Here is a 56525-nt window from a genome sequence, read left to right as displayed (position 1 = left end):
GCCTGCTCCCGTGCAAAACGAAGCGCTTCGCCGAACATCTCCGCCGGGCTAGACGTAGGTCCGCTCTCAAGACGCCGATGTGCCACGCGTTTCCCCCTCAGGTGCCACCGCTCTCTCCACACGGATTTGGTCGCCACCGTAACTCCGGCACCCCGATGATTGATACCTGAGAGCGATCTTTTGCGTGCATAGCGTTACGTCGCACTCCCTTCGCACGCCCCCATCCGCCCCCTGAGGTGCCCCGCCATGCTCAAAATCCGTACCGCGCCCCGCCCCCGAACGTTCGCCGCGCGCCTGGACTCGCGGACCGAATCCACCCCCGTCGCCCGGCAGTTGCTCCGCGCCTACCTCGCCGCCCTCCCCACCGGCGACCGCTACCGCGACACCGCCGAACTCCTCCTCGGCGAACTCTTCGCCAACGCCGTCCAGCACACCGACGCCCCCACCGACCGCCTCATCGAGATCCGCTTCGCCCTCGTCCGCGACCGCCTGCGCCTCGAAGTCCACGACGCCGGCACCGGCCGCCCCTCCCTCCACACCCCCACCCCCGAGGACGAACACGGACGCGGCGTCCTCCTCGTCAACGAACTCGCCGAGAAGTGGGGCTGCTGCCCCCGCGCCGGCGGGGTCGGCAAGTTCGTCTGGGCCCTGATCGCCCCCGCACCCTCCCCCACTTCCACCCTCCTCACCGTCTGAACAGGTGCCCACCATGCGACTCCCCCTCACCGCCCGCCACCTGTTCGACACCGGCTCCACCCCCGCCGACGCCTACGCCACCCTCGCGCGCCGCACCCGCGAGCCCCTGCGCTCAGCCCGCGCCGTCTGCACCGCCCTCGGCATCCCCGCCGCCGAAACCCAACGCCGCCTCGACGACTGCTTCGACGCCCTCCTCGCCAACCCCCGCCCCGGCACCGAGAACGACACCGGCGAACTCCTCGAAGCCCTCGGCGTCTTCGACATCCCCAAGACCCCCGACGACCGCGACCTCGCCGTCATCGAACTCTTCCTCACCGCCATCGACGCCCACGGCAGCATCCGCGCCGGCCACCAACACGGCCTCACCCGCTGGTTCACCACCGGCAACCTCACCACCGCCTACCTCTCCCTCACCGCCACCCAACCCCACCCCACCACCGGCGACCCCACCCACTACTGGACCACCCTCACCACCGCCGGCGAACTCCTCACCGCCACCCCCAACCCCGACCCCCGCCTCAAACCCGCCCTCACCCACTGCCGCACCCGCGCCAAGGCCGCCACGCCATGCTGACGCGCCGCCCCAACACCCTCGACCCGCCAGCGCGTTACAGGAGCATCGGGCGCCGAACGGGCCGATCTCCGCCGTCCGTCCCGGCGCGGCCCCGCAACCCACCGGACACACCGGACGGACACCGACACACCGAAACGGAGACGCCAGATGGCACACACCCTCGCCCCGCCGTGGGGCACGACCAGGATGCGCCCCTTCCCGGAGACCACCACGGTCCCCTCGGGCACCCCCGTCATCGACCCCGACACGCAGATCGCCGTGATCGTGGACGGCAGCGGCCGCACGGTCGAGTTCGGCGCTCACGGCACCAGCACCAGCGGCCTCACGCCCACCACGACCAGGCCCGGTGACGGGGCCGGACCGGGCGGGTCCACCGACTCGGACACCACCGAGTCCTACGACCAGGACCAGAGCGCCGGCTGATGACCCACCAACGCGGGTCGGTGCTGGTGCTGACCAACCCTCACGACGTGACCACCGACGTGGTCCTGCGCATCCTCGCGCAGCGCCGCGTTCGCGTGCTTCGCCTCGACCCCGGCACCGACCTGCACACGGGTGCCTCGCTGACCGCCGCGTACCGCACGGGCGGCCGGCGGGGCACCCTGCGCACCCCGAGCCGGGAACTCGACCTGACCCACGTGCGCTCGGTCTGGGTCCGACGTCCCTCCCCTTACGAGGGACCGCCCGAACTGCACGGCCAGGACCGGCGCTTCGCCGCCACGCAGTCCCTGTGGGGTGCCGGGGGCATCCTCGCCTCCCTTCCGGGGGCGCACTACGTCAACCACCCCTGGCACAATCGGGCCGCGGAGTACAAACCGGCGCAACTGGCCAGCGCGCAGCGGCTCGGGTTCACGCTCCCGGACACCCTGATCACGAACGACCCGGCGGAGGCGCGCGCCTTTGCTGCCCAGCACACCGGCGGGGTCGTCTACAAACCGCTGTGGAACACGTCGTACACCGTGAACGGAACGCCCCGGACGGTGTGGGTGCGGGAGGTGGAACCCCGCGAGATCACCGACGCGGTCGCCGTCTGCCCCCACCTGTTCCAGGCCACGGTGGTGAAGGCGTTCGACGCCCGGGTGACGGCCGTCGGCGACCGGCTGTTCGGGCTCCGGATCGCCAGCCCGGACCTCGACTGGCGGCGCCGGCAGAACCTGATGTCCTGCACGCCGGTCACGGTCCCCCCGCCCGTCGCGCGGTCCATCGCCGGCTACCTCGCCGACTTCCGCCTCGTGTACGGCGCATTCGACTTCGCCGTGACACCCGACGGCTCCTGGCAGTTCCTGGAGTGCAACCCGAACGGCCAATGGGCCTGGCAACCCGAGCAGGTGACGGACGCCATCGCCCAGGCCATCGCCAACCAGCTAGAGAAGGGACCCAACCCGTGAACCAGTCCACCGAGTTGCGCGCAGCCCTCGTCGACCGGCTCGCCTCGGACGGTGCGCTCACCGACCCGGCGTGGCGCGAGGCCGCCGAGGCCGTCCCACGCGAGGCCTTCGCGGGCGCCTACTTCGAGGCCGTACCGGGCAGTTCACCGACCGGCTACCGGGCGGTGCTCGACACCTCGCCCGGGTGGCTCGCCGGGATCTACACCGACCGGACGTTGATCACCCAGCTGGACGGCCGGACCCGCCCCCGCGACGTCGACGGCGCCCCGGTCCCCGGCTCGCCCACCTCCTCGTCCACCCTCCCCTCCCTCGTCCTGCGCATGTGGCACCAGCTCGACACCAGGGCCGGGCACCGTGTCCTGGAGGTCGGCACCGGCACCGGCTATTCGACCGCCCTCGGCGCGCACCGCCTCGGGGACACCCACCTCACCAGCATCGAATACGACCCGGTGGTGGCCGAGGCCGCCGCATCCGCGCTCAAGGCCACCGGCTACGCCCCCCGGCTGATCGTCGGCGACGGCCTTCGGGGAGACCCCGACGGCGGCGACTACGACCGGCTCATCGCCACCTGCGCGGTCCGCCACCTCCCCCTGCCCTGGCTGCACCAGGTGAAGCCCGGCGGCAAGATCCTCGTCACGCTCTCCGGCTGGAGCTACGCCTCCGGCCTCGCCCTGCTCACCGTCACCGGCCCCGGCAGCGCCACCGGCCGGTTCCTGCCCGGCCACACCAGCTTCATGATCGCCCGCCCGCACGACCGGCCGCCCCGCCCGAGCCTGGCCCTGCTGCCCGGCGCCGAGCGGCCGACCCGCATCGACCCCGCGGTCATCGGCACCTGGACCGGCAGCTGGATCGCCCAACTCGCCGCCCCCTCCGCCGAACGCATGGGCGCGGACGGCCACCAGATCCTCTCCGACGTAGCCACCGGCTCCCAGGCCCGGACCACGCCGGACCCCGACGGCGGCGGATGGACCGTGGTCCAACGCGGCCCACTGCCCCTCTGGGACCGGGTCGAACAGGCCGTCGAGACCTGGCGGGCAGCCGGCGAACCCCACCAGGAGGAGTTCGGCATCACCGTCTCCCCCTCCGGGCAGCGCGTCTGGATCGGCAGCGAGACCGGGCCGGGCTGGGACCTGCCGATCTGAACCCGGCCCCAGCAGCACGCTGACCAGCCCGCCACGCCGATCAGCCGGCGCCTGGCGGCCGACGGCGCCTCTACGATCCGAGGCACGTACCACCTGCGGCACGGATGCAGCAGTCCACTGCCGAAGTTGGCCGCTCCCGGAGACCAGCTGACTGTCCACCAGGAGCGGCCATGACCCTCACCGTGCCGTGGAACCCGACCGCGCTCGCCGAGTTGCGCGATTGCCTGGACCTGATGACCGCCGACACCACCGTCCCCGGCGGCGTCATCGCCCACGGCACCCACGACACCGAGCCCGGCTACCTGGCCTCCGGCGTCGTCGCCCCCGAGTGCGGCGACGCCCGACCGGGCCCGGACACGGTGTACGACGTGGCGTCGCTGACGAAGGTGCTGGCCACCTTGCCGCTGGGTTTCAGTGGCGGTCGCTGAGGCTGGTGACCAAGGCGGCCAGTCGGTCCATCGCGTGGGCCACACCGAGCCCGTCCATGTAGTCGCGGACGTGCACGATCCGGCCGTTGCGGACCCGGATCACCAGGAGGCCGGGAATGCTGAAGGTCCGGCCGGTTGTGGTCACGGTCCCGGTGACGACCTGCTCGACGGTGATCACCTCGGGGTCGGTGCTCTCGTGTACGGCGACTTCGCGGATCTCCTGCGGTTGCGCCGGGCTGGCACCCCAGGCCGCTCGGTAGCCCGCGCGGACCTCTTCGCGTCCCTCATAGCGCGCCGGCATACCGGGGGAGAGGAACGGGAACTCGTGGACGGCGTCGACCGTGTAGAGATCGGCCAGGTCGTCCGCGGACTTGTCGAGCATCGCCCGCTGGTAGCGGGCCAGGACCTCACGAGGGCCGGGGCTGGCGGAGGTTATATCCGACATGGCGCTTGGGCTCCGTTCGGTCACCACACGGCCGAGCTCTTTCGGGCGATGGGCCGGGACTTCGGGTGTGCGGATGTGGCCATGGCCTCCAAGATCCGCTTGTGACACCCGACTTGGAGGCCCGCTTGACCGCACCTTACGTGAAGGTCGACGACGGGATCGGAGGAACATGATGGATGGGACGACCACCCCGGGCGGGCGCCGGGCGGGAACTCACTCGCGCGCGGGCATGTCGGGGTCTACTGGTGACCCAAGAACCTTTTTTCACCGATCAGTTGGGGGATCCCTGTGTTCCGCAGCAGCGAGCCGCGCAAGTTCCACATCCCCACCGACCGCGAGACCGCCGAGGAGTGGGGCGGGCGGATCGCCGTCCTGCGCGACGCGCCGCCCGAGTGGTTCGTCCTCCTCGGGCGGATGGGCAGCGACGGCTACCTCTGCCACGTCGATCTGAACTACCACCTGAAACGCGAGCTCATCGCGATCGTCCAGACCTCCCGGCCCGTCCCCGACGGCTTCCGGGTGAAGTCCCTGACCACCCCCGGATCACAGCTCTTCAACTTCCTCGGCAACTCCGGCCGCATCGACCCGCGCCACCACCTGGGCCCGCTCGACCCCGAATCCATCAGCGCCGGCGAGATCCGCCTGGACGGCGAGCCCGTCCCCGTCGAGATCCACCACAGCCACGGCTGCCGCAGCGCCCTGATCCCCCGCCTCCCCGGTCAGGAGGGCTACGTGATCGTCACCGCACCCGACGAGCACTGGACGTCCGTCCTCGATCTGCTCCTTCAGCCTCCGTCGGCGTTCTGACGCTGCCTCAACACATCACCCCAAGGTGGGGTTTGGCTCAATGAACCCCACCTTCCGTGCCGAGAAGCGAACGGGGTGGCGGCGCTGAGGGCTGCCACCCCGCCGACCTTTCGACACCCAGAGGGATTACGCGGGCGGGATCGGACCGAGGAAGGTGCCGCCGGAGGCGTCGATGGTCTGGCCGGTCACCCAGCGGCCCTGCGGGCCCGCCAGGAAGCCCACCACGTCCGCGACGTCCTCCGGCTGGCCGATCCGGCCGAGTGCGGTGATCGATTCGAGCCCGGCCATCGCCTCGGGGACGCCCGTCCACTGGGACGTCATGTCGGTGAGGATCACGCCGGGGTTGACGGTGTTCACGGTGATCCCGCGCCGGCCGAGCTCGTTGGCGAGCGGTGCGGCGAGGGCCACCAGCGCCGTCTTGCTGACGGTGTAGCCGATCTGCACCGGGGAGCCGATCCGGGTGGCCGCCGAGGCCACGTTGACGATCCGCCCGCCGTCCCGCAGCAGCGGAATCGCCCGCTGGATCACGAAGATCGGCGTGCGCACGTTGATCGCCATCAACCGGTCGAACTCCTCCTCCGTGAGCTGCCCGATCGACCCGGCCAGGTGGATGCCCGCGTTGTTGACCAGGATGTCCAGGCCTGCCCCGCCGTCCCCACCGGGCTCGCCGTGCTCCGCCAGCCCGGCGGCGAGGCCCTCGAACAGCTGGTCCAGCGCGCCGTTCTCGCCGAACCGGGCCCGCACCGCGAACGCCCGGCCGCCTGCCTTGGCGATCAGCTCCACGGTCTCCGCGGCGGCCGCCTCGTTGCCGCCGTAGTGGACCGCGACCAGCGCCCCGTCGGCGGCGAGCCGCTGTGCCACCGCCCGCCCGATCCCGCGCGAGCCGCCCGTCACCAGTGCCGTCCTGCCGTCCAGTTCGCCCACGATCGCCTCTTTCCTCGTGCCGCCCCCGGTCGGATCCGGGGCCGGTCTCCCGCCGTCACGACCCGATGCCGGACAACCCTTCATGTATGCCCGGGGCCGGATAGCTGATGCCACCCGCCCGCACGACCACCCGCACGACCACCCGCTCAGGCCCGGAACAACGGCTCGTACGCGCCGCCCTCCTCGGCGTTGAGCAGGACGTACGCGGGCCCGAGTCCGACCGCGACCTCCCGCAGCCGGGCCAACGCCGCTGCCACGCCCGGGACTTCGAGGCCGAGCGCGGCGGCGGCCGCGTCCCGCTCCGCGTACAGGCCGGGCTCGTCCTCCAGGTACTCCTCCGCGGCCTCCGCGCTCTCCTCCACCGTCAGCCGCGGGCAGTCCCGCCACCACGGCACGGCCAGCAGCAGCCGGACCAGCTCCGGCAGCCCGACGGCCAGCACCGCCGCGCCGCCCTCCGAGTCGGCGTACAGGACGGGACGCTCCTCGCCGCCCTCCCCGCACAGGAAGAAGGTGCCGCCCGCACCGTCCTTGGCCACCGGCTCCAGGGCCTCGCCGGAGGCGAGCACCACCTCCTCGACGTGCGGGTAGTGGTCGAGGCTGAGGTCGCCCGGCCAGGCCAGGTAGTCGAGGGCGGCGGGGTTGGCGCGGATCACGTCGAGCAGCGGGGTCGTCGGCATGGCGGCCAGCCTAGAACTCGGCGGTGACACTCACGACGGCGGCCGATCGGGGGTGTTCGCCAGCCCTCGTCTCCGACTCGCCCCGGGTGGGGAGTTGATCTCCACGGCGCAGCCGTTGTTGGGTGGCTCCTGTTGCTCTGACCCCCAGCGGCGAAGGAATGTGACACGGTGGACGAGAAATTACCTCCGGACGAGCGGGCCGCACTGTTCGAGGCGCAGCGGCCCCGGCTGCGGGCCGTGGCGTACCGGATGCTCGGCTCGGTGAGCGAGGCCGAGGAGGCCGTCCACGAGGCCTGGCTGCGCTACGACCGCACCGACGCCTCCGACGTGCAGAACCTCCCCGGCTGGCTGACCACGGTGGTCTCGCGGGTCTGCCTCAACCTGCTGCGCGGCCGGGAGCTGCGCCGCGAGGAGCCGCCGGAGGCCGAGGCGGGTGAGCCGGGCCCGACGCGCATCCCGGACCCGCTGCTGCGGCGCGAGGGGGTGGCCGACCCCGGGCAGGAGGTGCTGCTCGGGGACTCGGTGGGCCTGGCACTGATGGTGGTGCTGGAGTCGCTGGCCCCGGCCGAGCGGGTCGCCTTCGTGCTGCACGACCTGTTCGCGGTGCCGTTCGCCGAGATCGCCCCGCTGATCGAGCGGACGGCGGCCGCGACCCGCCGGCTGGCCGACCGGGCCCGCCGCCGGGTTCAGGACCAGGCGCCGGCGCCCGACCCGGACCCGGGCCGTCAGCAGGCCGCCGTGGACGGCTTCTTCGCGGCCGCCCGCGCCGGCGACCTGGGCGCGCTGGTGGCTGTGCTCGCCCCGGGCGTGGTGCTGCGCTCGGACGGCGGCGCGGTGCGGGCCGGGCACCCGGTGGTGCTGGCGGGCGCGACCGCCGTGGCCGACCAGCCGGTGCTGTGGGGCGGGCTGTCGCCGTTCGCCCGCCCGGCGCTGGTCAACGGCGCCGCGGGCGCGGTGGCGATCGGCGAGGGCGGGCGGCCGCTGTCGGTCATGGCGTTCACCGTGGTGGACGGCGCGATCGCGGCGATCGAGGTGCTCACCGATCCGGAGCGGCTGGCGGCGCTGGACCTCTCGGCGTTCCGCGGCTGAACGCGGCGGGCGAGAGGGAGGCCGACCGCCCTCTCACCCGCCCGCGCCGGTCGGCGCCGCGCGTCCCCGGGACGCGCCGTCACCAGCCCTGCGCGACGACCCAGTCGGCGAGGTGGCGGGCGCAGGCGTCGACCGACTCGCGCCAGGTGTGGCTCGCGCCCTCGCCGGCCTCGTCGCTGACGTGCTTGACCAGGCGCACCGGCACCCCGAAACGGTGGGCGACGGCGGCGACGGCGTAGCCCTCCATGTCGACCAGGTCGGCGTGCTCGGCGAGCCGGTCGCGGGCCGCCGGGTCGGAGACGAAGAGGTCGCCGGTGGCCAGCACCGGCCCGTCGCCCTTGCCGACCACCAGCGGGGCGCCGTAGCTGCGGCCGGTGAGCGCCAGCAGGGCCGGGGTGTCGAGGTCGTGCTGGATGACCTGGACGACGTGGTGGGTGCCCTCCCAGCCGGGGCGCAGCGCGCCGGCCGTGCCGAGGTTGATCACCTCGGACGGCTTCTCGCCCTGGGCGAGGACGGTGGCCAGCGCGGCGGTGGCGTTGATCTTCCCTATTCCGGTGAGCAGGACGGGCAGCCGGTCGTCGAGGTGGGCGGCTTCCTCGCGCACGGCGACGACGAGCAGCGGGCGGTCGGGCGTGATCGTTCCAAGCAGGCGCATGCCGCCCATCGTACGGAGGGTGTCCGCCGAAACCGGGTGCACCGACCGAGCCGGGACCGGTGGCGTCACCGCGGGACCGCCCCCGCCGCCGGCCTTGGGGTCCGTCCTCGGCTCCCCGCGCGCCGACGCGGCAACCGGACCTCGCCGTTCCGGCCTGTCCGAGGAACCGCATAGGGTGCATCCCGCGCCGGACGGTTCACCGCCGGCCGCCGGGCGGCGGGGGCCCCGGAGGCGTGCGGGACCCGTGCGCGGCACGCGCGGGGCAAGCTCAAGATCGGCGCAATTCGGGTGTGGCCACGGGGAGTCACGGCCATACTGCTGGCATCGGCCGGGCCCCGGACAGCGGGCCCGACCCCTGGGGAGGATGAGGCGGGTGGCAACACCAGTAGGTAACGGCGCACCGGGCGCCGTGGTCCCGGCACGGCCGAGCGGCCCGCCGGGCACGGCGCCGGCCGTGCCGGGCGTCCGGGGCGTCCCGGCGTCCGGACCCGGCGCCGCGCCGGCCCGGCGGCCGTCGGCCGGGCCCGCGCCGCGCGGCCTGTCCGGCCTGCGGGCCCGGCTGGCGAACGCCACCCGGACGGCGCCGGGCCGGCTGCGACTGGCCGGGGCGGTGCTCGCGGTGCTGACCGTGGCCTTCGGCGCGCTGACCGCCTGGCAGTTGGAGACCAAGGCGGAGGCCGCCGACCGGGTGGTCCAGCACAGCCAGCCGCTGAGCAAGGACGCGGCCGACATCCACCGCCTGCTGGCCCGCGCCGACACCACGGCGGCCACCGGCTTCCTGCTCGCCGGGGCGGAGACGAAGACCGTGCGCGGCGACTACGAGGACGATCTGGCCTCGGCCACCGACCTGATCACCAAGGCCGCCGCGCAGACCACCATCGGCTCCCCCGCGTACCAGAAGCTCACCGAGCTGAGCAAGCAACTCCCCGTCTACGCCGGCCTGGTGGAGACCGCGCGGGCGAACAACCGGCTGGGCCTGCCGCTCGGTGGCGCCTACCTGCGGTACGCCTCCGAGCAGATGCAGGGCACCCTGCTGCCGCGCGCCGCCGAGCTGACCGCCATCGAGAACGACGAGCTGGACAAGGACTACGCCGAGGCGAAGTCCAGCCCGTGGGCCGCGTACGGCCTGGGGGTGCTCACCCTCGGCGCGCTGGTCTGGGTGCAGCTGACGCTGTTCCGCCGCACCAACCGGGTGTTCAACCCCGGCCTGCTCGGGGCCACCGCCGCCGTCCTGGCCGGGGCGCTCTGGCTGGCCGTCACCGGCCTGACCACCAACGCCGCGCTCCAGCAGAGCTGGAAGCAGGGCGCGCAGCCGCTGCGGGCCCTCAACACCGCCCGGGTGCAGGTGCTTTCCGCCCGGCTGGCGGAGAACCTGAACCTCGTCGCCCGCGGCTCCACCACCGCGTACGCGGACCAGTGGACGACGATCACCCGGCAGCTCGCCGGGGGCGAGCCCGCGAACGTCCCGATGGAGCAGCACTCCGGCTCGCTGCGCCAGGCCCTCGACCTGGCCCCCGCGGACGCCCGGCAGCAGATCGGCGAGGCCGACCGGCAGTACGGGACGTGGCGCACCCGGCACGACGCGGCGCACACCCTGGAGACCCAGCAGGCCGACTACCAGGGCGCGCTGCAGGCGACCGTGACGGCGGACCCGGCCGCCGAGGCGAACACCGCGGACGGCGCCTTCAAGGCCACCGACAAGGCGCTCGACCAGGCCGCCACCACCGAGCAGGACCACTTCGAGCGCTCCGCCAAGGGCACCGAGGGCGACCTCCGGCTCGCCGCCCTCGCGGCCGCGCTGCTCGGCGTGGTGGCCGCAGCCGCCGCACTGCGCGGCCTGGGCCGCCGACTGGCCGAGTACCGGTAGAGGGGGGAACGGACACATGCGCAGGAGAACCGCAGGCACCAGGTCGGCCGCCGTGCTGGCGCTGCTGGCCGCCGGCGCGGCCGTGCTCGGCGGGGGCGGGCCGTCCGGCGCCGCGCCCGCGTCCGCCACGGGCGCACCGCAGGCCGTCCGGTCGACCGGGCAGGACCAGGCCGGGCAGGACCAGGCCGAGTCCTGCGACCTGACCAGCACCGTGCCGCCGAGCACCGTGGACGGCCCGGCGGTGAAGGCCATCAAGGCCAAGGGCACCCTGATCATCGGCGTGGACCAGAACAGCTACCGCTGGGGCGCCCGCAACCCGAACACCGGTGAGCTCGAAGGCTTCGACATCGACCTCGCGAGGGCGATCGGCGCGGCCGTCATGGGCGACCCGGCCAAGGTGGTGCTCAAGCCGGTGTCGACCGCCGGCCGGGTCGACGCCCTCACGGGCAACCAGGTCGACCTGATCGTCCGCACCATGACGATCAGCTGCGCCAACCTGAAGAAGGTCGCCTTCTCCCGGTCGTACTTCAACATCAAGCAGCGGGTCCTGGTGCCCCGGTCGTCCACGGCCAGGAACCTCGACGAGGCGATCAGCGGCAGGACGGTCTGCGCCGCGGACGGCTCGGTGGCCAAGGACGTGCTGAACGCGAAGAAGAGCGCCAAGCAGCTCGTCCTGGTGACCAACCAGCTCGACTGCCTGGTCCGCATGCAGCTCGGCAAGGTCGACGCCACCATGACCGACGACGAACTGGCGGTCGGCCAGGCCGCGCAGGACCAGACGGTGAAGGTGGTGGACGGCTTCGAACAGCCGGAGACGATCGGTGTCGCGATGCGCCAGAACAGCACCGACCTCACCGCCCGGGTCAACCAGGTGATCTCCGACTACTACGCGGACAAGGACAAGGGCTGGCAGAAGTCGTTCGAGCAGTGGGTCCAGCCCTACCTGCCCGAGAACTCCAAGGACCCCGGCCTGTACTGGCCGGCCCGCTGACGCACCGGGCGGCGCACGGGCGTCAGCAGGCCGTTGACGCGGTCTTGACGCCCACCGCCCGCTCCGCCCGAACGGCCACCGGCTAGGGTTCGGGACGATCACCACGGGGAGACCGGTGGTGGGCACGGGGGATGTCGTGGGATCGCACGTCAGGTACGTCGGGATCGCACGCGAGGAAGGAAGGACACGGCGTTGGCGGCTTCGGCTGGCCCGGTACTGAGCCGGGAGGAGGTGGACCGCGCGCTGGCGCGCCTCGGCGCGGAGCGGGACGCGGTCGAGTCGGCGCTGCTCGCCCTCCAGGACCATCCGGGCCTGCGGCTGCTCGACGGCGCCGAACTGGCCGGGCGCACGCTGGAGCGCTGGTCCGTCGCCGGGAAGGGCCTGCCGCTGCTCTGGGCGCTGTTCGACCGCTACGCGGAGGCACTGGCCTCGGCGCGCGCGGTACGGGCCCGCAAGGCCAAGCCCGGCGCGCCCGAACTCGCCGAGCTGAGCGAACTGCTCACCGGCGACGCGGTGACCGTCCCCGGCGGCGCGCTGCCGGACGGCCCGCAGCTGCTCGGCGCGCCCGCCCGGCTGGTCGAGCGGATCAGCCTGGACACGCTGATGACCCGGATGAACTCCTGGTACGCCACCGTGCTGGAGGTGGTCAGCGCCGCCGACGCGGTCTGGTCGGCGCTGCCGGCCCGGATCGACCTGCTGCTGGCCGAACTCCACCGGGTGGGCAACCTCGCCGCCTCGCTCGGCGTGCGGGCCGGCGGCCACCCGCTCGCCGACGACCTGGCCGGGCTGGACGCCGACCTCACCGGGCTGCGCGCCGAGGTGCGCGAGGACCCGCTGGCGCTGTGGCGCCCGGCCCGGGTGCCCGCCCAGCGCGGCACCGTGCCGGAGGGCGGCGCCTTCGCCACCCCCGCCGGGGTGGTGGACACCGAGCGGTTCGACCGGGCCGGGCGGGCGCTGGACGGCGTCCGGCTGGAACTGGAGAACCTGCTGCGGCTGCGCGACGACGCCGAGGAGCGCCTCCAGGGCGTCGGCGACCTGCTCCAGCGGGCCGACGCCACCCTGGCCGAGGCCCGCCGGGCGCGCGGCGAGGTGCTGGCGAAGATAGCCTCCAGCGACGTCCCGGCGGTGCCCGGGCCTGCCTCGGCGCTGCGCGAACGGATCGTGACGGCACTGGAGTTGCGCCAGGGCGGCCAGTGGGGCCGGTTGGCGCCGCTGCTGGACACGCTGGAGGACGCCGCCGCCAAGGAGCTGGCCCGGGCCCGGCAGTCGCTCACCGAGGTGACCCAGCCGCTGGCCGTCCGCGCCGAACTGCGCGGCCGGCTGGACGCGTACAAGGCGATGGCCGCCCGGCTGCGGGTCTCCGAGGACCCGGAAGTGATCGAGCGGTACGAGAAGGCGCGCTGGCTGCTGTGGAGCGCGCCCTGCGACCTGCGGGCGGCGGCCGCCGCGGTGGCCCGCTTCCAGCAGTCGCTGCGGCCGGCGCAGGCCGAGGCCGCACAGGAGACGACCGGCCACACGCCGGTCGACGGACAGGTCCAGGGGGGCTGAGGTTGATGGGCGGGACGTGCGTACGGCCGGAGTGCTCCGGCAACGGCAGGATCGACGCGGACGGCTACTGCGACGAGTGCGGGCTCGCCCCGGCCGCGGTGTCCTCCAAGGCTTCCGGGGCTTCCGGGGCCTCCAAGGCCACCGGGGCGCCGGCCGCCGGCCCCGGCGCGCCCTGCCCGAGGGACTGCTCCGGCGCCATCGACGCCGACGGCTACTGCGACGAGTGCGGCCTCACCCCGCCCGGCGGCGACACCGGCGTCACCCAGCCCTACGTCCCGTCCTCCCGGCTCTCCGCCGACTCGGCGCGCAGCGGCTCGATCCGCTCGACCCGCACCGGCTCGGCCCGCTCGATGTCCGGCCGCTCCCGCTCGCACCGCTCGACCCGCACCGGCAGCAGCCGCTCGGTCTCGGTGCGCAGCACCCGAGGCAGCGTCAGCGCGGGCACCCGCAACCGGCTGGGCGCCGGCCTGGTGACGGTGCCGACCGTCGAGACGGCCGATCCGTCGCTGGCGGTGCTGGAGAACCCGGAGGTCCCGGAGCGCAAGCGGTTCTGCTCCAAGTGCGAGACCCCGGTGGGCCGGGAGAAGAACGGCCGGCCGGGCCGCCCGGACGGCTTCTGCACCAAGTGCGGCACGCCGTACTCGTTCACGCCCAAGCTGCGCCGCGGCGACCTGGTCGGCGGGCAGTACGAGGTGGTGGGCTGCCTGGCGCACGGCGGCCTCGGCTGGATCTACCTGGCGATCGACCGGCGGGTCAACGACAAGTGGGTGGTCCTGAAGGGCCTGCTGGACACCGGGGACGAGGACGCGCTCGCCGTGGCCGTCGCCGAGCGCCGCTTCCTGGCCGAGGTGGACCACCCGAACATCGTCCGGATCATCAACTTCGCCGAGCACCTGGACGTCGGCTCCGGCTCCACCGACGGCTACATCGTGATGGAGTACGTCGGCGGCAAGTCGCTCAAGGACATCGCCAACGACCGCCGCACCCCGGACGGCCGGCGCGAGCCGCTGCCCGTCGAGCAGGCGATCGCGTACGCGCTGGAGGCACTGCCCGCGCTCGGGTACCTGCACAGCCGGGGCCTGATCTACTGCGACTTCAAGATCGACAACGTGATCCAGAGCGGCGACACGCTCAAGATCATCGACATGGGCGCCGTCTGCCGCCTCGACCACGACGGCCCGATCTACGGCACCGTCGGCTACCAGGCCCCGGAGATCGCCACCCACGGCCCCTCCCCCGCCTCCGACCTCTACACCGTGGCCCGCACCCTCGCGGTGCTCACCTTCGACTTCCAGGGCTACAGCACCACCTACCGGGACACCCTGCCCGGCCCCGAGGACGTCGAGGTCTTCGCCCGCTACGAGTCGTACTACCGCTTCCTGGTCCGCGCCACCGACCCGGACCCGGCCCGCAGGTTCTCCTCCGCCGACGAGATGGCCGACCAGCTCACCGGCGTGCTGCGCGAGATCCTCGCCCTCCAGGACGGCCGGGCCCGGCCCGCCCTGTCCACCCTCTTCGGCCCCGAACTACGCGTCGTGGACACCGAGTTGGTCATGCCCACCGAGCAGCCCGGACAGCTCCTGGTGACCGCCCTCGACCCGGCCGCCGCCGCCCTCGCGCTGCCCGTCCCGCGCGTCGACCCCGGCGACCCCAACGCCGGCTTCCTCGCCACCCTGCTCGCCACCGACCCCGAGGAGGCGCTCGCCGCCCTGTCCGGCGCGCCCGCCCTCTCCATCGAACGGCGGCTGCGCGAACTGCGCGCCCACCTCGAACTCGGCCGCCGCGCCGCCGCCGAGGAGGCCCTCGACGCCCTGGAACGGGAGTACCCGGACGACTGGCGGGTCGTCTGGTACCGCGGCCTGGTCGCCCTGGTCGGCGCCGTGCACGGGCCGGACGGCCCGGACGGCCCTGGCAGCTCGATCGCCCTGGTCGGCGCCGTGCACGGGCCGGACGGCCCGGACGGCCCGGCTTCGCCCGACGAGGCCGGGCTGCGCGCCGCCGCCGAGGCCTTCGACGCGGTCTACGACGCCTTCCCCGGCGAGGCCGCCCCCAAGCTGGCCCTCGCCATCTGCGCCGAGCTCCTCGGCGACGGCGGCGACGCCGCCGAGTTCTACCGACTGGTCTGGACCACCGACCCGGCCTACCTCAGCGCCGCCTTCGGGCTCGCCCGGGTCCGGCTGGCCGAGGACGACCGGCCCGGTGCCGTCCGCGTCCTGGAGTCCGTCCCGGCCACCTCCAACCAGTACACCGCCGCCCGGATCGCGGCCGTCCGCGCCCGGCTGCGCGAACGGCCCGCCACCGACCCGCTCGCCGCCGACCTCGGCGCCAGCTCCGACCAGCTGACCGCGCTGCGCCTGGACGACCGCCGCCGCGAGGAACTGGCCGTCGAACTGCTCGGCGCCGCCCTCGGCTGGGTCACCGCGGGCTCGACCGGCGCCCAGCAGGGCGGCGGCACCACGGTGCTGGGACGACCTGCGGTGGAGCGGGAACTGCGCTTCGCCCTGGAACAGTCCTACCGGGTACTCGCCCGGTTGGCCGACCGGGCCGAGACCAGGATCGAGATGGTGGAGCGGGCCAACCGCGCCCGCCCCAGGACGTGGGTGTAGCCGATGCCGCAGCAGACCGTGTGCCCGAGCTGTTCCGAACCGCTGGAGCCGGAGGACGCCTACTGCGGCGCCTGCGGCGCCAGCCGGGACGGCCGGACCGCCCCGGGCGCGATGCCCGCGAACTGGGCCACCGGCCGGGCCGAGGGCGTCCCGCCCCAGCACGGGCCGGTCTGCGCGCACTGCGGGCTGCCGCAGGTCACCGCGGACGGCTACTGCGAGGCGTGCGGCGGCGCCCAGCCGCGCCCGCGCGACCACATGGAGAAGTCCCTCGCGGGCGTCGCCGGGGTCAGCGACCGCGGCGTGCGCCACCACCGCAACGAGGACTCCTTCACCATCGCCGCCACCTCGCTGCCCGGCGGCGAGCCGGTCGTGGTCGCCGTGGTCTGCGACGGCGTCTCCTCCTCCGACCGGCCTGACGAGGCCTCCGAGACCGCCGTCGACGCCGCCTCCGAGTCGCTGCTGAGCGCCCTGGAGGCGGGCCGCGAACCCACCGCCGCCATGCGCCAGGCCATCGCCGACGCCGCCGGGGCCGTCGCCGACCTCGCCCAGGCCGGCCCCGGGCCCGCCCGGCCCGACCTCAACGCGCCCGCCTGCACCTACGTCAGCGCCATAGCCTCCGGCGGCCGGATCACCATCGGCTGGGTCGGCGACACCCGCGCCTACTGGATCCCGGACGACCGCGCCGGCGCCGAGCCCTTCCGGCTCACCCAGGACGACTCCTGGGCGGCCCGGATGGTCGAGGCCGGGCTGATGAGCGAGGCCGAGGCGTACGCCGACCCGCGCGCCCACGCGATCACCGGGTGGCTCGGCGCCGACGCCGAGGAGGTCGTCCCGCACACCCTCGACTTCACGCCGCACGTCCCCGGGGTGCTGCTGATCTGCACCGACGGGCTGTGGAACTACGCCGAGGCCGCCACCGACCTGGCGTACTTCGTCCGGCCGGACGCCCGCACCGAACCGCTCGCGGCGGCACAGACCCTGGTGAAGTTCGCGATCGCCGCCGGCGGCCACGACAACATCACCGTCGCCGTCCTGCCGATCGACCCGCCGGCCGCGGGCGCCGCTGCCGGCGTCGGTGCCGATGTCGATGCCGAGGACCAGGGCGAGGACGAGGACGACCCCCGGACCGCCACCGCGCTCGACCTGCCGCTGATCACCGCGGCGGGTGCCAGGCGCGCCGCCGAGGAGGACGAGGACTACGAGCCGACCCTGCCGGACCTCCCGGTGATCGGCTCCCCCGCCGCCCCGCTGCCCCCCGCCGCCCCGCCGGCGCCCCCCGCACCGCCCACCGCTCCCGCCGCACCCACCGTCCCCCCGCAGCCGCCGCACCCGCCGACGGCCTGACCGGACGCCGCCCGCCCGGGGCCGACCCCGGCGGTCACCCGGTCCGCCGGCCCGCCCCCGACGCGGCCGGCCCCCACCGACCGATCCGTACCGACGACCCTTCCGACGGGAGCCACCGGCCCATGGCAACACTGGCGAAGCCGAACCTGCCCAGGTTCGACGTGGAGATCTTCCAGAACGAGTACCTTGCCGACGGCGCCCGCGAGGTCAACGCCATCGTCACGGTCACCGCGACCGGCGGCGGCACCTCCGGCGGCCGCCCGCTCGGCATCGCCGACGCGGGCGGCCCGCAGAGCGCCGACACCGCCGCGGCCGTGGTGATCCTGGTGGACTGCTCGGGCTCGATGGACTACCCCAAGACCAAGATCAACGGCGCCCGCGAGGCCACCGCCGCCGCCATCGACGCGCTGCGCGACGGCACCGCCTTCGCCGTGGTCGCCGGCACCCACGAGGCCCGCGACATCTACCCCGGCGACGGCACCCTCGCCACCGCCTCCGCCACCACCCGCGGCCACGCCAAGGAGTCCCTGCGCCGCCTCACCGCCGCCGGCGGCACCGCGATGGGCACCTGGCTGGCCAAGGCCGACAAGCTCTTCCTGACCCGCCGCGACATCGCCATCCGGCACGCCGTCCTGCTCACCGACGGCAACAACGAGCACGAGTCGGCGGTCGACCTGGAACGCGCCATCGAGCGGGTCACCGGACACTTCACCGCCGACTGCCGCGGCGTCGGCACCGACTGGCGGATCGACGAGCTGCGCAAGATCTCCTCGGCGCTGCTCGGCACCGTCGACATCGTCGCCGAACCCTCCGGCCTGGCCGAGGACTTCCGCTCGATGATGGCCGGCGCCATGGGCAAGCAGGTCGCCGACGTCGCGCTGCGGATCTGGACCCCGGCCAACGCCGCGGTCAAGTTCGTCAAGCAGGTCGCCCCCGCGGTCGAGGACCTCACCGCCCGGCGCGCCGAGGCCGGCCCCCGGGCCGGCGACTACCCCACCGGCTCCTGGGGCGACGAGAGCCGCGACTACCACGTCTGCGTCGAGGTCCCGGCCGCCTCCATCGGCAACGAGATGCTCGCCGCCCGGATCAGCCTGGTGCTGCCCCCGCAGGTCGGCAGCGGCACCCCCGAGGTGCTCTCCCAGGGCCTGGTCAAGGCGGTGTGGACCGACGACCTGGCCTCCTCCACCCGGATCAGCCCGCAGGTCGCCCACTACACCGGGCAGGCCGAGCTGGCCTCCTCCATCCAGGAGGGCCTGGAGGCCCACCGGGCCGGGGACGTCGACACCGCCACGTCCAAGCTGGGCGCCGCCGTCCGGATCGCGCACGCGACCGGCAACGAGGGCACCTACAAACTGCTGCAGAAGGTGGTGGACGTGGTGGACCCGAAGGAGGGTACGGTTCGGTTCCGTAAGAACGTGAGCGAGGCCGACTCGATGACCCTTGAGACCCGGTCGACCAAGACGGTGCGTGTGAAGAAGTGACCGCTGAAGACGTGACCGGGCCGACGACCCGGTGCGACGCCGCCCCAAGCCGGCTCGATGTGAGGGGGAACTGATGCCGATCTGCCCGAGGGGCCACGAGTCGCAGGCCGAGGACTGGTGCGACTTCTGCGGCTTCCCGATGACTCCGCCGGCCCCGACGCCGCCCGGAGCCCACCCGGGAGCCCACGGGTCCCACGGGGCCCATCCGGGGGCGTACGGCTCCCACCCGGTGCCCGGGGCACCCGCCTCGCCCGAGGCACCCGACTCGTTCGAGCAGTCCAGGCACCCGGACCACCGCGGCACGCCCTACGGCGCGCCGCTGTCGCCTCCGCCGATGCCGCCGGGGAGCGTCCCGCCGCAGCCCGGCGCGATGCCGCCGCCACCGGCCCAGGGCCACCCCAACCTGACCGAGGGCCTGACGGTCTGCCCGATCTGCCGCAGCCCGCAGACCGGACGGTTCTGCGAGGAGTGCGGGTACGACTACGAGCTCTCCACCCCCTCGCGCCGCCAGCCGCCGCTGAACATCCCGGCGGCGTACGGCGGCGCGCCGGCCGCACAGCCGCCGTTCGGCCAACCGCCGTACGGCCAACCGCCCCTCCCGCAGCAGCCGCAGCCGCAGCACACCCAGCACCCGCAGCAGGCCCCCGCGCCCGCGCACACCTACGGCTACCCTCCCTCCCTGCCCGCCAACGGGCAGGAGGGGCCCACGCCGGAGGGCGCGTTCCCCGAGGCCCCCGTCCGCGAGGACTCCGGCCCGGTGTACGCCGAGCCCCCCGGACCGAACAACCGCGGCGGCGACTTCGGCACCTCGTTCCACCTCGCCCCGCCGCATCAGCAGCAGCCGCAGCAACCCCAGCAGCCGCAACCGACGGCCGCCCCCGCGAAGCCGCTCCGGGCCAACTGGATCGCGGTGGTCTCGGCCGACCGCGAGTACTTCACCGAGATGATGGCCCGCAGCGGCCCCGAGGCGGCCGGCCTGTTCTTCCCGCCGTACTGCCCCGAGCGGCGCATCCCGCTGACCGGCCGCGGCCAGCTGCGGATCGGGCGGCGCAGCCAGCACCGCGGCACCGTGCCGGAGATCGACCTGTCGGTGCCGCCGGAGGACCCGGGCGCCTCGCACCAGCACGCGATGCTCGCCGAACAGGCGGACGGCAGCTGGGTCCTGGTGGACCAGGACTCGACCAACGGCACCACCGTGAACGGCGGCGCGGAGCCGATCGCCCCGCACACCGCCGTGCCGCTGAACGACGGCGACCGGATCCACATCGGAGCCTGGACGACGATCACGGTGCACCGCGCCTGAAAGGCCGTCGGCAATAACTCCGGCCGGGCCGGGCGGAATTCAACTTCCGCCCGGCCCGGCTTGTTCCCGATTCCTCAAACGATCCACAAATTCGTCGCCACCGACGTGCACAGGGACCTTCGCAAGCCCTAGGCTCAGGCCACATGACTGCAGCTATATCCGCCGACGGAATCCGTCAGCGGTACGGGGACGTGCAGGCCGTCGACGGGGTGTCCCTCACCGTCGAGGCCGGCGAATTCTATGGAATCCTGGGCCCCAACGGCGCCGGGAAGACCACCACGATGGAGATCCTGGAAGGCGTCCGCAAGCCGGACGAGGGCCGGGTCGAGCTGCTGGGGCTGGCGCCCTGGCCGCGCAATCCGAAACTGCTGCCGCGCATCGGCGTGCAGTTCCAGGCCTCCGCCTTCTTCCGGAAACTGACGGCCCGGGAGACCATCCGCACCTTCGCGTCGTTCTACGGGGTCGGCCCCAAGCGGGCCGACGCGATGCTGGAGCGGGTCGGCCTGACCGACAAGGCCGACGTCATGACCGACCAGATGTCGGGCGGTCAGGCGCAGCGCCTGTCGATCGCCTGCGCGCTGGCCCACGACCCGGAGATCGTCTTCCTGGACGAGCCCACCACCGGCCTCGACCCGCAGGCCCGGCGCAACCTCTGGGACCTCCTGCGGGACATCAACGGCGAGGGCCGCACGGTCGTCCTGACCACCCACTACCTGGACGAGGCCGAGGTCCTCTGCGACCGGGTCTCGATCATGGACCACGGGAAGATCCTGCACACCGGCGCCCCGGCGACGCTGATCCGCGAGATCGACGACACCGTCCGGATCAGCGTCGCGTCCGGCCAGCTGTCCGTCGAGCGCGCCCGTGACCTGCTCACCGCGGCCGGCGCCGACGTCGCCGCCCTGGAGGACGACAGCGTCTCGCTCTCCGTCTCCACCCGTCTCCCGGGCCCGGTCCTGAGCGTCCTGGCCGAGCAGAACGCGCTGCGCGGCCTCGAAGTGCGCGGCGCCACCCTGGAGGACGTCTTCCTCCAGCTGACCGGACGGGAGTACCGCGCATGACCGCCAGCACGTCCACCGAGCCGAAGACCCCCGCCCGGCGCGACGGGTCGAGCGGCGGCGCGAACGCCGAGCGGGAGCGGGTCAGCGCGTTCTGGAGCCTGTCCCGCGCGATGCTGCTCGGCATGAAGCGCGACCGCACCGCGACCTTCTTCATCCTGCTCTTCCCGCTGGTGTTCCTGGTGTTCTTCGGCACCGTGGGCAAGGGCTCCGGCAGCCCGCACGCCAAGGTGGCGCAGGTCGGCGCGGTGAAGCTGTTCGACTCGATCCAGGGCGAGGGCCGGGTCGACCTGGACAAGGTCCTCACCATCACCAGGACCGACGACGCGGCCGCCACACTGGAGAAGGTCCGCAAGGGCGACTTCGACGCGATGATCGAGCAGGGCCCGGACGGCAAGGTCGAGCTGCGCTTCAGCGCCGCCGACACCGTCCGCGCCGGCGCGCTCCAGGGCATCGTCAACTCGGTGGTCCAGAGCGCCAACCAGGCCGCCACCGGCCAGAAGCCGGCCTACGTGCTGGACGCCCAGCAGGTCGAGGACCAGTCGCTCAAGCCGATCCAGTTCCTCACCCCCGGCCTGCTCGGCTGGGCCGTCGCCACCGGCGCGGTGTTCGGTGCCGCGCTGACCCTGGTCGGGTGGCGCAAGAGCAAGGTGCTGCGCCGGCTGCGGCTGGCCCCGGTGAGTGCGGGCACGGTCATCAGCTCCAGGATCCTGGTCTCGCTGCTGACCTCGCTCCTCCAGACCACCGTCTTCCTGACGGTCGCCACCAACTTCTTCGGGCTCAAGCTCACCGGCAACTGGTGGCTGGTCATCCCGCTGGTGGCCTGCGCGACGCTCGCCTTCATGTCGATCGGCCTGCTGGCCGGTTCGGTCGCCAAGACCGAGGAGGCGGCCAACGGCATCTCGCAGATCATCGTGCTGCCGATGTCCTTCCTGTCCGGCGCGTTCATCCCGCTGGACAGCGCGCCCGGCTGGCTGGAGACCATCTCCAAGGTCATGCCGCTGCGCTACCTGGTGACGGCCGCCCAGTCGGTGCTGACCCGCGGCGGCGGCGTCATGGACGCCCTGCCCACCATGGGCGGGCTGCTGCTCTTCGCGGCCGTGCTGACCGGCGTCGCCTGGAAGCTGTTCAAGTGGGAGGACGTGTGACCGCCGCCCCGGTCGCCTGAGCCCCGACACACGCCCTGCGGGGTCGTACGCCTTTGGTCCCGGTGTACGACCCCGTCGGCGTCTGCGACCATGGTCGGGTGAAAGAGATCCGGCGAGGAACGTTCAGCGAGGAGACCTTCTTCGACCAGGTCGGCGGCGAACCGACCTTCCGGCGACTGGTCCACCGGTTCTACCAGGGCGTCGCCGAGGACGAGTTGCTCCGGCCGATGTACCCCGAGGAGGACCTCGGCCCGGCCGAGGAGCGGATGGCCCTGTTCCTGATGCAGTACTGGGGCGGCCCGCGCACCTACAGCGAGCAGCGCGGCCACCCCCGGCTGCGGATGCGGCACGTGCCGTTCAAGGTCGACCGCGCCGCGCACGACGCCTGGCTCAGGAACATGCGGGCCGCCGTGGACGACCTGGCCCTGCCGGCCGAGGCCGAGCAGCAGCTCTGGGAATACCTCACCTACGCCGCCGCCTCGATGATCAACACCCCGGGCTGAGCCCCGGGCCGGGCCCGGTCACCGGATCGGGCTGAGCCCCGGGCTGGGTTACCGGAGCGCGCTGAGCCCCAGCCCCGCGCCGGGCGCGGCCGCCGTCCGGACCGCCACCGAACCGGCCGGGGCGCTCAGCCGCAGCCAGCCGCCCGCCCGGTGCACGGTGAGCGGGGCCCCGGGCTTCAGGAAGCCGATCACGTACGCCGCGTGCACCGCCCGCAGCGGCAGCTCCGGCAGCACGGAGACCGGGCGGGACCAGATCTCGTCGGCCAGCGCGTCCAGCACCGCACGGCCGCGGTGGTGCGCCGGGACGGCCTCGCTGCGCTCACGGAACTCCCGCACCCCGGCCATCAGTTCCGGGTACACCTCGGCCGCCGGCGGCGCCCCGACCGGCCGCCAGCCGGTGCGCGGCGGCAGCAGCCCGGCCCAGGCCGGTCCGGTCACCGGGGCGGGCAGCTCGACGGCACCCGTCCCGGCGTCCACGCCGTCCAGCAGCTGGCCCGCCGAGACCGTCAGATCGGTCGGCTCGGCCGGCCCGGTCAGCCGGGCGGTGCGGATCGCCAGCGCGCCCGAACCGCCCAGCGGCAGCCGGCCGAAGACCGCCAGCACGCCGTCCTCCCCGGCCGGGGCCACCGCCTGCAACCGGACGGCCGCCGCCTTGTCGAAGCGCAGCAGGCGCAGCAGGAACGCGGAGAGGTCGGCGGCCTCCCCGGCGTCGGTGAGGGCGAGGCGGGCGGTGATGGTCAACGCGGGTCAGCTCGAATCGTCGGAGGTGGGTGCTCAGGCGGCGACTACGGCGGGCTCCTCGTCCATGAAGCGGGACAGGAACTCCCGCTCCACGGGCGAGATCCGGCGCGGCCGGCCCTCCGCCAGGTCGTAGGGCACGACCACGGTGGACGCCTGGACGTACACCGTCTCGGTGCCGTCCTCGGCGACGTCCTTGATCTCATAGGACACGGTCAGCGAGGCGCCGCCGATGCGGGTCACCCTGGTCTCGACGGTGACCGGCTCCGGCCGGTGCACCAGCGGGCGCTTGTAGTCGATCTCGTGGCGGGCCACCACCGAGCCGCCCGCGAACTCCCCCGCCCCGGCCTCGGCGGCCTGGGTGAACATGAAGTCGATCCGGGCCTCCTCCAGGTAGCGCAGGAAGACCACGTTGTTGACGTGGCCGAACGCGTCCATGTCGGACCAGCGCAGCGGGCAGGCGTAGATGTGGCGGGCCACAGGTGTTCTCCTCGACGTCCGGTCGCCCGCCGCCGTGCGGTGGCGGCGGGCCGGCGGCCGGCAGGCCGCCCCGAGGGGCAGTCTGCCGGGCCGCCGTGACGGCTGGGTGTCAGCCGCGGGTCAGCTTCTTGTACGTGGCCCGGTGCGGGCGGGCCGCGTCGGCGCCGAGCCGCTCGATCTTGTTCTTCTCGTACGACTCGAAGTTGCCCTCGAACCAGAACCACTTGCTCTCGCCCTCGTAGGCGAGGATGTGGGTGGCCACCCGGTCCAGGAACCAGCGGTCGTGGGAGATGACCACGGCGCAGCCGGGGAACTCCAGCAGGGCGTTCTCCAGCGAGGAGAGCGTCTCGACGTCGAGGTCGTTGGTGGGCTCGTCGAGGAGCAGCAGGTTGCCGCCCTGCTTGAGGGTGAGCGCCAGGTTCAGGCGGTTGCGCTCACCGCCGGACAGCACGCCGGCCGGCTTCTGCTGGTCCGGGCCCTTGAAGCCGAAGGCCGACACGTAGGCGCGGGACGGCATCTCGACCTGGCCGACGTTGATCCAGTCCAGACCGTCGGAGACGACCTCCCAGAGGGTCTTCTTCGGGTCGATGTTGGCACGGCTCTGGTCGACGTAGCTGATCTTGACGGTCTCGCCGACCTTGACCACGCCGGAGTCCGGGGTCTCCATGTCCTGGAGCATCTTGAACAGCGTGGTCTTGCCGGCGCCGTTGGGGCCGATGATGCCGACGATGCCGTTGCGCGGCAGGGTGAAGCTGAGGTCGTCGATCAGGATCTTCTCGCCGAAGGCCTTGGAGAGGTTCTCCACCTCGATGACGATGCTGCCCAGACGCGGGCCCGGCGGGATCTGGATCTCCTCGAAGTCCAGCTTCCGCATCTTGTCCGCCTCGGCCGCCATCTCCTCGTAGCGGGCCAGACGGGCCTTGGACTTCGCCTGGCGGCCCTTGGCGTTGGAGCGGACCCACTCCAGCTCCTCGCGGAGCCGCTTGGCGCGCTTGGCGTCCTTCTGGCCCTCGACCTTGAGGCGGGACTGCTTGGACTCCAGGTAGGTGGAGTAGTTGCCCTCGTAGCCGATGGCGCGGCCGCGGTCGAGCTCCAGGATCCAGCCGGCCACGTTGTCCAGGAAGTACCGGTCGTGGGTGACGGCGACGACGGTGCCGGGGTACTTGGCCAGGTGCTGCTCCAGCCAGTTCACCGACTCGGCGTCCAGGTGGTTGGTGGGCTCGTCGAGCAGCAGCAGGTCGGGGGACTCCAGCAGCAGCTTGCAGAGCGCCACGCGGCGCTTCTCGCCACCGGAGAGCTTGGTGACCGGCCAGTCGCCGGGCGGGCAGCCCAGGGCGTCCATGGCCTGCTCCAGCTGGGCCTCCAGGTCCCACGCGTTGGCGTGGTCCAGGTCCTCCTGGAGCTTGCCCATCTCGTCCAGCAGGGCATCCGAGTAGTCGGTCGCCATCAGCTCGGCGATCTCGTTGAAGCGGTTGAGCTTCCCCTTGATCTCCTTGACGCCGTCCTCGACGTTCTCCAGGACGGTCTTGGTCTCGTCGAGCGGCGGCTCCTGGAGCAGCATGCCGACGGTGAAACCGGGCGAGAGGAAGGCGTCGCCGTTGGAGGGGTGCTCCAGGCCGGCCATCATCTTCAGCACGGTGGACTTGCCCGCGCCGTTGGGGCCCACGACGCCGATCTTCGCCCCGGGGAGGAAGCTGAGCGTCACGTCGTCAAGGATGACCTTGTCTCCGTGCGCCTTGCGCACCTTGCGCATCGTGTAGATGTATTCCGCCACGTGAGATCGCTCCGGCGTCGTCGGGAGTATTCGGCTTGCAGCCTTCCATTGTGCCGCACCCGGCCGGGAGCCCCGAACGCCCGGTGTGCCCCACGGGGGTATCCGCAGCGCGGGGTTGAACGGCGAAGGCCCGGCCCCCGCAGCGGGTGCGGGGGCCGGGCCGGGTGCCGTCAGGGCCTCAGGAGGTCAGCGCCTCCGGGCCTGCGGGGCGGTTCAGGCGGCGGTGCGACCGTGGCGGCCACGGCGGCGCAGGACGAAGACCGCGGCGCCACCGGCCAGGACCAGGCCACCGGCGACGGCGGCGAGGATCGGGGTCGAGTCACTGGCACCGGTCTGGGCCAGGCCACCGGTGCCCGGGGCGGAGCTGGTCGCGGCCGGGCTCGGGTGCGCGCCGGCGGCGGTGCTGGCACCGGCCGACGGGGTGCCGGCCTGGCTCGGGGTGCCACTCGGAGTGCCGGTCGGGGCGGTGCTCGGGGCGGTGCTCGGGGTGCCGGTCGCGGCCGGGGTCGACGGGCCGGAGGTCGGCGGGGTCACACCGGTCTTGCAGTCCAGGACGCCCTTGAATTCCTTGGCGAAGCCGTTCGGGCCGGTGACGTTGATGTCGTAGGCGGCCTTCTCGGCGACCGGGACGAGCACGTTCTCGGTCTTGCCCGGCTGGACGGTCAGCTGCTTGCCCGGCTTGACCGTGACGGTGGCGGCCTCGTCACCGCCGTTGGTGACGGTGACGCGCACGCCGTTGTTCTCGCACTCGACCTGGGCGGTGCTGTCGACCAGCGCGCCCGCGCCCTGCTTCCAGGTGGCCTTGGCGCCGGCGGAGACGCTGAGCTTGCTGGAACCGGCCAGGATCATGCTCTGGCTGTGCCGCTTCGGGTCGTAGCCCTCGCTGAGGAAGACCCGGCCGCTGGGCACGACGGTGTCGGCGGCGGCGGCGAGGGCGACCGAGCCGTCCGGGGTGCCGGCCGGCACGTCCAGGAACAGCTGGGTGTCCTTGATCGGACCGGTCAGGGTGGCGCCGACCGGCTTGCCGTCCTTGTCCACCACCTTGACCTTGTCGGCGGCGTCACCGGTGACGGTGAGCTTCACCTCGGCCGCGCTGGACTTGAGGGTGAAGGGGCCGAGCTTGTTGCCGGACTTGCCGGAGACGGAGTCCGGGTTGAGGGTCAACGAGGGGTTGGGCTCGGCGGCGATGCCCTTGTTGGCGTCGCTGAGCAGGTAGTCGCGCAGCTTCTTGGCCTTGGCGTTGCGCGGGGTGGCGTTCTTGTTGTCCGAGAACTTCCAGATCGCGGCCTGGGTGCCCGCGGCGGCGTCCTCGGCGGTCAGGCCGTCGACGCCGACGGTCTTGCCGAGCGCCGTCAGGTCCTTGACCTGCGGGTAGGAGTTCTCCAGGATCCAGCGGATCTTGGAGGCCGCCTCGACCTTGTTCTTGCCGCCGAGGGAGCTCGACTTCCAGTCCGACTCCTGGTACTTCGCGGCGCTGTCCAGGTAGACCGGGTTGTCGAAGTCGATGCAGTAGGTCTGGATCTCGCCGTTGGACGTCTTGAGGGTGAACAGACCGCCGTCGACGGTCCCCTTGCCCTCGACGTCGATCTTCTCGCCCAACATCGTGTTCTGGAGGACGGCCTTGACGCCCGCACCCGGGGTGTCCGCCGCGGCCGCCGCACCGGCCGCGAACAGGCCCCCGCCCAACACCAGGCTGGTCGTGAGCATGACAGTGGTTATGCGGGGGAGACTCCGCGCCTGCCTCTGGAACATCTGGGATCCCTCCGGGCCGGGCCGCACCGATGGACAGCCCGCCGACTTGCCGTGCCGCGCGCGCCCCCTGTGGCGCTGCTGCGGGTATGAACCAGACGAATCCTATTGAGCCCCGCAGGCCCCGAAACCCCCATGCGAAATCAGGACGATTCCGTATCTGGATCGTTATCAACCCCCTCAGTTTCGACACAAGCTGACGATCAGCCAGAATCTCCTCGCGACTTTTCGTTATCCGGGCGAGATTGCGCGTGCGGGAGCAACAACAGTCTCGATCAACATATTTGTCGACAGTTAAGGTCATCGACCCGTCAGATCAGCGCAGCCTGCTCGCCACCTCCCCGCTCCCCCTCGGCCACCCGCCCCCGCTCCCCCGCCTCCGCCTCCGACACCCCACCCGACACCGGCCGCACCGGCGGCGGGGGCTCCGGCGGGCGCGGCGCCGAGGCCACCGCCGAGGCCTTCCGCGCCTCCAGCGCGTCGGCGATCCACCCCGGCACCACCCCTCCGCCGGCCTGCGCCCCGGCCGGCCCGGCGGCGCCCGGCGGCTGCCCGCGCACCCCCGCCGCCCAACGGAACGCCGAGGTACCACGGGTGAGGTCGTGTCCGACCGATCGGGCGTCGATCTCGGCCCCGGTGCGCTTCACCTCGCCGTCGATCCACTCCCGCAGCCGCAGCCGACCACTCACCAGCACCGGATCCCCCTTGGCGAGCGAACCGATCAGGTTGACCGCGAGCCCCCGCCAGGCCGTCACCGTCAGCCACTGCGTCTCGCCGTCCGCCCAGCACTCGCGCTGCCGGTCATACCGGCGCTCGGTGCAGCCGAGCCGGAACTTGGCCATCGGCACCCCGCTGCCCGTTTCGCCGTAGGTCACCTCCGTCGCGACAATGCCGACGATCGTCACCTGCATCTCGTTCACAGCGCACTCTCCGTTCTCGCCGATGCACCGTACGGAATCGACCGGCGCGCGTTGAGAGTGTGCTTCGCGGGAAATCCCCGCCAGAGAGTTCTGAAATCCTGTGGACAACTCGATGCCTCGGAAAACCGACGTCACTCGCAGGGGTGAATTTCGGCCTTTCGGCACCCCTTCGCGCCCATCTCATCGCGGCCATGACAACAAACCGACTGCTCGTCGCCCCCAACCGACACGCCCCGGAACAGCGCCGGCCGACCGTCCGCGCACGTCATCCGACCGGAGGAAGCCGAATACGGCCCCCCACCCGCACCGGTGACGACACATTCTCCGTGCCGAATCCATAACGGGTGGGGCGGCAGCCCCGTAACGACTGCACAACGTCCGGCTCGGAACACTCCCAGACCGCTGCACTCACGGCGTTCACCTGCGATTATCGGACCGCTCCACCGAACCGACACACCAACGGCGGTGTCGTCACACTCGGCCGAGGAACTGGGCACCCTTATCCTGTCCCCGACAGGGCGAGGGCCCACCGACCCCCACCCCCACCCTCACGGTACGGGGCCGGACACGCGCGCCCCCAGCGCTCGTCGCCCGACCCGGCCACGGTCACGCCCGCCCGGGCGCAGCCCGTCCCGCCCCCATAGCTCAGCGGATAGAGCACCCGCCTTCTAAGCGGTAGGTCGCAGGTTCGAATCCTGCTGGGGGCACCACCTCGCCATTCCCGCAGGCCGCCAGGCCGGCGGCCGCATTGCCCGGCCGCCACGGGCTCCCGGAAATCCCGTCCGCACGCCGCCCGATTGCCCGTACCCACCGCACCTAACCCGTGACTATCCGTGTCATGGCCACTGCGATAACCGGCCGATCCGGATGACCGCCACTACGGACCGGATGCGGGAGAAGACCCGAACAACCGAAATTCCGGGCGAATCACGCCCCGGGGACGATCCGCCCCACCGACCCGGCCGGGAACCGCTCGGTCGCGAACCCGGCCGGCCGCCCGGCCCGTGATCGCGAACCCAGCCAGCCGCTCGGCCGGTGGCGGCGAGCCTGCCGGCGGTGGAGAGTCAGCCGGCGGTGGCGAGCCCGGCCAGGTAGGCGTCCAGCAGAGCGGTCTGCCGCTCGGGCGGGAACTCCGCCGGGGCGAACAGCACCTGCACCACCAGGCCGAGCGCGAAGGCCTGCGCGCCGGTCGCGAGCGCGGCGGCGTCGGCCCCGGCCGGGAGCTCCCCGAGCCGCTGAGCGTCCGCGACGTGCACCGCGAGGGCCTCGCGCGAGCGGGCGTAGCGACCCGCGTGCGCGGCCGCGAGCGCGGGGTCCGACAGGGCGACGTCCCAGGAGCCGACCCAGATCCGGTTGCCGGCCACCGCCGCCCCGTCCAGCGGCAGGACGTCGAGCAGCGCGGCCCGCAGCCGGGCCAGTCCGGGGGGTGGCGGCGGGGTGCCGTCGGCGGGGGCGGTGCGCCGGGGCCGGGAGCCGGAGCGCCGGTCGAGCTCGTCCAGCGCGTGGCTCAGCAGGGCCCGTTTGTTGGGGAAGTAGTGCGTCAACAGGCCGGTGGAGGCGCCCAGTTCGGTGGCCACGGCACGCAGGGTCAGCCCTTCGAAGCCGCGACTGGAGAGCACCCGCCACACGCCCTCGGACACTTCCAGGCGGCGGGCGTCATGGTCTCCACGGGCCGGCGTCATGGGGGTCATCGTACATACCAAACGTTTGTTATGTATGGTTCCCAGCACACCGCGCATCCCGTGAACCGTGCATCCCGTGAAAGGCCAGCCCATGTTTGCCGTACCGCTCGCCGAGAACGCCGAACTGCGCCCGCTGGAGCCGTGGCAGGCGACCGAGTTCCTGGCCCACATCGACCGCGCCCGCGCCCACACCGACCCGTGGATCCCCTGGGCCACCCGCTCCACCGACCTCGACTCCGCCCGCGCCACCCTCCAGCGCTACGCCGACCAGCAGGCCGCCGACAGCGGCCGGATCTACGGCATCTGGCGGGACGGCACGCTGGTCGGCGGCGTGATGTTCGTGAGCTTCAACGCCCAGAGCGGCGTCTGCGAGATCGGCGCCTGGACCGAGCCCGCCGGCGAGGGCGGCGGACTGATCACCACCGGCGTCCGGCGGCTGCTCGACTACGCCTTCACCACCCGCGGCCTGCACCGCGCCGAGTGGTGGTGCTCCGCCGGCAACGCCCGCAGCCGGGCCGTCGCCGAGCGGGTCGGCATGACCCTGGACGGCACCCTGCGCGAGTGGTACCCGCACAACGGGGTCCGCCACGACAAGCAGATCTGGTCGATCCTGGCCCCGGAGTGGACGCCCGGGGCCTGACCGGACGCGGCGGGGCCCGGTGGACACCCCCGTGTCCCACCGGACCCCGCCGCTCCCCGGGCCGTCGCCCCCGGGCCCCAGCCCCTCAGGCCGCTCAGGCCCCTCAGGCCGCCAGCACCGGCGGCTCCGCCGCCGCCACCGTCCTGGGCACCCGCAGCGCGAGCAGCAGGACCAGCACCAGCAGGCCGCCGGCCGACAGGAACACCACGTCGACCGCGTCCGTGAAGCTGCGCAGCGCGTGCTCGCGGGCCGCGCCGCCGAGCGTCCGGACGGCGCCGAGCGGCAGGCCGGGCTCGCCGTCCGCGAAGGCCCGGGCCAGCACGGTGCCGAAGAGCGCCGCGCCGAGCGCACTGCCGAGGGTCTGGAAGAAGCGGATCCCGGTGGTCGCGACGCCGAGCTGGTGCCGGGGGACGGACTCCTGCACCACCGCGACCAGCTGGCCGATCAGCTGGCCCATCCCGAAGCCCAGCAGGACGAGTTCGCCGCAGACCGCCCAGAGCCCGGTGGTCGGGCCGCTGAGGCCGAGCAGGAGCAGGGCGATCGCCGCACAGCCCGCGCCGGCCACCAGGAAGGTGCGCTCCGCATGGCCGCGGGCGGTGAGCCGGCCGGCCAGCAGGCCGACCGCCGTCATCCCGCCCGCCATCGGGATCAGGTAGAGGCTGGCCGAGGTGGGGTCGATGCCGCGGGCGATCTGCAGGTAGAGCATCACGTAGACGATCGAGCCGGTCATGCCCATCCCGACCAGGCCCTGGATCGCGAAGCCGAGGCGCACCACGCTGATCCGGAACAGCGACAGCGGCAGCACCGGCTCGGCGGCGGTGGCCTGGCGCCACACGAAGAGGCCGAGCGCGGCCAGGGTGGCGGCGACGAGCCCGAGGATCACCGGGGAGGTCCAGGCGTAGTCCTTGCCGCCCCACTCGGTGACCAGCAGCAGCCCGGTCGCGAAGGCGGCGGCGAGGGCCGCACCGAGGAAGTCCAGGCTGCGGCGGCCGGCCGCCGGCGGCAGCTTGATCACCAGGGCGGTGCCGACCAGGACGAGCAGGCCGAGCGGCAGGTTGATGTAGAAGATCCAGCGCCAGCTGAGGTGGTCGGTGAACAGCGCCCCGATCAGCGGGCCGACCGCCATGCCGATGCCCGCGACGACCCCGCCCATCGCGCCGCCCTTGCCGCTGCCGCGCTCGGCCGGGTCCTTGAGGTGGGCGATGACCACCATGGTGACGCTCATCAGCCCGCCGCCGCCGATGCCCTGGACGGCCCGGAAGGCGATCAGCTGGCCCATCGACTGCGCGAACCCGCAGAGCGCCGAGCCGACCAGGAAGGTGCCGACCGCGCCGAGCAGCACGCGCTTGGCGCCGTACAGGTCGCAGAGCTTGCCGTAGAGCGGCAGCAGCGCGGTCGCGGCGAGAGCGAACGAGCTGATCAGCCAGGGCAGTCGGTCGATGCCGTGGACGGGGTCGAGCTCCCGGACGATCGGCACGGTGGCCGCGGACACGATGTTCATGTCGAGCACGGCCAGCACGATCGTGACCAGGCAGAGCAGCATGCCCAGGTTGCGCTGGGCCGGTGTCATCAGGGCAGCGGGTGCCATCGGTAAGTCCCCCCAGGGTCGGTGGAGTTCGGGCCGGGCCGGTGCGGCCGGCGGCACGTCCTCACCATGGCAGTTTTTTTATACCTGGTCAATTCTTAAGCTCGGCTCAATCTTTATCCTGGTCGATCTTTGATCCTGGTACAGTCGAACCATGGCGACGCACACCGGCTTCAGCCCCGACGACGACCGCGACCTCGACGCCCTTCCGCTGCGCGAGCGCAAGAAGATCCAGACCGGCATCCGGATCTGGCGCACCGCCATCGGGCTGTTCGCCGAGCGGGACTTCGACCAGGTCTCGGTGGCCGAGATCGCGGCCGCCGCCGAGGTGTCCAAGATGACCGTCTTCAACTACTTCCCCACCAAGGAAGACCTGGTCATGGCCCCCATGGAGCAGCACCTCGACGAGCCGGCCCGGGTGGTCCGCGAACGCGCCCCCGGCACCTCGGCGGTGGCGGCGCTGCGCGAGCAGTACCTCGCCGCGCTGGAGCAGCACGACCCGGCCACCGGGTTGAGCGACGAACCGCTCGTGCTCGACGTGGTCCGGCTGATCCACCGCACACCGGCCCTGGCGATGCGCGCCACCGCCGGCTTCGGCCGGCACGCGCAGGGCCTGCTGACCACCGAACTCCTCGCCCAGGACCCGGCCCACGACGAGCTCACCGCACAGATCGCCGCCGCCCAACTGCTCGCCGCCCGACTGGCCCTGACCACCGAGAACCAGCGCCGGATGCTGGCCGGCGAACGCGCCACGGCCGCCCTGCCCGCCGCCCTCGACCGGGCCGCGCGCGCCTTCGCCCTGGTCGAGGGCGGCCTCGGAGACTACTGCGCCGTCGCCTCCTGAGAGAGTGGGCGCACCACGACCGCCCGGAGGTGCGCATGGACCAGCCGCTGCTCACGCGGGACCGCTCCGCCCTGCCAGCCCACGCCGAGGGCCTGCACGCGTACGTCGGCGAGGACGGCGTCGCCGTCCTGGAGTTCGCCCGACCGCACCGGCGCAACGCGGTGACCCTGGAGATCTGGCAGGCGCTGCCGAAGGTGCTGCTGCGCCTCGCCGAGCAGCCGGGGGTGCGCGCCCTGCTGGTCACCGGCGCCGGCGGCACCTTCAGCGCGGGCGCGGACATCGCCGAACTCGCCGAGGTGTACGGCGATCCGGAGTGCGCGGACGCCTACCACGCGGTCAACGTCGCCGCCGAGGAGGCGCTGGCGGCCTTCCCGCACCCGACCGTCGCCGTGGTGCAGGGCGCCTGCGTGGGCGGCGGCTGCCAGCTGGCCGTCGCGTGCGACCTGCGGTTCGTCGCCGAGGACGCCCGGCTGGGGATCACCCCGGCCAAGCTCGGCGTGGTCTACCCGGCGGTACCGACCGTGCGGCTGGCCCGGCTGGTCGGCCCGGCCCGCGCCAAGTACCTGCTGTTCTCCGGCGAGTTGGTGACGGGCCGCGACGCGCTGCCGCTGGGCCTGGCGGAGCGCGTCCTGCCGGGTGCCGAACTGGACGCCGCGGCACTGGAGTTCGCCCGGCTGCTGACCCGGCGCTCGGCCCAGACCATCGGCGCGGTGAAGGCCGCGCTGGCCGTCCCGGCGGAGCGGGCGGCACAGGCGCTGGCGCCCTGGGAGCGCCGTTCCCGGGAGACCTCGGACGTGTCCGAGGGGCTGGCCGCTTTCCTGGAGGGCCGCCCGGCGCGGTTCTGACCGGGGCCGGGCGCCGGGTCCGGACGTCGACTCCGACCGGGACCGGGCCCCGGGTCCGGGCACCGGCCGCGAGGACGGGCTCGCGTACGATCATCCGATCGGTGCCGGGCCGTCCCGACACCCCCGCCCTGACGCCCCCGTCACGCCGACCCGTCACGCCGATCCCTCGCACCGCCCCTTCACGCCGACCCCTTTGCGCACCCGGAGCACACACCCCGATGACCACCGAGGCCACGACCGCCCCCACCAGCCGGACGATCTGGGCCCGCCGGGTCACCGACGGCGTCGAGCCGAAGAACGTCATCATCGCGATGCTCCCGCTGATGGGCGTCATCCGCTACGGCTGGACGGGCCTCGGCTGGGCGGCCTTCGCGGCCCTGTTCGCGGCCGTCATCCCGACCATGTTCATCCAGCGCGGCATCCGCAAGGGCACCCTGGAGGACCGCCACGTCGGCCATCGGCAGCGCCGGCTGACCGTCATCCCGTTCATCATGGGCTCGGTCGCGACCAGCTTCGCCGTGATGCTCTGGCTGGACGCCCCGGCCGACCTGACCGCGATGGTGCTGGCGATGTTCGCCTCGCTGGTCCCGATCCTGGTGATCACCGTCTGGTGGAAGGTCTCCGTGCACACCGCCGTCGCCGCCGGCGCGGTGGTCTGCCTCGGGATCGCGCTCGGCCCGCTGTGGCTGCTGCTCGCCCCGCTGGTCGCGGCGATCGGCTGGTCCCGGGTGGTGCTGCGGGACCACACCACCGCGCAGACCATCGTCGGCGCGGCGGTGGGCGCGCTCACCGCCGGACTCGCCTTCTGGGCGGCCCGGTAGCCCGACGGGCCGCCGGCCCGACAGCCCGGTAGCCCAGCGGGCTCAGCAGGCTCGACGGACCCAGCGGGCTCAGCGGATCGGCATCCCCGAGATCGCCCGCGCGATCACCAGCCGCTGGATCTCGCTGGTCCCCTCGAAGATCGAGTAGATCGCGCTGTCCCGGTGCATCCGCTCCACCGGGTACTCCCGGGTGAAGCCGTTGCCGCCGAGGATCTGCATCGCCTGCGCGGTGACCCACTTGGCCGTCTCGCCCGCGTACAGCTTGGACATCGAGCCCTCGGCCGCGGTGAACGGCTGGTTGTTGGCCGCCATCCAGGAGGCCCGCCACACCAGCAGGCGGGAGGCGTCGATCCGGGTCTTCATGTCGGCGAGCTGGAAGGCCACGCCCTGGTTGTCGATGATCGGGCGGCCGAACTGCTCGCGGGTCCTCGCGTAGTCCAGCGCCACCTCGTACGCGGCCCGGGCGATGCCGATCGCCTGCGCGCCGACGGCCGGCCGGGAGGCCTCGAAGGTGGCCATCGCCGCGTTGCCCCTGCCCCCCGGGCGCTTGACCCCCTCGCGGGCCCGGGCCAGCCGCTCGTCCAGCTTCTCCTTGCCGCCGAGCAGGCAACTGCCGGGCACCCGGACGTCGTCCAGCACCACCTCGGCGGTGTGCGAGGCGCGGATGCCGTGCTTCTTGAACTTCTGGCCCTGGCTCAGTCCGGGGGTGCCCGGCGGGACGACGAAGGAGGCCTGGCCCTTCGCCCCCAGCTCCGGGTCGACGGTGGCGACGACGACGTGGACGGCGGCGATCCCGCCGTTGGTGGCCCAGGTCTTGGTGCCGTTGAGCACCCACTCGTCCTTGGCCCCGTCGTACACCGCCCGGGTGCGCAGCGCGGAGACGTCGGAGCCGGCGTCGGGCTCGGAGGAGCAGAACGCGGCCACCTTGAGGTCGTCCGGGGTGCCGAACATCTGCGGGGTCCAAGTGCCGATCTGCTCGTCGGTGCCGTTGGCGAGCACCGCGACGGCGGCCAGCGTGGTGCCGACGATGGACAGCCCGATGCCCGCGTCGCCCCAGAACAGCTCCTCCATGGCGATCGGGATGCCGACGCCGGAGGGGTCGAAGTACTGCTGGGCGTAGAAGTCCAGCGAGTAGATGCCCAGCTTGGCGGCCTCCTGGATGATCGGCCAGGGGGTCTCCTCGCGCTCGTCCCACTCGGCCGCGGCGGGGCGGACGACGTCGGCGGCGAAGCCGTGCAGCCAGTCGCGTACGGCGAGCTGGTCCGCGCCCGGGTCCAGCGAGAACGTGCTGCTCATGGTGCTTGCCTCCGAAGAAGGGGTACGGCCGACCAGGGGGGTTACCTCGGGTAACATCGTCGGAGTCTGCTACTGATTGGTAACTGGTGTCAACGCCCGGTCAGACCCCGACCCCGAGGAGCAGCACATGTCCCGAGAGCCCCGCCGCGAGCAGCTGCTCAACGCCGCCGACCGGGTCATCCAGCGGGACGGCCCGACCGCCAGCATGAACGCCATCGCCGCCGAGGCCGGCATCACCAAACCGATCCTCTACCGCCACTTCGGCGACCGGAACGGCCTGATCACAGCCCTCACCGAGCGCCACACCGGCGGCCTGCTGGCCACCGTCCGGGCCGCCCTCGCCGCACCGCTGGAGCGCCGCGACCGGGTCGAACACGTCCTGGACACCTACCTGGCCGGGATCGAGGCCCGCCCGCAGGTCTACCGGCTGCTCACCCACCCCGAACCGGGCGACCCGAGCGGCGCCGGCACCGCGCTCGCCCCCGCGCTGCGGCAGATCGCCGCGGAGATCACCCGGGCCGTGCAGAGCCAGGTCGACCTCGGCGCGGACCGCGAGCTGCTCGCCGAGGCCTGGGGCCGGGGCATCACCGGCATGGTGCTGGCGGCCGGCGACTGGTGGCTGGAGACCAGACCCTGCTCACGCACCCGCATGGTGCAGGCGCTCGCCGACCTGCTCTGGGGCCGCCTGGCCGCCGCCGCGGACCTGCCCACCCCCGCCACCCCGGCCCCGACCCCGGCCCCGACCCCGGACGCCGACTGAACTCCCCTTCCGCGCAGGGCCCTTGTGCGACACGTGGCACCGCGGGCATCATCGGGCCCCCACCCCCGCGCCGTACGAGGTCCCGATGCGCCTGCGCCGCACCGCCGCCGCCCTGCTGCTCGCCGCCACCACGGCCCTCACCGCGGCCCCCGCCACCCCCGCCGCCGCGCACACCGGCCCGCCCGCGCGGTTCCCCGCCGCGACGGCCACCGGCCCCGACGGCCGCACCGCCTTCACCGACGCCCAGGGCCGCCGCCTCCAACTGCGCGGCTTCAACCTCGACAAGTACGCCGAGACCACCGAGGCCGACCTCAAGTCCCTGGCCGCGCAGGGCTTCACCCTGATCCGGGTGGCGGTCTCCTGGAACAGGCTGGAGCCCGTCCGCGGCCGCCTCGACCCGGCCGAACTGCACCGGCTGCGCCAACTCCTCGGCTGGGCCGACCGGTACGGCCTGCTCGCCCTGATCGACCTGCACCAGGACGTCTACGGGCCGGCGTTCGGCGGCGGCGACCGCGGCATCCCGCCCTGGGCCACCCGGGACGACGGCCTGCCGTTCACCCCCGACCCGAACGACTGGTTCGCCGGCTACTTCCAGCCCGCCGTCCAGGCCGCCTTCCGCCACCTCTACGACGACCCCGACCTGCGCGCCTGGCAGGCCGACTTCTACACCCGGCTCGCCCTCGAACTGCGCGGCCACCGCTCGCTGCTGGGCTACGACCTGTTCAACGAGCCGTTCGGCCCGGTGGACGGCGACCCGAGCGACCCGGCCGTGCTCGCCGCCGCCTCCGCCGCCCTCGAACAGGGCCGGCTCGCCGACATGTACCGCCGCCTGATCGCCGCCGTGCGCCGGGTCGACCATCGCGCCTGGCTGCTCGTCGAACCCACCGTCCTGGTCGGCCAGGGCGTGCCCACCCGGCTGCCCGGCTTCGACGACCCGCGCCCCGGCCCGCCCCGGCTCGGCTACGCACCGCACTTCTACGACACCGCGGTCGAGAACGGCGCCGACTGGGACCCGGCCGACGGCTTCGTCGAGCGCTACACCGCCGCCGTCACCGCCTACCCCGCCGCCCACCGCCTGCCCGTCCTGGTCGGCGAATGGGGCCCGCCCGACTCCCGCAGGCCGGGCAACACCCTGCTGGTCCGCCGGCAGGTCGCCGCGATGGACGGCTTCGCCGAGGGCTGGACCATGTGGTACTGGTGCCGCGGCACCGGCGGCTACTGCGCGCTCGACCCGGCCGGGCGCCCCGCCCCCGGCGACGAGCCCGCCTTCGGCCCGTACCCGGCGGCCGTCGCCGGGACGGACGTGCGCACCGACGCCGCCACCGTCCGCTGGAGCGCCGACGGCACCCGGCACGGCAGCGAACTCGTCCTGCCCCCGGCGGCGTTCCCGCACGGCGCCGAGGTCACCGTCACCCCCGCCGCCGACCGCGTCGACGTCGAGCAGCCGGCCGGCGGGCAGGCCGGCACCGTCCGGATCCGCCTCCCGCACGCCCGCCCGGGCACCCCGGTGACGGTCACGGTCACACCGCGCTGACCGCCGCCGGGGCCGCCCGGGAGGCGCCTAGAGCAGGCCCCGCCGCGCCAGCAGCGGACCGGTCTCCGGCGCCCGGCCGACCACCGCGCGGAAGGACTCCAGCGGGTCCCGGCCGTAGCCGCGCGCCAGCAGCTCGCGCCGGAACAGCTCGCCGCTCTCCCGCACCGCGCGCCCGTTGCCCTCGAACCACTGCACGGTGTCGGCGTCCAGCACCTCCGACCAGATGTACGCGTAGTACCCGGCGCTGTAGCCGCTGGCGAAGACGTGCTGGAAGTACGCCGTCCGGTAGCGCGGCGGGATCGCCGGCACCGCGATCCCGGCCTCCGCCAGCGCCCGTGCCTCGAACTCCTCGGCGTCCGCGATCTCCCGGCCCTGCGGCACGGTGTGCCAGGCCCAGTCCAGCAGCGTCGCCGCGAGGTACTCCACCGTCCGGAAGCCCTCCCCGAAGCCCTCGGCCGCCACCATCCGCTCGACCAGATCGGCCGGCAGCGGCTCCCCGGTCACGTGGTGGCGCGCATAGTTGGCCAGCACCTCCGGCCGGACCATCCACATCTCGTTGACCTGCGAGGGGAACTCGACGAAGTCCCGGGGCACCGAGGTGCCCGCGAACAGCGGGTACCGCACGTCCGAGAACAGCCCGTGCAGCGCGTGCCCGAACTCGTGGAAGAGCGTGCGCACCTCGTCCCAGGCCAGCAGCACCGGCTCGCCCGGCGCCGGGCGGGCGATGTTCAGGTTGTTGAGCACCACCGGCCGCCGACCGGTCAGCCCCGACTGGCTCACCAGCTCGTCCATCCAGGCACCGCCGCGCTTGGACGCCCGGGCGTGGAAGTCGCCGATGAACAGGCCCAGCGAACCGCCGTCCTCCTCGAACACCTCGAAGACCCGCGCGTCCGGGTGGTGGGCCGTCAGGTCCGGCCGCTCGGTGAAGGTCAGCCCGTACGCCAGCCCCGCCGCGAAGAACACGCCGTCCCGGAGCACCCGCTCCAGCTCGAAGTACGGGCGCAGCACCGCCGCGTCCACCTGGTAGGAGCTCTGCCGGACCTTCTCCGAGTAGTACGCCCAGTCGTGCGCGGCGATCTCCTCGATCCCGTCCGCCGCCGCCAGCTTGGCCAGCTCGGCGGCCTCCCGGCGGGCATTGGCCACCGCCGGACCCACCAGCCGGGCCAGCAGCCCGGACACCGCCTCCACCGTGCCCGCGGTCTCGTCCTCCACCACGTACGCGGCGTGGCTCGGGTGCCCCAGCAGCGCGGCCCGCTCGGCGCGCAGCCCGGCCATCCGGATCGCCAGCGGGCCGTTGGCCGCCAGGCCCCGGTCGAGCGAGGCCGCCAGCAGCCGCTCGCGCACCGACCGGTCGGTCAGCCGGGCCAGTTCGGGCTGGCCGGAGATGCTCTTCAGGGACAGCGCGAACCGGCCCTCGTACCCGAGCACCCGGGCGTTCTCCGCAGCGGCGGCGACCTCGTCCGCGGACAGCCCGTCCAGTTCCTCGGCCGCGTCCACGACCAGCGCGGCGGCCTTGGTGGCGGCGTTGACGTTCTGCTGGAACGTCGTGCCGAGCGCGGCGAGTTCGGCGTTCAGCTCGCGCAGCCGGGCCTGCTCGGCCTCGCCCAGCCGGGCGCCGGAGCGGACGAAACGGGTGTGCCGGGTCTCCAGCAGCCGCAGCGACTCCGGGTCCAGACCCAGCTCGGCGCGGCGCCCGTACAGCTCCTCGATCCGCGCGAACAGGGCGCGGTCCAGGTGGATCGCGTCGTGGTGCGCGGCCAGCAGCGGGCTCACCTCGGTCTCCACCTCGTCGACCAGCTCGCTGGTGTCCGAGGCCGACTGGTTGCGGAACACCGCGTCCACCCGGCGCAGCAGCTCCCCGGAACGCTCCAGGGCGACCAGGGTGTTGTCCGGCGTCGGCGGCCGCGGATCCGCGGTGATCGCCGCGATCTCGGCCAGCTGCTCCGCCATCCCGCGCTCGTACGCGGGCAGGAAGTGCTCCGGCCGGATCTCGGCGAAGGGCGGCAGTTCGTAGACCAGGGGGCTGGGCTTGAAGAACGGGTTCTCGGTCATTTCGCCGACCCTACGCGGTGTCACCCACCCTGCCTATGCGCCCCCGCCCCCGTTGTCGTACCCACCCGTTAACGTCGAGCCCGGACACCCGAACGACCGCACACCCGTGCCCGTACCCGCACGCCAGAACAGCGCGCCGGAGAGGAGACGCCCCCGTGGCACCCAGGACGGCCCTCGCCCCCGACCCGCACGGCCCCGGCGGCCGGCTCCAGCCGCTCGACGACGCCGGCACCCCGCTCGGCCCGCCCGAGAAGGTCCCCGACCTCGCCGCCGCCGTCGCCGCCCGGGAGGCCGCCGGAAGCGATGTGCCGGGGCCCCGCTGGGTGTGGGCCGCCACCGACAGCGCCTACGCGCCGCTGCTGCCCCGGCTGCCCGACCGGCTCGCCCGCTGCCACGACCTGCGCCTGGTCGAGGCCCTGCTGCTGGCGCACGAGGGCCGGTTCGGCGCGCCGCGCTCGCTCGGCGCCGCCTGGTCCCGGCTGCGCGGCCTGCCCGTCCCGGACGACCTGCCCGAGCCCGGCTCCGCCGAGGCCGACGACGGGCAGGACACCCTGTTCGCGCCCGACCGGCTGCAACTGCCGCCCCGCGCGGACCCGCTGACCGCCGTCGTCGCCGTCCACGCCGAGCAGCAGCGCCGGATCGCCGCGATCGCCGACCCGGCCGCCCGGCACCGGTTCCGGCTGCTGGTCGCCGCCGAGTCCGCCGGCGCGCTGGTCGCCGCCGAGATGGCGCACGACGGGCTGCCCTGGCGCGCCGACGTCCACGACCAGCTGCTCACCGAACTCCTCGGCCCCCGCCCGACCGTCCCCGGCGCCCAGCCGAGACTGCTCGCCGACCTCGCCGCCGAACTCCAACAGGCCCTCGGCGGGCGCCCGTTCAACCCCGACTCGCACACCCAGGTGCTGCGCGCCTTCGCCGAGAACGGCATCCAGCTCGGCTCCACCCGCTCCTGGGAGCTCAAGGGCGTCACCCACCCGGCCGCCGCGCTGCTGATCCGCTACAAGGAGCTGTCCCGCATCCACGCCGCGCACGGCTGGGCCTGGCAGGACGCCTGGGCCCGCGGCGGCCGGTTCCGGCCCGAGTACGTGGTCGGCGGCGTGGTCTCCGGGCGCTGGGCCAGCCGCGGCGGCGGCGCGCTGCAGATCCCGCGCATCCTGCGCCGCGCCGTCGTCGCCGACCCGGGCTGGCTGCTGGTCGTCGCCGACGCCGCCCAACTGGAGCCCCGGGTGCTCGCCGCCCTCTCCCAGGACGCCGGGCTGGCCCGCACCGCCGCCGGCGGCGACCTGTACGAGGCGCTGGCCGCCAACGCCTTCCAGGGCGACCGCGACAAGGCCAAGCTCGGCCTGCTCGGCGCCATGTACGGGCAGACCAGCGGCGACATCGGCCCGCTGCTGAACACCCTGCGCCACCGCTACCCCGCCGCGATGGGCTACGTCGAGGCCGCCGCCCGCACCGGCGAGGACGGCGGGGTGGTCGCCTCCCGGCTGGGCCGGGTCTGCCCGCCCGCCTCCGCCGAGTTCCTCGACCTCACCGAGTCCCCCGACACGGCCGGCGAGGCCGGCGGCCGGCAGGCCCGCGCCCGCGGCCGCTTCACCCGCAACTTCGTCATCCAGGCCAGCGCCGCCGACTGGGCGCTCGCCCTGCTCGCCGCCCTGCGCCGCCGGCTGGGCGAGCTTCCGGTGGCCGGCCCGGCGGAGCGCCCGCACCTGGTGTTCTTCCAGCACGACGAGGTGATCGTGCACACCCCGGCCAACCTCGCCGACGAGGTGGCCGCCGCGGTCGCCGAGGCGGCCGACGAGGCCCGCCGCCTGGTGTTCGGCGACACCCCGGTCCGCTTCCCGCTCACCACGGCGGTGGTGGACTGCTACGCCGACGCCAAGTAGCCGCCCCGGCGTCACGGCCGCGGCATCACCGCTGTGGCCTTCACGACCGCGGCCACACCATGACGGCCTCGCCACGACCGCCTCACCACAACGGCTTCACCACAACGGCCTCACAGCTGCGGCCTCACAGCTTCCGGAACGAGCGGGCCTCCTCGGCCGCCGCGACCACCTCCGCCAGCGCCGCCCCGGTCGAGGCGGTGACGGCGGCCGCCACCGCGCCCTCCACGAACGGCGCGTCCACCAGCCGCACGCCCGGACGCGGCTCGTCCTCCAGCACCGTGACGGCGGTGAGCACCGAGCTGCCGAGATCCGGCAGCACGACCACGCCCGCCCCGCCGTCCGCCTCGGCGACGGCCCGCGCGATCAGGTCGTAGCTGGTGCCGAGCCCGCCGTCCTCCGTCCCCGCCGCGCACACCACCCGCACGCCGCCCGAGGCGAGTTCGGCGAGCAGCTCGCGCAGCCCGGCGGCCAGTCGGGCGCTGTGCGAGACCAGGACGATTCCCACGTGTTCGCTCATGCGACCGACCCTACGACCGACCCCGCGGCCGACGCCGCTACTCCGGGAGAGTGACTCGAATCCCGCGTGTCGCACCCCGTGCCCGCCGCCCCCGTCTGGCGTAGCGTCGGGGCAGCAGCGTCCACGGCCGACGACCCGCACAAGGGAGCGAAGAGCGTTGAAGAAGCTGATCAACACCCCGGAGAGTGTCCTGGAGGACGCGTTGGCCGGAGTGGCCGCCGCCCACCCCGAGCTGACGGTGGACATCCCCAACCGGGTGATCACCCGGGCCACCCGCCCGGCCGGGCCCAAGGTCGCGGTGATCTCCGGCGGCGGCTCCGGCCACGAGCCGCTGCACGGCGGCTTCGTCGGCCCCGGCATGCTGGACGCCGCCTGTCCCGGCGAGGTCTTCACCTCCCCGGTACCGGACCAGATGCTGGCCGCCGCCAAGGCCGTGGAGAGCGGCGCCGGCGTCGTCTTCATCGTGAAGAACTACACCGGCGACGTGATGAACTTCGAGCTCGCCGCCGAACTCGCCGCCGAGGAGGGCCTCGCGGTCCGCACCGTCCTGATCGATGACGACGTCGCGGTCGAGGACTCCACCTGGACGGCCGGCCGCCGCGGCACCGGGGCGACCGTCCTGGTCGAGAAGGCCACCGGAGCGCTGGCCGAACGCGGCGCCCCGCTCGACGAGGTGGCCGCCCTGGGCGAGCGGGTCAACGCCGCCTCCCGCTCCTTCGCCATCGCACTCACCGCGGCCACCACCCCGGCCGCCGGCAAGCCCGGCTTCGACCTGCCCGAGGACGAGATCGAGGTCGGCGTCGGCATCCACGGCGAGCCCGGCCGCCGCCGCGAGAAGCTGCGCCCGGCCCGCGCGCTGGCCGCCGAGGTGGTCGACACCGTCCTCGCCGACCACCACCTGGCCCCGGGTGACGAGGTGATCGCCCTGCTCAACGGCCTCGGCGCGACCCCCCTGCTGGAGCTGTACATCGCCTACGGCGAGGTCGCCGCCCGGCTCGCCGAGCGCGGCATCACGGTGGCCCGCAGCCTGGTCGGCAACTACGTCACCAGCCTGGACATGGCGGGCTTCTCGCTCACCCTCACCAAGGTCGACCCGCAGCTGCTGGAGCTGTGGGACGCGCCCGTCGACACCCCCGCCCTCAAGCGGGCCTGAGCCGGGAGACGTCATGGAATTCGACACCCCCCTCGCCGAGGCCTGGGTCCGCGCGATCGCCGCGGCCGTCGAGAAGGAGCAGGACCGGCTCACCGAGCTGGACTCGGCGATCGGCGACGGCGACCACGGCAGCAACCTCCGGCGCGGCTTCTCCGCCGCCCTGGCAGCCCTCGACGGCCTCCAGCCGGCCGGCCCGGGCGCCGTGCTCACCAAGGTGGGCAGCACGCTGATCTCCAAGGTCGGCGGCGCCTCCGGCCCGCTCTACGGCAAGGCCTTCCGCGCCATCGGCGCCGCCCTGCCCGATCCCGCCCCGCCCGGCTCCGCCGACCCCGTCGGCCCGGCCGCCGTCGCCGAGGCACTGGCGGCCGGCCTGGACGCCGTCCGCGCCCTCGGCAAGGCCGTGCCCGGGGACAAGACCATCGTCGACGCCTACACCCCGGCAGTCGCCGCCTTCCGCGCCGCGGCCGGCGCCGGGGCCGCCCTCCCCGAGGCGGCGTCGGCGGCCGCCGACGCCGCCGACCAGGGCGCCCGCGACACCGTTCCCCTCCAGGCCCGCAAGGGCCGCGCCTCCTACCTCGGCGAGCGCAGCATCGGCCACCAGGACCCGGGCGCCACCTCCACCGCCCTGCTCTTCCGCGCCCTCGCCGACGTCACCGCATCCTGAGAGACCCTCTCTCCTCGCGCGGGCGCCCGCGCGAGGAGAGAGGGTCTCTGGCCCTCAGCCGTCCGGCCCTCAGCCGCCTGGCCGTCAGCCGTCCGTCCTGGTGATCAGCAGCAGCAGGGCGTCGTCCCGCAGTTCCCCGCCCGTGTGCGCGAGCAGGTCCGCGTACACCCGCCCCACCGCCGCCTCCAGATCCCCTTCCGACCGTGTGGCGCCCCGCACCAGCGGCCCGACCCGCTCCGCCAGCGGGTAGAACTCCCCGCTCTTGCGGTGCCGCGCCTCGACCACCCCGTCCGTGCAGAGCACCAGGACGTCCTCCGCCCCGAACGGCTGGTCCCAGCTGGCCGGTTCGCCGGTCGCCAGCCGTCCGAGGCCGAGCGGCACCCAGGGGTCGGGGGCGTCCAGCACGTGCGCCCGCCCGTCGCCGTCGACCCGGATCGGCGGAACGTGCCCGTACTGCAGCAGTTCCATCACCCCGGGCGTGCGGAACTCCGCGAACAGCGCGGTGGTGAACTCCCCGTCCGGGACGTGCCGCTCGACGCTGGCCTCGATCCGCGCCGCGACGCCCCGCAGCCCGGCCTCGTCGTACGCGGCCTCCCGGAACGCGCCCAGCACCACGGCCGCGGTCTGCACGGCGGAGAGCCCCTTGCCCCGGACGTCCCCGACCGCGACCCGGGTGCCGTGCGGAGTCTCCAGCACCGAGTACAGGTCCCCGCCGATCCGTGAGGCGTCGGCCGCCGACACGTACCGGACGGCCAGCCGCAGCGGCCCGACGGCCGGCCCGGGCAGCCGCAGCAGGGCCCGCTGGGCGGCCTCGGCGACGGAGCTGACGGCCGCGAAGGCCGCCGCGCGCCGCATCCGGATCTTGGCGACCCAGGCGGAGAAGACCGTCAGCACGGCGTAGCTGACCATCGCACCGTAAAGGAAGCGTGCGTCGTTGATGTTGTCGACCTGGTCGTAGTGGCTGAGCCCGAAGACCGCGAGCAGACCGAGCGCGCAGACGGCGAGCAGTTCGCCCGGTCTGAGGGTGAGCGCGGCGGCGGCCGGGACGACGGTCATCAGCGGTGCCAGGTAGCGGTCCTTGCCGGAGAGGAGGTCAGCGAGTGCGACCAGGAGCACGGCGAGCAGCGCCGGGCTGGCGCGCCGCCAGAACGGCACGTCCTGGAGGTCGGCGGCCAGCAGGGCGCCGCGCCGCCGGTCCGGCGGCAGCCCGGCGGCGCTGGGGGCCGAGGGGGACTGGGCACGGCGGGTCGGGAACACATACCGAACATAAGGGACGTTCGCGGCGCCCACCCGCCCGCCTACCGCGTTTCCGTCCACCGCGTCCGCCGACCCGCCGCACGAGCGCCCCGATCGCCCCCAAATGCCCCATTTGTCATACAGTTCGACCAAAGCGGCTACCCCGAGGAGGCCCCGTCCGGTGTCCGGCTACCGCAACACCCCCCGCATCTCCGACGCCCCGGCCCGCACGACGGCCACGTCCGACCACTGGCTGAAGGTCTTCGCCGTCGGCCTGCTGCTCTGGGGCGCCACCGTCGTCGTCACGTTCCTCACCGGGAACAGCAACCTCGTCCCGACGATCGTGCTGCTCGGCAGCTTCCTGGTCCCGGCCACCCTGGTGATCTGGGCCTACGAGCGCTACGCCGGCGACCTCGGCCCGGACCGGCTCTTCGCCTGCTTCGGCATCGGCGGCATCATCGGCGTCCTGGGCGCCTCGGTGCTGGAGAGCTACCTGGTCTCGCCCTCGGCCTGGATGTACGTCACCGTCGGCCTGATCGAGGAGGCGGCCAAGCTGGCCGCCCTGGTCATGGTGAGCCGCCGGCTGCGGGTCAGCGGGCTGCGGCACGGGCTGGTGCTCGGCGCCACCGTCGGCGCGGGGTTCGCCGCGTTCGAGAGCGCCGGGTACGCGTTCAACGCCGTGCTGAGCATCCAGGGACTCTCGCTCGAGGACCTGGTCGAGACGGAGATCCTGCGCGGGGTGCTCGCGCCGGTCGGCCACATCCTGTGGACGGCGATCATCGGCGGGGTGCTGTTCAGCGAGCGCCGCGGCGGGCGGTTCCGCTTCACCACCCCGGTCGTCGTCACCTACCTGGGCGTATCGGTGCTGCACGCGCTCTGGGACAGCACGAGCGGCATCGCCGTCTGGCTGGTCGCCAAGACCACCGCGAGCTCCTGGCAGCGCGCGCTGTTCGAGCTCGGCCACATGCCCGATCCCACCAGCGAGCAGGTGCACCTGTACACCCTCTACGACACGGCCGGACTGCTCGTGGTCTCCTTGGGCGGGCTGCTCTGGCTGCGGCTGCTGATCCGGCGCGAGCGCGCGCCGATCCCGGCTCAGCTCCCGGCCTCCCCGGCCTGAGGCGGTCCGGCGCATACGCTCGACCGGCGCACGCGTCCGTGACGCGCGCCACTTCACCCGCCCCTCCCGGAAATACCCCTGAGGGGTATGGTGTTGTCAGAGTAGAGCCCGGGCCGACGCCCGGGGCGCCACACCTCCCGGAGGCCCGGATGTCCAGCACCACCACCTACACCGTGACCGGCATGAGCTGCGGCCACTGCGAGAAGGCGATCAGCGAGGAGCTCTCCGCCCTCACCGGCGTCACCGAGGTCGCCGCCGACTCCAAGGCCGGCACCGTGACGGTCTCCTCCCTCGCCCCGCTGGACGACGACCAGGTCCGCAGCGCCGTCGACGAGGCCGGCTACGAACTGGTCGGCCGCAGCGCCTAGGCCTCCCTGCACACCCGGTACGGCGGGGCCCGGGCAGCGGACCCCGCCGTACACCCCCACCGAGGAGCTGCCGAGGAGCCGATCCGCATGAGCGAGCGAAGCGAACTGGTCACCACCGCCCCCGGCGTCCAGGGCACCCCCGGGGTCCGGGACCGGGTCGAGCTGTCGATCGGCGGCATGACCTGCGCCTCCTGCGCGACCCGGATCGAGAAGAAGCTCAACCGGATGGACGGCGTCGAAGCCACCGTCAACCTCGCCACCGAGAAGGCCCGGGTCGACTACGGCCCCGGGGTGACGGTCGAGGACCTGATCGCCACCGTCGAGCGCACCGGCTACACCGCCGAGCTCCCGCCGCCCCCGGCCCCCGCCCTCCCGACCGGCGCCGACGCCGACGTCAGTAGCGGTGCCGGTACCGACACCGCCGACCCGCTGTACGACCGACTGCTGATCAGCGCCGTCCTCAGCGTCCCGGTGGTCATGCTGTCGATGATCCCGGCCCTCCAGTTCGCCAACTGGCAGTGGCTCGCCTTCGCCCTCACCGGCCCGGTCGTGGTCTACGGCGGCCTGCCGTTCCACCGCGCCGCCTGGACCAACCTCAAGCACGGCGCCGCGACCATGGACACCCTGGTCTCGCTCGGCACCCTGGCCGCCTTCGGCTGGTCCTTCTGGGCACTGTTCTGGGGCCACGCGGGCCTGCCCGGCATGCACCACGACTTCTCACTGGCGATCGGCGACACCGACGCCTCGTCCACCCTCTACCTGGAGACGGCCGCCGCCGTCACCGTGCTGATCCTGCTCGGCCGCCACCTGGAGGCCCGCTCCAAGCGCCGGGCCGGGGCCGCCCTGCACGCCCTGCTCGACCTCGGCGCCAAGGACGTCACCGTGCTGCGCGGCGGGGCCGAGGTCCGGATCCCGGTCGGCGGCCTGGCCGTGGGCGACCGGTTCGTGGTCCGGCCGGGCGAGAAGATCGCCACCGACGGCACGGTGGTCGAGGGCGGATCGGCGGTGGACGCCTCGATGCTCACCGGCGAATCCGTACCGGTCGAGGTCGGCGTCGGCGACCAGGTCACCGGCGCCACCGTCAACGCCGGCGGCCGGCTGGTCGTCGAGGCCACCCGGATCGGCGCGGACACCCAGCTGTCCCGGATGGCCCGACTGGTCGAAGAGGCCCAGAACGGCAAGGCCGCCGCCCAGCGCCTCGCCGACCGGATCTCCGCCGTCTTCGTCCCGGTCGTCATCCTGCTCGCGCTCGCCACCCTGGTCGGCTGGCTCCTGGCCTCCGACAGCCCCACCGAGGCGTTCACCGCCGCCGTGGCCGTGCTGATCATCGCCTGCCCGTGCGCCCTGGGCCTGGCCACCCCGACCGCGCTCATGGTCGGCACCGGCCGCGGCGCCCAGCTGGGCATCCTGATCAAGGGCCCCGAAGTACTGGAGACCACCCGCAAGGTCGACACCGTCGTCCTGGACAAGACCGGCACCGTCACCACCGGCCGGATGACCCTGCTCGCCGTGCACACCGCCGAGGGCGTCGGCGAGACCGAGGCGCTGCGCCTGGCCGGCGCCCTGGAGCACGCCTCCGAGCACCCGATCGCCGCCGCGATCGCCACCGCCGCCGCGGAGCGGACCGGCGCGCTGCCGCCGGTCGAGGACTTCCGCAACCTCCCCGGAAGGGGCGTGCAGGGCGTCGTCGAGGGCCGGGCGGTGGTGGCCGGGCGCGAGGCCCTGCTCGCCGACCGGGCCCAGCACCTGCCGCCCGTCCTGGCCCGCGCCAAGGCCGCGGCCGAGGCGGCCGGGCGGACCGCGATCGCGGTGGGCTGGGACGGCGAGGCCCGGGCCGTCCTGGAGGTCGCGGACGCGGTCAGGCCGACCAGCGCCGAGGCGATCGCCCGGCTGCGCGCGCTGGGCCTGCGTCCGGTGCTGCTGACCGGCGACAACCGGGCGGTCGCCGAGGCCGTCGCGGCCGAGGTCGGCATCGCCCCGGCGGACGTGGTCGCCGAGGTGCTGCCCGAGGACAAGGTCGCCACCGTCAAGCGGCTCCAGGCCGAAGGCAGGGTCGTGGCGATGGTCGGCGACGGCGTCAACGACGCGGCCGCCCTCGCCCAGGCCGACCTGGGCCTGGCGATGGGCACCGGCACCGACGCCGCGATCGAGGCCGGCGACCTCACCCTGGTCCGCGGCGACCTGCGCTCGGCGGCCGACGCCATCCGGCTCTCCCGCCGCACGCTCGGCACCATCAAGGGCAACCTGTGCTGGGCCTTCGGCTACAACGTGGCAGCGATCCCGCTGGCCGCCGCCGGGCTGCTCAACCCGATGATCGCCGGTGCCGCGATGGCCTTCTCCTCGGTCTTCGTGGTCACCAACAGCCTGCGCCTGCGCCGCTTCCAGCCCGCCTGACCCGCCCACGCGACGCGGAAGGGCCCGGACCGCCCGGTCCGGGCCCTTCCCAGCGCCAACGCGCCGACGCGTCAGCGCCCGAGCAGCTCGCCGCCGTTGCAGTGCAGGATCTCGCCGGTGATGAACCCGGCCTCGGGCGAGGCCAGGAAGTAGACCGCGGCCGCGACCTCACCGGTCTCCCCGATCCGGCCCAGCAGGGTGCGGGCCGCCCGGCGGGAGACCTCGGCCTCGTCCAGCCGGGGGCCGAAGAACTCGGTGCCGGCCACCGTCCCGGGCGCGACGATGTTGGCGGTGATCCCGGATGTGCCCAACTGGGCGGCCAGGAAGTGGTTCCAGGCGTGCAGCGAGGCCTTCGCCGCGCCGAACGAGCCGGCCCCGCGCAGGGCGGCGATCGAGCTGATGGTGACCACCCGGCCGGCGCCGGGGGTGAGCCGGTCCCGGATCGACTCGGTGAGCAGCACCACGGTCAGCACGTTGCGCTCGAAGTCACCGCGCCAGCGCGCCAGCAGGGCGTGCGGCCCGGCACCGATCACGGTCTCCCGGCTGCCGGCGTTGTTGACCAGGACGTCGATCCGCTCGGGCAGTTCGGCGAGCGCGGCCTCGACGGCATCGGGGTCGGCGAGATCGCACACCAGCGGGGTGACGTTCGGCCCGAGGTCCGCCGCGGCCTTCTCCAGGACCGCGCGGCGGCGGCCCACGATCACGACCCGTTCGCCCGCCTCGGCGAACCGCCGCGCGACTTCGTACCCGATTCCCGTGCCACCGCCGGTGACAACGACGTTCCTGGCCATCTGCGCACTCCCTCCCCAGCTCCGCCGCCACGCTGCGAGGGTGCGGGACGGTCCGTACCGGAATGCCACGATTCCTATCACGCTCGGTTGCCGTGACTGCGGGGAGGGTGACGTCGCGCGCGCGGGAACGTGTGATATGGGCTCGGCACGACGTGCACACGGAGCGTGGCGAGAGGCAGCTCACACCCCCCGGGCGTAACTTCTCGCACCCTGATACGTCTTAGGTTGGTAGTGCGGCAGTTTTCCGATGGGCGGAGACGCGACGAACGGCAATGCGTCCCCGCGCTTCCACCGACTGCCGCCGACGGGGCTCCGGCGGGCCCCGGGACGGTCGTCGACCTTGACGGCCTTCGCGCACGACGCCGGGGTTGCGGCGGGTCAGGGACGCTTTGAGCGGCCGTCCCCGGCTTCGGCCCGGCCCCGGAGTCGTGCGCCGTACGGTTCCGTCCCCGCGCGGGCGCCCACCCGGGCCCACCGCACGGGGACGCGGAAGGGCCCGGCCGCCAGATGGCGGCCGGGCCCTTCCGGGTGCAGCGTCAGCGGTCGCCGAGGGCGACGTAGTCGCGGATCTCGACGCCGGTGTAGATCTGGCGCGGACGGCCGATCCGGCTGGTCGGGTCGTTGATCATCTCGTGCCAGTGGGCGATCCAGCCCGGCAGCCGGCCGAGGGCGAACAGCACGGTGAACATGCTGGTCGGGAAGCCCATGGCGCGGTAGATCAGGCCGGTGTAGAAGTCCACGTTCGGGTAGAGCTTGCGCGAGATGAAGAAGTCGTCCTTGAGGGCGTGCTCCTCCAGCTTGAGCGCGATGTTCAGCAGCTCGTCGTTCTTGCCGAGCTGGCCGAGGACCTCGTGCGCGAGCAGCTTGACCTGCGCGGCGCGCGGGTCGAAGGCCTTGTAGACGCGGTGGCCGAAGCCCATCAGCTTGACGCCGGCTTCCTTGTTCTTCACCTTCGTGATGAACGCGTCGACGTCGCCGCCGTCCTTCTGGATGCTCTCCAGCATCTCCAGCACGGCCTGGTTGGCGCCGCCGTGCAGCGGGCCCCAGAGCGCCGAGATGCCCGCCGAGATCGAGGCGAACAGGTTGGCGTGGCTGGAGCCGACCAGGCGCACGGTGGAGGTCGAGCAGTTCTGCTCGTGGTCCGCGTGCAGGATGAGCAGCTTGTCCAGGGCGTTGACGATCACCGGGTTGAGCTCGTAGTCCTCGGCGGGGACGGCGAAGGTCATCCGCAGGAGGTTCTCGACGTAGCTCAGGTCGTTGCGCGGGTAGACGAAGGGCTGGCCCATCGCCTTCTTGTACGCGTAGGCGGCGATCGTCGGCAGCTTGGCGAGCAGGCGGACGGTCGACAGGTGGCGCTGGCCGGCGTCGAACGGGTTGTGGCTCTCCGGGTAGAACGTGGAGAGCGCGCCGACCACCGAGGACAGCATGGCCATCGGGTGGGCGTCCCGCGGGAAGCCCTGGAAGAAGCGCTTGACGTCCTCGTGCAGCAGGGTGTGCTGGGTGATCTCGCGGTTGAACTCGGCCAGCTGGACCGCGTTGGGCAGCTCACCGTTGATCAGGAGGTACGCGGTCTCGATGAAGCCGCCCTGCCCTGCGAGCTGCTCGATCGGGTAGCCGCGGTACCGCAGGATGCCGTTGTCACCGTCCACGAAGGTGATCGCGGACTTGTACGCGGCGGTGTTACCGAAGCCGTTGTCCAGGGTGACCAGGCCGGTCTGCGGGAGCAGCTTCGAGATGTCGAAGCCGGCGTTGCCCGCAGTGCTCTCGACGACGGGGTACTCGTACTCGCCGTCCTGGTACCGCAGTACTACCGAGTTGTCGCTCACGTCTTCCTCACCGACGAAATGAATCCTCTTCCAAGGTGCCCTGACTGTCTCTACCATCCCCCATCTGGAGGACAGCCGCGCACCCGGGGTGGCCCGAAAGGGCCCGCCCCTACAAAACCTGCTGCCGCAGCCGGTACGAACCGGACAAGATCGGCACCACCCTAGGCTCTGCCGTAAATCTCTTCACGTCAAGAGAACATTAGAGGCAACCATCCTGTTGGATAATCATCCAGTTGCCAGTCGATGATCGAGCGCCGCATGCCGTCGACCTGCACTGACGGTTCGCACGGCCTGGGCGATCGCCTTCCGTGACCCCACCAGTACCACCAGTTTCCTGGCCCTGGTCACAGCGGTGTAGAGCAGGTTTCGCTGGAGCATCATCCAAGCGGACATGGTGACCGGAATCACCACGACCGGGTACTCGCTGCCCTGCGAGCGGTGGATCGTGACCGCGTACGCGTGGGCCAGCTCGTCCAGTTCGTCGAAGTCGTACGGCACCTCCTCGTCCTCGTCGGTGAGCACCGTCAACCGCTGGTCGTCCACGCTGAGGGCGGTCACCACTCCCACTGTGCCGTTGAAGACCCCGTTGCGCCCCTTGTCGTAGTTGTTGCGCACCTGCGTGACCTTGTCCCCCACCCGGAACGTGCGCCCGCCGAACCGCCGCTCCGCCAGCCCCTCCCGGGCCGGCGTCACCGCCCCCTGGAGCAGCGTGTTCAGGTTCCCCGCCCCGGCCGGACCCCGGTGCATCGGCGCCAGCACCTGGACGTCCCGGCGCGGGTCGAAGCCGAACCGCTGCGGGATCCGCCGCGCCACCACGTCCACCGTCAGGCCGGCCGCCAGCTCCGCGTCGTCCTCCGCGAACAGGAAGAAGTCCGGCAGACCGTCCGTCAGCGGCGGCCTCCCCTCGTTGATCCGGTGCGCGTTCGTCACCACCCCCGACTGCTGGGCCTGCCGGAAGATCCTGGTCAGCCGCACCGACGGGATCGGGCCGCCCTCCGCCAGCAGGTCCCGCAACACCTCGCCGGCGCCCACCGACGGCAGCTGGTCCACGTCCCCCACGAACAACAGGTGCGCCCCCGGCGGCACCGCCTTGACCAGCTTGTTCGCCAGGATCAGATCCAGCATCGAGGCCTCGTCCACCACCACCAGATCGGCGTCCAGCGGCCGGTCCCGGTCGTACGCGGCGTCCCCGCCCGGTTTCAGCTCCAGCAGCCGGTGCACCGTCGAGGCCTCCGCCCCGGTCAGCTCCGCCAGCCGCTTCGCCGCCCGCCCGGTCGGCGCCGCCAGCACCACCTTCGCCCGCTTGGCCAGCGCCAGCGTCACGATCGACTTCACCGTGAACGACTTGCCGCAGCCCGGACCACCCGTCAGCACCGCGACCCGCTCGGTCAGCGCCAGCCGCACCGCTTGCTCCTGCTCCGGCGCGAGATCGGCCCCGGTGCGCTTCGCCAGCCACTCCAGCGCCACCGGCCAGTCCACCCCGCCGAACCACGGCATCCGGTCGGAATCCGAACGCAGCAACCGCAGCAGCTGGTTGGCCAGCGAGATCTCCGCCCGGTGGAACGGCACCAGGTACACCGCGGTGATCGCCTCGCCCGCCTCCCCCGGCACCGACTCCCGCACCACCCCCTCCGCCGCGACCAGCTCCGCCAGGCAGTCGATCACCAGGCCCACGTCCACCTGCAGCAGCTTCACGCCGTCCGCGATCAGCCGCTCCTCCGGCAGGTAGCAGTGCCCCTGGTCGCTGCTCTGCGACAGCGCGTACTGCAACCCCGCCTTCACCCGCTCCGGGCTGTCGTGCGGGATCCCCACCGCCTGGGCGATCCGGTCCGCCGTCAGGAAGCCGATCCCCCACACGTCCGACGCCAGCCGGTACGGCTCGTTCCTCACCACTCCGATCGAGGCGTCGCCGTACTGCTTGTAGATCCGCACCGCGAGCGAGGTCGACACCCCGACCCCCTGGAGGAAGACCATCACCTCCTTGATGGCCTTCTGCTCCTCCCAGGCCGCCGCGATCTTCTTCGTCCGCTTCGGCCCCAGCCCCGGCACCTCGATCAGCCGGCCCGGCTCGTTCTCGATCACCTCCAGGGTGTCCACCCCGAAGCGCTCCACGATCCGCTCGGCGAACCGCGGCCCGATCCCCTTGATCAGCCCCGAACCCAGGTACCGCTGGATGCCCTGCACCGTCGCCGGCAGCACCGTCGTGTAGTTCTCCACCGTGAACTGCCGCCCGTACTGCGGATGCGAGCCCCACCGCCCGTGCAGCCGCAGCGACTCCCCCACCTGGGCTCCCAGCAGCGCGCCCACCACCGTCAGCAGGTCGTTCCCGCCCCGACCGGTGTCCACCCGGGCCACCGTGTAACCGGTGTCCTCGTTGGCGTACGTGATCCGCTCCAGCACGCCCTCGACCTGCGCGAGCTGGCGCGGCGCCTCCTGCCCCGACTGCGCCTGCCTGGCCACCGGAACCCCCTTCGACCGGTACGGGTGGACCTTTCGTTACGCACCGTACCGCCCGGCCACGACAAGCCCGCACCCGCGCCGGACCACCCCCGCGGCGGGACCGCCTCCGGGCCCCTGCCGAGCAGCGCCCCGCCGTGCAGCGCCCCCGCCGAGGTGCCAGGCTGGGACGGGCAGGGGGGCACGATCGCGCCCGTACGGGCCCCGTCCGAGGAGCAGTGCCCATGCTCAACACCTCCTTCCGCCCCGGCTCCCCCGACTGGCTCGACCTGGGCAGTCCCGACACCCGGGCTTCCGTCGACTTCTACACCGCCCTGTTCGGCTGGACCTTCGACCCGGCCGGCCCCGAAGCCGGCGGGTACGGCTTCTTCCAGCTCGACGGCCGGACGGTCGCCGCCCTCGGGCCGCTCGCCGAGGAGGGCTCCCTGCCCGCCTGGACGCTGTACTTCGCCACCCTCGACGCCGACCGCACCACCGAACTCGTCGAACAGGCCGGCGGGCACGTCCGGTTCACCCCCTTCGACGTCTTCACCGCGGGCCGGATGGCCGGCTACACCGACCCGACCGGCGCCGAGTTCGCCGTCTGGCAGCCGCACGACACCCACGGCCTGGAGGTCGTCAACGAGGAGGGCAGCCTCTGCTGGGCCGAGTGCTACAGCGTCGACGCCGAACGCGCCAAGACCTTCTACCGGACCGTCTTCAGCTGGCAGGAACAGGACGTGCCGCTCGAAGGCACCTCCTACACCGTCCTCACCCCCGCCGGCGCCGGCAGCGACGACGCCCACGGCGGCATCATGCAGCTCGGCCCCGAACAGACCGCCCGCGGCACCACCTCGCACTGGCTCCCCTACTTCGAGGTTCCCAACGTGGACGCCAGCCTCGCCATCGCCGACAAGCTCGGGGCCACCGTGCGGATCCCCGCCATGGACGTCCACGGCGTGGGCCGCCTCGCCCAGTTCCACGACCCGCACGGCGCCGTCTTCGCCGTCATCACCAGTGCCAAGCCCGGGGAGTGACGGCAAATCACCCCCGAGAAGGGGCCTGAGGGGGCTCTACGGGCAGTGGCGGCGGAGGTGCGGGGAAACAGGGCGCGCCTATCCTCTGATCATGACTGACCTGACGATCCGCCGGGCCACCGCAGAGGACCTGCCGGCGCTAGTGGCCATGCTCGCCGACGACGCCCTGGGTGCCACCCGCGAGAGCCCTGACGACCTCACCCCGTACCGTGCCGCCTTCGCCCGCGTCGACGGCGACCCGCACCAGCACCTGGTCGCCGCCGAGCGCGCCGGCCGGACCGTCGGCACCCTGCAGCTGACCGTGATCCCCGGCATCTCCCGGAAGGGCTCCACCCGGACCGTCATCGAGGCCGTCCGCATCCACGCCGACGAGCGGGGCAGCGGCCTCGGCACCGAACTGATCCAGTGGGCGATCGAGCGTTCCCGCGAACTCGGCGCCGACCTCGTCCAGCTCACCTCCGACGCGACCCGCACCGACGCCCACCGCTTCTACGAGAAGCTCGGCTTCGTCCCGTCGCACGTCGGATTCAAGCTCCAGCTCTGAGGCCTTGAAGTTCCAAAGCCGCGGAAACGCAAAAAGACCCCCTCCCGGACGGGAGGGGGTCTTTTCGGAATGATTGTTCGGCGGCGTCCTACTCTCCCACAGGGTCCCCCCTGCAGTACCATCGGCGCTGTAAGGCTTAGCTTCCGGGTTCGGAATGTAACC

51 protein-coding genes, 1 tRNA gene and 1 rRNA gene (1 of these 53 running past the window's edge) are annotated in these 56525 nt (G+C 73.3%); 33 read left to right on the top strand and 20 right to left on the bottom strand.

The annotated features are described in order from the left end of the window. Positions 1-137, bottom strand: partial view of a helix-turn-helix domain-containing protein gene (locus ACIP37_RS15210; protein ID WP_400807345.1) — the 5' end (the start) only. It extends 868 nt beyond the left edge of the window; only the first 137 of its 1005 coding nucleotides appear in the window; it begins with the start codon at positions 135-137; its stop codon lies beyond the left edge, outside the window. A 109-nt stretch (positions 138-246) separates the two neighbouring features. On the opposite strand from ACIP37_RS15210, the gene ACIP37_RS15205 reads away from it, so the two are divergent. From ACIP37_RS15205 to ACIP37_RS15180, 6 genes are all read left to right on the top strand, one after another. Further along, positions 247-696, top strand: coding sequence for an ATP-binding protein (locus ACIP37_RS15205; RefSeq protein ID WP_400843983.1), 450 nt, complete (start codon positions 247-249; stop codon positions 694-696). Positions 697-709: 13 nt separating this feature from the next. Then, entirely contained in the window at positions 710-1270 is a 561-nt protein-coding gene (locus tag ACIP37_RS15200) for a hypothetical protein (protein WP_400843980.1), read from the top strand. Positions 1271-1417: 147 nt separating this feature from the next. Next, on the top strand, positions 1418-1693 hold the full coding sequence (tgmA, locus tag ACIP37_RS15195) for a putative ATP-grasp-modified RiPP (protein WP_363588642.1): 276 nt from the start codon (positions 1418-1420) through the stop codon (positions 1691-1693). Beyond that, positions 1693-2658 (top strand): ATP-grasp ribosomal peptide maturase, encoded by a 966-nt coding sequence (tgmB, locus tag ACIP37_RS15190; RefSeq protein WP_363632537.1) that lies wholly within the window; start codon positions 1693-1695, stop codon positions 2656-2658. The genes tgmA and tgmB overlap by 1 nt, the downstream gene beginning before the upstream one ends. Then, a complete protein-coding gene (gene tgmC / locus ACIP37_RS15185; protein ID WP_363588638.1) occupies positions 2655-3800 on the top strand; it encodes an ATP-grasp peptide maturase system methyltransferase in 1146 nt (381 codons plus the stop codon). The genes tgmB and tgmC overlap by 4 nt, the downstream gene beginning before the upstream one ends. A 170-nt stretch (positions 3801-3970) precedes the next feature. Then, positions 3971-4228 carry a hypothetical protein gene (locus ACIP37_RS15180; RefSeq protein ID WP_400843977.1) on the top strand — a complete coding sequence of 86 codons (258 nt, stop codon included), beginning with the start codon at positions 3971-3973 and terminating at the stop codon, positions 4226-4228. On the opposite strand, the gene ACIP37_RS15175 is transcribed toward ACIP37_RS15180, so the two are convergent. Next, positions 4212-4673 (bottom strand): nuclear transport factor 2 family protein, encoded by a 462-nt coding sequence (locus ACIP37_RS15175; protein WP_363588635.1) that lies wholly within the window; start codon positions 4671-4673, stop codon positions 4212-4214. The genes ACIP37_RS15180 and ACIP37_RS15175 overlap by 17 nt on opposite strands. A 288-nt stretch (positions 4674-4961) precedes the next feature. Here ACIP37_RS15175 and ACIP37_RS15170 point away from each other — a divergent pair, with 288 nt between their 5' ends. Next, positions 4962-5480 (top strand): hypothetical protein, encoded by a 519-nt coding sequence (locus ACIP37_RS15170; protein ID WP_363588633.1) that lies wholly within the window; start codon positions 4962-4964, stop codon positions 5478-5480. Positions 5481-5606: 126 nt separating this feature from the next. Here ACIP37_RS15170 and ACIP37_RS15165 read toward each other — a convergent pair whose 3' ends face one another. Together ACIP37_RS15165 and ACIP37_RS15160 are read right to left on the bottom strand one after the other, a co-directional pair. Further along, entirely contained in the window at positions 5607-6404 is a 798-nt protein-coding gene (locus tag ACIP37_RS15165) for an SDR family oxidoreductase (RefSeq protein ID WP_363588631.1), read from the bottom strand. Positions 6405-6550: 146 nt separating this feature from the next. Beyond that, positions 6551-7081, bottom strand: a complete 531-nt coding sequence (locus ACIP37_RS15160; RefSeq protein WP_363588629.1) for a hypothetical protein — start codon at positions 7079-7081, stop codon at positions 6551-6553. Positions 7082-7249: 168 nt separating this feature from the next. Between ACIP37_RS15160 and ACIP37_RS15155 the strand changes: the two genes are divergently transcribed. Next, positions 7250-8170 carry a sigma-70 family RNA polymerase sigma factor gene (locus ACIP37_RS15155; RefSeq protein ID WP_363588627.1) on the top strand — a complete coding sequence of 307 codons (921 nt, stop codon included), beginning with the start codon at positions 7250-7252 and terminating at the stop codon, positions 8168-8170. Positions 8171-8249: 79 nt separating this feature from the next. Here ACIP37_RS15155 and ACIP37_RS15150 read toward each other — a convergent pair whose 3' ends face one another. Beyond that, positions 8250-8825, bottom strand: a complete 576-nt coding sequence (locus ACIP37_RS15150) for a nucleosidase (RefSeq protein WP_244293463.1) — start codon at positions 8823-8825, stop codon at positions 8250-8252. Positions 8826-9198: 373 nt separating this feature from the next. On the opposite strand from ACIP37_RS15150, the gene ACIP37_RS15145 reads away from it, so the two are divergent. The 10 genes from ACIP37_RS15145 to ACIP37_RS15100 all read left to right on the top strand — a co-directional run bounded on the left by ACIP37_RS15145 (position 9199) and on the right by ACIP37_RS15100 (position 22674). Then, positions 9199-10692: a hypothetical protein gene (locus tag ACIP37_RS15145; protein WP_363588625.1), complete on the top strand. Its 1494-nt coding sequence runs from the start codon at positions 9199-9201 to the stop codon at positions 10690-10692. Positions 10693-10708: 16 nt separating this feature from the next. Beyond that, positions 10709-11683 (top strand): transporter substrate-binding domain-containing protein, encoded by a 975-nt coding sequence (locus tag ACIP37_RS15140; RefSeq protein ID WP_363588623.1) that lies wholly within the window; start codon positions 10709-10711, stop codon positions 11681-11683. Between the two features lie 192 nt (positions 11684-11875). Continuing rightward, complete coding sequence (locus ACIP37_RS15135; RefSeq protein ID WP_363588622.1) at positions 11876-13231, top strand: hypothetical protein; 1356 nt, start codon at positions 11876-11878, stop codon at positions 13229-13231. A 5-nt stretch (positions 13232-13236) separates the two neighbouring features. Then, positions 13237-15837, top strand: coding sequence for a tetratricopeptide repeat protein (locus ACIP37_RS15130; protein WP_363588621.1), 2601 nt, complete (start codon positions 13237-13239; stop codon positions 15835-15837). A 3-nt stretch (positions 15838-15840) separates the two neighbouring features. Beyond that, positions 15841-17181 (top strand): protein phosphatase 2C domain-containing protein, encoded by a 1341-nt coding sequence (locus tag ACIP37_RS15125; RefSeq protein ID WP_363588620.1) that lies wholly within the window; start codon positions 15841-15843, stop codon positions 17179-17181. Positions 17182-17303: 122 nt separating this feature from the next. Further along, positions 17304-18662 (top strand): VWA domain-containing protein, encoded by a 1359-nt coding sequence (locus ACIP37_RS15120; RefSeq protein ID WP_063349411.1) that lies wholly within the window; start codon positions 17304-17306, stop codon positions 18660-18662. Positions 18663-18996: 334 nt separating this feature from the next. Further along, a complete protein-coding gene (locus ACIP37_RS15115) occupies positions 18997-19965 on the top strand; it encodes an FHA domain-containing protein (RefSeq protein ID WP_363588619.1) in 969 nt (322 codons plus the stop codon). 143 nt (positions 19966-20108) lie between these two features. Then, the gene (locus ACIP37_RS15110; RefSeq protein ID WP_363618816.1) at positions 20109-21026 is read left to right on the top strand and encodes an ABC transporter ATP-binding protein; all 918 of its coding nucleotides are present in this window, start codon (positions 20109-20111) and stop codon (positions 21024-21026) included. Next, positions 21023-22171, top strand: a complete 1149-nt coding sequence (locus ACIP37_RS15105) for an ABC transporter permease (RefSeq protein ID WP_363618817.1) — start codon at positions 21023-21025, stop codon at positions 22169-22171. The genes ACIP37_RS15110 and ACIP37_RS15105 overlap by 4 nt, the downstream gene beginning before the upstream one ends. A gap of 98 nt (positions 22172-22269) precedes the next feature. Next, on the top strand, positions 22270-22674 hold the full coding sequence (locus tag ACIP37_RS15100) for a globin (protein WP_363588615.1): 405 nt from the start codon (positions 22270-22272) through the stop codon (positions 22672-22674). Positions 22675-22722: 48 nt separating this feature from the next. Here ACIP37_RS15100 and ACIP37_RS15095 read toward each other — a convergent pair whose 3' ends face one another. From ACIP37_RS15095 to ACIP37_RS15075, 5 genes are all read right to left on the bottom strand, one after another. Beyond that, complete coding sequence (locus tag ACIP37_RS15095) at positions 22723-23415, bottom strand: hypothetical protein (RefSeq protein WP_363588613.1); 693 nt, start codon at positions 23413-23415, stop codon at positions 22723-22725. A 33-nt stretch (positions 23416-23448) separates the two neighbouring features. Continuing rightward, positions 23449-23892 carry a thioesterase family protein gene (locus tag ACIP37_RS15090; RefSeq protein WP_063349408.1) on the bottom strand — a complete coding sequence of 148 codons (444 nt, stop codon included), beginning with the start codon at positions 23890-23892 and terminating at the stop codon, positions 23449-23451. 109 nt (positions 23893-24001) lie between these two features. After that, positions 24002-25666 carry an energy-dependent translational throttle protein EttA gene (ettA, locus tag ACIP37_RS15085; protein ID WP_079135893.1) on the bottom strand — a complete coding sequence of 555 codons (1665 nt, stop codon included), beginning with the start codon at positions 25664-25666 and terminating at the stop codon, positions 24002-24004. Positions 25667-25879: 213 nt separating this feature from the next. Then, on the bottom strand, positions 25880-27373 hold the full coding sequence (locus tag ACIP37_RS15080; RefSeq protein ID WP_363618819.1) for a Cys-Gln thioester bond-forming surface protein: 1494 nt from the start codon (positions 27371-27373) through the stop codon (positions 25880-25882). A 353-nt stretch (positions 27374-27726) separates the two neighbouring features. Next, positions 27727-28326 carry a single-stranded DNA-binding protein gene (locus ACIP37_RS15075; RefSeq protein ID WP_363632539.1) on the bottom strand — a complete coding sequence of 200 codons (600 nt, stop codon included), beginning with the start codon at positions 28324-28326 and terminating at the stop codon, positions 27727-27729. A 643-nt stretch (positions 28327-28969) separates the two neighbouring features. On the opposite strand from ACIP37_RS15075, the gene ACIP37_RS15070 reads away from it, so the two are divergent. Then, positions 28970-29045 (top strand) — tRNA-Arg (locus ACIP37_RS15070). A gap of 354 nt (positions 29046-29399) precedes the next feature. Here the strand turns inward: ACIP37_RS15070 and ACIP37_RS15065 are convergent. Then, a complete protein-coding gene (locus ACIP37_RS15065; protein ID WP_363376299.1) occupies positions 29400-30017 on the bottom strand; it encodes a TetR/AcrR family transcriptional regulator in 618 nt (205 codons plus the stop codon). Between the two features lie 91 nt (positions 30018-30108). On the opposite strand from ACIP37_RS15065, the gene ACIP37_RS15060 reads away from it, so the two are divergent. Continuing rightward, entirely contained in the window at positions 30109-30657 is a 549-nt protein-coding gene (locus tag ACIP37_RS15060; RefSeq protein WP_400812206.1) for a GNAT family N-acetyltransferase, read from the top strand. A 103-nt stretch (positions 30658-30760) separates the two neighbouring features. Here ACIP37_RS15060 and ACIP37_RS15055 read toward each other — a convergent pair whose 3' ends face one another. Beyond that, positions 30761-32245: an MFS transporter gene (locus tag ACIP37_RS15055; RefSeq protein ID WP_400812205.1), complete on the bottom strand. Its 1485-nt coding sequence runs from the start codon at positions 32243-32245 to the stop codon at positions 30761-30763. A gap of 151 nt (positions 32246-32396) precedes the next feature. On the opposite strand from ACIP37_RS15055, the gene ACIP37_RS15050 reads away from it, so the two are divergent. The 3 genes from ACIP37_RS15050 (at position 32397) to ACIP37_RS15040 (ending at position 34752) form a co-directional block, all read left to right on the top strand. Beyond that, a complete protein-coding gene (locus ACIP37_RS15050; protein ID WP_400812203.1) occupies positions 32397-33086 on the top strand; it encodes a TetR/AcrR family transcriptional regulator in 690 nt (229 codons plus the stop codon). 35 nt (positions 33087-33121) lie between these two features. After that, the gene (locus ACIP37_RS15045; protein ID WP_400812201.1) at positions 33122-33931 is read left to right on the top strand and encodes an enoyl-CoA hydratase/isomerase family protein; all 810 of its coding nucleotides are present in this window, start codon (positions 33122-33124) and stop codon (positions 33929-33931) included. Positions 33932-34149: 218 nt separating this feature from the next. Then, positions 34150-34752 carry a hypothetical protein gene (locus ACIP37_RS15040; RefSeq protein WP_063349403.1) on the top strand — a complete coding sequence of 201 codons (603 nt, stop codon included), beginning with the start codon at positions 34150-34152 and terminating at the stop codon, positions 34750-34752. A 69-nt stretch (positions 34753-34821) separates the two neighbouring features. Here the strand turns inward: ACIP37_RS15040 and ACIP37_RS15035 are convergent, their stop codons facing one another. Beyond that, a complete protein-coding gene (locus tag ACIP37_RS15035; RefSeq protein ID WP_363588595.1) occupies positions 34822-36048 on the bottom strand; it encodes an acyl-CoA dehydrogenase family protein in 1227 nt (408 codons plus the stop codon). Between the two features lie 127 nt (positions 36049-36175). On the opposite strand from ACIP37_RS15035, the gene ACIP37_RS15030 reads away from it, so the two are divergent. Then, a complete protein-coding gene (locus ACIP37_RS15030) occupies positions 36176-36808 on the top strand; it encodes a TetR family transcriptional regulator (protein WP_400843972.1) in 633 nt (210 codons plus the stop codon). 85 nt (positions 36809-36893) lie between these two features. After that, complete coding sequence (locus ACIP37_RS15025) at positions 36894-38342, top strand: cellulase family glycosylhydrolase (protein WP_400812199.1); 1449 nt, start codon at positions 36894-36896, stop codon at positions 38340-38342. A 27-nt stretch (positions 38343-38369) separates the two neighbouring features. Here ACIP37_RS15025 and ACIP37_RS15020 read toward each other — a convergent pair whose 3' ends face one another. Further along, entirely contained in the window at positions 38370-40394 is a 2025-nt protein-coding gene (locus tag ACIP37_RS15020) for a M3 family metallopeptidase (protein ID WP_400843969.1), read from the bottom strand. Positions 40395-40549: 155 nt separating this feature from the next. On the opposite strand from ACIP37_RS15020, the gene ACIP37_RS15015 reads away from it, so the two are divergent. Continuing rightward, positions 40550-42277, top strand: a complete 1728-nt coding sequence (locus ACIP37_RS15015; protein ID WP_363588588.1) for a bifunctional 3'-5' exonuclease/DNA polymerase — start codon at positions 40550-40552, stop codon at positions 42275-42277. A gap of 124 nt (positions 42278-42401) precedes the next feature. Here the strand turns inward: ACIP37_RS15015 and dhaM are convergent, their stop codons facing one another. Continuing rightward, positions 42402-42794, bottom strand: a complete 393-nt coding sequence (gene dhaM / locus ACIP37_RS15010) for a dihydroxyacetone kinase phosphoryl donor subunit DhaM (RefSeq protein WP_363588586.1) — start codon at positions 42792-42794, stop codon at positions 42402-42404. Positions 42795-42951: 157 nt separating this feature from the next. Here dhaM and dhaK point away from each other — a divergent pair, with 157 nt between their 5' ends. Then, entirely contained in the window at positions 42952-43947 is a 996-nt protein-coding gene (gene dhaK / locus ACIP37_RS15005; protein ID WP_363588584.1) for a dihydroxyacetone kinase subunit DhaK, read from the top strand. A 13-nt stretch (positions 43948-43960) separates the two neighbouring features. After that, complete coding sequence (gene dhaL, locus ACIP37_RS15000) at positions 43961-44611, top strand: dihydroxyacetone kinase subunit DhaL (RefSeq protein ID WP_363588582.1); 651 nt, start codon at positions 43961-43963, stop codon at positions 44609-44611. An 84-nt stretch (positions 44612-44695) separates the two neighbouring features. Here the strand turns inward: dhaL and ACIP37_RS14995 are convergent, their stop codons facing one another. Next, positions 44696-45868, bottom strand: a complete 1173-nt coding sequence (locus tag ACIP37_RS14995; protein ID WP_363588580.1) for a PP2C family protein-serine/threonine phosphatase — start codon at positions 45866-45868, stop codon at positions 44696-44698. A gap of 160 nt (positions 45869-46028) precedes the next feature. Here ACIP37_RS14995 and ACIP37_RS14990 point away from each other — a divergent pair, with 160 nt between their 5' ends. The 3 genes from ACIP37_RS14990 (at position 46029) to ACIP37_RS14980 (ending at position 49729) form a co-directional block, all read left to right on the top strand. After that, on the top strand, positions 46029-46967 hold the full coding sequence (locus ACIP37_RS14990) for a PrsW family glutamic-type intramembrane protease (protein WP_363588578.1): 939 nt from the start codon (positions 46029-46031) through the stop codon (positions 46965-46967). 38 nt (positions 46968-47005) lie between these two features. Continuing rightward, the gene (locus ACIP37_RS14985; protein WP_363588576.1) at positions 47006-47335 is read left to right on the top strand and encodes a heavy-metal-associated domain-containing protein; all 330 of its coding nucleotides are present in this window, start codon (positions 47006-47008) and stop codon (positions 47333-47335) included. A 177-nt stretch (positions 47336-47512) separates the two neighbouring features. Next, positions 47513-49729 (top strand): heavy metal translocating P-type ATPase, encoded by a 2217-nt coding sequence (locus ACIP37_RS14980; protein ID WP_400812216.1) that lies wholly within the window; start codon positions 47513-47515, stop codon positions 49727-49729. Between the two features lie 71 nt (positions 49730-49800). Here the strand turns inward: ACIP37_RS14980 and ACIP37_RS14975 are convergent, their stop codons facing one another. The 3 genes from ACIP37_RS14975 to ACIP37_RS14965 all read right to left on the bottom strand — a co-directional run bounded on the left by ACIP37_RS14975 (position 49801) and on the right by ACIP37_RS14965 (position 54806). Next, complete coding sequence (locus ACIP37_RS14975; RefSeq protein ID WP_063349393.1) at positions 49801-50520, bottom strand: SDR family NAD(P)-dependent oxidoreductase; 720 nt, start codon at positions 50518-50520, stop codon at positions 49801-49803. Positions 50521-51056: 536 nt separating this feature from the next. Continuing rightward, positions 51057-52346 carry a citrate synthase gene (locus ACIP37_RS14970; RefSeq protein WP_363632513.1) on the bottom strand — a complete coding sequence of 430 codons (1290 nt, stop codon included), beginning with the start codon at positions 52344-52346 and terminating at the stop codon, positions 51057-51059. A 225-nt stretch (positions 52347-52571) separates the two neighbouring features. Continuing rightward, positions 52572-54806 carry an ATP-dependent RecD-like DNA helicase gene (locus ACIP37_RS14965; protein WP_363588570.1) on the bottom strand — a complete coding sequence of 745 codons (2235 nt, stop codon included), beginning with the start codon at positions 54804-54806 and terminating at the stop codon, positions 52572-52574. Between the two features lie 221 nt (positions 54807-55027). Between ACIP37_RS14965 and ACIP37_RS14960 the strand changes: the two genes are divergently transcribed. Then, positions 55028-55819 (top strand): VOC family protein, encoded by a 792-nt coding sequence (locus ACIP37_RS14960; protein ID WP_363588568.1) that lies wholly within the window; start codon positions 55028-55030, stop codon positions 55817-55819. Positions 55820-55910: 91 nt separating this feature from the next. Beyond that, positions 55911-56363: a GNAT family N-acetyltransferase gene (locus ACIP37_RS14955; RefSeq protein WP_363588566.1), complete on the top strand. Its 453-nt coding sequence runs from the start codon at positions 55911-55913 to the stop codon at positions 56361-56363. 75 nt (positions 56364-56438) lie between these two features. Here ACIP37_RS14955 and rrf read toward each other — a convergent pair. Next, a 5S ribosomal RNA gene (gene rrf / locus ACIP37_RS14950) occupies positions 56439-56525 on the bottom strand; the annotation flags it as partial.

It is taken from the genome of Kitasatospora sp. NPDC088861 (genome assembly GCF_044750105.1).
Classification (GTDB): domain Bacteria; phylum Actinomycetota; class Actinomycetes; order Streptomycetales; family Streptomycetaceae; genus Kitasatospora.
This window is presented reverse-complemented; position numbering and strand designations above follow the sequence as displayed.

What these genes read in the sequence shown, in the direction of transcription:
- ACIP37_RS15160 (WP_363588629.1), bottom strand. Translation starts at nt 7,081, where the DNA reads ATGCCGACGACCCCGCTGCTCGACGTGATCCGCGCCAACCCCGCCGCC.
- ACIP37_RS15180 (WP_400843977.1), top strand. Translation starts at nt 3,971, where the DNA reads ATGACCCTCACCGTGCCGTGGAACCCGACCGCGCTCGCCGAGTTGCGC.
- tgmB (WP_363632537.1), top strand. Translation starts at nt 1,693, where the DNA reads ATGACCCACCAACGCGGGTCGGTGCTGGTGCTGACCAACCCTCACGAC.
- ACIP37_RS15050 (WP_400812203.1), top strand. Translation starts at nt 32,397, where the DNA reads ATGGCGACGCACACCGGCTTCAGCCCCGACGACGACCGCGACCTCGAC.
- ACIP37_RS15055 (WP_400812205.1), bottom strand. Translation starts at nt 32,245, where the DNA reads ATGGCACCCGCTGCCCTGATGACACCGGCCCAGCGCAACCTGGGCATG.
- ACIP37_RS14975 (WP_063349393.1), bottom strand. Translation starts at nt 50,520, where the DNA reads ATGGCCAGGAACGTCGTTGTCACCGGCGGTGGCACGGGAATCGGGTAC.
- ACIP37_RS15040 (WP_063349403.1), top strand. Translation starts at nt 34,150, where the DNA reads ATGACCACCGAGGCCACGACCGCCCCCACCAGCCGGACGATCTGGGCC.
- ACIP37_RS15025 (WP_400812199.1), top strand. Translation starts at nt 36,894, where the DNA reads ATGCGCCTGCGCCGCACCGCCGCCGCCCTGCTGCTCGCCGCCACCACG.
- ACIP37_RS15115 (WP_363588619.1), top strand. Translation starts at nt 18,997, where the DNA reads ATGCCGCCGGGGAGCGTCCCGCCGCAGCCCGGCGCGATGCCGCCGCCA.
- ACIP37_RS15035 (WP_363588595.1), bottom strand. Translation starts at nt 36,048, where the DNA reads ATGAGCAGCACGTTCTCGCTGGACCCGGGCGCGGACCAGCTCGCCGTA.
- ACIP37_RS14960 (WP_363588568.1), top strand. Translation starts at nt 55,028, where the DNA reads ATGCTCAACACCTCCTTCCGCCCCGGCTCCCCCGACTGGCTCGACCTG.
- dhaL (WP_363588582.1), top strand. Translation starts at nt 43,961, where the DNA reads ATGGAATTCGACACCCCCCTCGCCGAGGCCTGGGTCCGCGCGATCGCC.
- ACIP37_RS15045 (WP_400812201.1), top strand. Translation starts at nt 33,122, where the DNA reads ATGGACCAGCCGCTGCTCACGCGGGACCGCTCCGCCCTGCCAGCCCAC.
- ACIP37_RS15075 (WP_363632539.1), bottom strand. Translation starts at nt 28,326, where the DNA reads ATGCAGGTGACGATCGTCGGCATTGTCGCGACGGAGGTGACCTACGGC.
- ACIP37_RS15020 (WP_400843969.1), bottom strand. Translation starts at nt 40,394, where the DNA reads ATGACCGAGAACCCGTTCTTCAAGCCCAGCCCCCTGGTCTACGAACTG.
- ACIP37_RS15140 (WP_363588623.1), top strand. Translation starts at nt 10,709, where the DNA reads ATGCGCAGGAGAACCGCAGGCACCAGGTCGGCCGCCGTGCTGGCGCTG.
- ACIP37_RS15130 (WP_363588621.1), top strand. Translation starts at nt 13,237, where the DNA reads ATGGGCGGGACGTGCGTACGGCCGGAGTGCTCCGGCAACGGCAGGATC.
- ACIP37_RS15120 (WP_063349411.1), top strand. Translation starts at nt 17,304, where the DNA reads ATGGCAACACTGGCGAAGCCGAACCTGCCCAGGTTCGACGTGGAGATC.
- ACIP37_RS15060 (WP_400812206.1), top strand. Translation starts at nt 30,109, where the DNA reads ATGTTTGCCGTACCGCTCGCCGAGAACGCCGAACTGCGCCCGCTGGAG.
- ACIP37_RS15080 (WP_363618819.1), bottom strand. Translation starts at nt 27,373, where the DNA reads ATGCTCACGACCAGCCTGGTGTTGGGCGGGGGCCTGTTCGCGGCCGGT.
- dhaM (WP_363588586.1), bottom strand. Translation starts at nt 42,794, where the DNA reads ATGAGCGAACACGTGGGAATCGTCCTGGTCTCGCACAGCGCCCGACTG.
- ACIP37_RS15205 (WP_400843983.1), top strand. Translation starts at nt 247, where the DNA reads ATGCTCAAAATCCGTACCGCGCCCCGCCCCCGAACGTTCGCCGCGCGC.
- ACIP37_RS15125 (WP_363588620.1), top strand. Translation starts at nt 15,841, where the DNA reads ATGCCGCAGCAGACCGTGTGCCCGAGCTGTTCCGAACCGCTGGAGCCG.
- tgmA (WP_363588642.1), top strand. Translation starts at nt 1,418, where the DNA reads ATGGCACACACCCTCGCCCCGCCGTGGGGCACGACCAGGATGCGCCCC.
- ACIP37_RS15105 (WP_363618817.1), top strand. Translation starts at nt 21,023, where the DNA reads ATGACCGCCAGCACGTCCACCGAGCCGAAGACCCCCGCCCGGCGCGAC.
- ACIP37_RS15065 (WP_363376299.1), bottom strand. Translation starts at nt 30,017, where the DNA reads ATGACGCCGGCCCGTGGAGACCATGACGCCCGCCGCCTGGAAGTGTCC.
- ACIP37_RS15175 (WP_363588635.1), bottom strand. Translation starts at nt 4,673, where the DNA reads ATGTCGGATATAACCTCCGCCAGCCCCGGCCCTCGTGAGGTCCTGGCC.
- ACIP37_RS14955 (WP_363588566.1), top strand. Translation starts at nt 55,911, where the DNA reads ATGACTGACCTGACGATCCGCCGGGCCACCGCAGAGGACCTGCCGGCG.
- ACIP37_RS15110 (WP_363618816.1), top strand. Translation starts at nt 20,109, where the DNA reads ATGACTGCAGCTATATCCGCCGACGGAATCCGTCAGCGGTACGGGGAC.
- ACIP37_RS15030 (WP_400843972.1), top strand. Translation starts at nt 36,176, where the DNA reads ATGTCCCGAGAGCCCCGCCGCGAGCAGCTGCTCAACGCCGCCGACCGG.
- ACIP37_RS15150 (WP_244293463.1), bottom strand. Translation starts at nt 8,825, where the DNA reads ATGCGCCTGCTTGGAACGATCACGCCCGACCGCCCGCTGCTCGTCGTC.
- ACIP37_RS14980 (WP_400812216.1), top strand. Translation starts at nt 47,513, where the DNA reads ATGACCTGCGCCTCCTGCGCGACCCGGATCGAGAAGAAGCTCAACCGG.
- ACIP37_RS15200 (WP_400843980.1), top strand. Translation starts at nt 710, where the DNA reads ATGCGACTCCCCCTCACCGCCCGCCACCTGTTCGACACCGGCTCCACC.